Here is a 53341-nt window from a genome sequence, read left to right on the forward strand (position 1 = left end):
CAGTTGGTCCTACATCGCCTGTCGCTCCCGTTGCTCCCGTCGCGCCAGTTGGACCTACATCGCCTGTCGCTCCCGTTGCTCCCGTCGCGCCAGTTGGACCCACATCGCCTGTCGCTCCCGTTGCTCCCGTCGCGCCAGTTGGTCCTACATCGCCTGTCGCTCCCGTTGCTCCTGTCGGGCCTGTTTGGCCCGGATCGCCTGTCGCTCCTGTTGCCCCTGTCGCACCAGTTGGCCCTCTATGATGATGACAGCAGCAAAGGTACTTTTTCTTCTTTTTGCATTTGCAATGGCTATGTTTTTTGCAGCATTTTTTCTTCTTTTTTTTGCTCGAGTAGCATTCTGCACAAACTGCAATTACTTTTTTAGAATCTCCCATAGTCGTCCCCTCCCTTCTGTCGATCTAATCTATTCTATGAGTCTCTTGTTTTAAAGGTTTGTACACTTTTTGTTTTTCTATCGACTTTTGCTCACTTTCCAGCTCGAGAACCCTAATCCACACACAAAAAAGACAGCCATTAGGGCTGTCTTTTCTCAATCTCTCATCAACCTTTAGATAGAGTTAGCTTCACAGAGCAATATAAGTTTATTAACCGGGAATAGTTGAAGACGCCAACCTTACCCAACCGGCGTACTGCTCCCCATCGACGCTTTCACCTTTCTTCAACTTAACCGTTTTACGTTCCGTCGGCCCGTCAAAAGAAGGGGGCAATTCAAGCTCCGCAGCATTAAAAATCGTAAAGCTTACCGCATCCTTGGAAGTCGAAATGACCGCGGCATACTTTCCATTTTTCAAAAAATGCGGCTTTTTATACTGAATGCGCTCCTGCACGCCCGGAATGGCCTGCTGTACGATGGAGCGCAGCTGCAAGGACAGCTCTTTTTGCCAAGGCTCCTGAATAGCTTCGATAAAATCCGTTACCTCTTGATTCATGTTCGACTCTCTCCTCTGTCCAATATTGTGCAGCTTACATCTTAACGATTTGCCAGGTCACTCCAAATGCATCCATTACTTCCCCATAATAAGCGCCCCATGGCTGCAAAGCAAACGGATAACGCACCGCTCCACCCTCGGCCAAGTTTTGAAAAGCTTCCTTCGCCTCATCTTCGTTGCCGAAAGTCAGAGCCAGATGCAAGCTTGATACTCCCGTAGCCGGTTCGAAGGCATCCGATAAAAACAGGGTGTTCCCGCCCGCAACGGACAAAACCATATGCATCACTTTGTTTTGAATCAACTCAGGTGCTTCATAAGCCTCTCCGTGCGTTCTCAACATCACCGTTTCTCCACCCAATGCTTCCGTGTAAAATGCGGCTTGTTTTCTTGCATCCTCCGATTTGATATAAACGTTAAGTTGTGCTCCCATAGTTCAACTTCCTCTCGAATTTTTTATTTTTTTGGCTTTCTATAATGACGACGACTGAGCAAAAACAAAATCGACAACATTTTAAATTTTTTTCAACAGATTGATTTAACTTCATTTAAGTCTTTAGCTAAGCTCTTAAAGTTTGAGGATGAGGTCCTGTTTTTCCATTTCCATCTCTCCTTCCCGCCACTTGTTTCGGAATCTTTATCCCTGCTTCTATATACACAACGAATGGCTTACGACAGAATCGACAACTTTGCAAAAAAAAAGTAAATGAACAGTTGTTCATCTACTTTTAATGATCCATCTTGCTTTCAGATTCGCTTATTGCTTCCGCTGCACGCTTCAACAACAGCTCCCGCTCCTTCTCGTTGCGAGTTAAAGAGGCAGCCCGGTTAAACTCCTCGGCAGCTTCATCCCCTCGCTTCAACTTCAAGAGCAGGTCTCCTCGAACGCTCGGCAACAAATGATATTCCTGCAAAGAAGGCTCATCCTTGAGTGCATCAAGCAACTGCAGCCCGAATGCGGGACCAAAAGCCATAGCGATTGCAACTGCCCGGTTCAGCTCAACGACAGGCGACGGCATCACTTGAGACAGCGCTTCGTACAATGCCGCAATTCGTACCCAGTCCGTCAAAGCGGCATCATACGCCTTGGCATGGCAAGCCGCGATGGACGCCTGCAAGGAATAAGGGCCGAGCGGACGGCCAAGCTTCTGCGCTTTTTCCAGCGCTGCCAGACCGCGCCGAATGAGCAATTGATCCCATAAAGCGCGGTTTTGATCCATTAGAAGCACAGGCTCCCCTGTCGAGCTGATTCGTGCTTTTAATCTGGACGCTTGTATTTCCATTAAAGCAATCAGTCCATGCACCTCAGAAACCGACGGAGCAATTTCCGCTAACATTCTGCCGAGACGAAGCGCCTCCTGACAAAGCAGCGGCCGGAACCAATGACCTCCAGAGGATGCCGTATATCCTTCATTAAACATTAAATAAATGACTTCAAGCACCGTCGTCAGCCGTTGCTGCAACTCTTCTCCCGGAGGCACTTCAAACGAAATGCCGGCTTCTCTAAGCGTTCGCTTCGCGCGCACAATTCGCTGAGCGACAGTAGGCTCTGCGCTTAAGAAAGCTCTGGCGATTTCATCCGTCGTGAGACCTCCAAGCAAGCGGAGCGTTAGCGCAATGCGAGCCTCCCGAGTTAAAACCGGATGGCATGTCGCAAAGATCAGGCGAAGGAGATCGTCCCCGATCTCCCCGTCCAGCGCCGCGTCAACATCCTCTTCGGTGTACAGCTCGCTAGCGCGTCCCCATTCCTCGTACTTGCGGTCTCTTACCTTGTTGCGGCGCAGCAAGTCGATGGCCCGTCGCTTCGCCGCCGTCATCAGCCAAGCTCCCGGCTTGTCCGGGATGCCCGTTTTCGGCCAATGCTCAAGTGCCAGAACAAGCGCATCTTGAGCCAAGTCTTCCGCCAAGCCCACATCCCTTACGATGCGTGAGAGCGCTGCTATCAGTTTAGCCGACTCAATTCTCCAAATGGCATCAATCGTACGATGAGCAGATGAGGGGTTCACTGCCGCTGGGACCTTTCAAGCCGCTCGCGACGCTGTATTTCCTTCTCCAGCGACTCTGGGTTTTCCGTTAGCTCTGCCGGCTCAAACACTTGTCTAAGCTCGATTTCTCCTTGTCCGAATCCATGCGGATCGGGCATGCGCATCGCCCATTCAATCGCTTCTTCTCTCGACTTCACTTCAATGAGCGTATAACCGGCTATCACTTCTTTTGCTTCGGTAAACGGACCGTCCGTTACTTTTGGCTTGCCTCCCGGTTCCGGATACGAGATGCGGATACCATTTGAGCTGGAATGAAGCCCATCGGCGGCAAGCAGCACACCCGCTTTGACCAGTTCCTCGTTATAGCGCTGCATCGCCTCAAAAAGCTCTGGACTAGGCAGGACGCCCGCCTCCGAATCCTTTGTCGCTTTTACAATCATCATAAAACGCATCTGAACTCCTCCTCGTAATGAAATAAAATGAACCCCGATCATCGGATTCATATAGTAGACGAATAAACAAAACGACAATCGACATAGTTAAAACTATTATATAACAAATAGTGGATATCCTTATAGTGGACATGCTATTATTTAGGTCATTAACTAAATAGAGAGGATTGAACAAATGTTCCCTTATTCTAATCCATTCCAAAAGGTGCTCTTCTTTCTGCACATAGTTTTTATTATTGTATTTTTAAATCAAATTTTTAATATGCCGATTTTTTATGCCTCTCTAATCACTTGGGTCTACGTTATGCTTGTTCTGCTTGTCCCCTACTTATATTTATTACTTTGGGAGACGCGGATAGACAAAATCGAAAACTACTTGCTCAAACAAAAAAAGCATCGCGCTCTCTACTTCTACTATCTGTTAGCTAATGGTATGGACCAAGAGCTGCAATCCGTTTTATCCGAACTGGAAGCCAAAACGAAAAACCGACAAAAGTTAGCTCTCATCCATGCAGCCTACGGTATTTTCAAAAAGGATTCTGCCCTTGTTAAGAGCACGCTGGGCCATATTTCATCCGAAACCTACCGGAATTATTACAGTGCTTATGTACAAATTTCTGAAGGCAATTTGGCGGATGCACATATAACGATTGAATCGTTACCCAAACCATGGATGAAAATGGTCATGCTCTCTGCTATGGAACTGAATGCAGGCAACCGCAGCAAAGCAGCCGAATATGCCAAACAGGCTCTGCATACAAGCAGAGGCCTTCAAAGATATGTTAACCACAGAGCATACGAACGGGAATTGTCCGAAGCATTGGCCCTTTAATTTTAAATGAACATCGGAGCTCAAATCGACACCAATGCAAAAAAGCAAATGAACAAAAGTTCATTTGCTTTTTTTAGCACTTTACTCGATATTGCCTCGATACTCCGTTTCATAGTGCTCAATAGCCGAGCTGATTAAATAATTATTCATTTGCTTAAGCGTTTGATCGGTATAAAAGGCCAAATGCGGAGTACCTATTACATTTGGCAATTGGGTCAGACCTGTCGTTGTAATTGGTTCTTCCGGGAACACATCTAGGCCAGCTCCATACAAGTTCCCGCTAATTAATGCTTTTTCAAGTGACGTATAATCTATTAAGTTACCTCTGGACGTATTAATTAGAATAGCTCCCTTTTTTATTTCGCTTATACCGCTCTCATTCAGAAGCGGCCCATCGGAAGACTTTATGGAAGCATGGAGAGTTACAATATCCGATTCTCGCAGCAATTGACTGAGTGAGCAGTGATTTTCGACTGCCGCGCCGCTTCGAGTGTGGATAAGCACTTCCATCCCAAAAACACGTCCCATTTCTGCGACTAGCTTCCCGATCTTCCCATATCCGATAACGCCCAGCCTTTTCCCACTCAACTCAAAGTTTGGTACAAGCCCCTCCCTCCATCGGCCCTCCACCACATTGTTGTGATAAGAGAAGAGCTGTTTCGTAATGGCGAAAATAAGCGCAAACGTATGCTCCGCAACAGCTGTCGCTCCCACTTGCGGAATGCCTCGCACGAGTATCCCCTGCGCCTTAGCTAAATCAGCATTCACATAATCGGTATTATGAGCGCGTACGCCAATATATTTGCACCTTTTTAACCCTTTCAAACAAGCTGGACTAAGCTTCGAATGAACTAACGCCAAATCAAAGCGTTCCAGCCCTTCCAAAGGCAATTGAGAAAATGACACCGTCTCTATTTGGAATACCTTCTCCAGCCTCAGCCGTTCCTCGGCATTTAATGCTATAGAAGAGTCAACCGCGCATAATGGTTTGATAAGCATGACACGATTCCTTTCGTTAATTGCCCGTACTATCATATTTGACTATGCTTTTGTTAAAGGTAAAGACAGAAGCAATAAGAATAACCGGCCCTATGATGCAATTAATCCAGACGAGAACCGGGTGCACATCGTAATTCATTAAGATGGAAACCGGATAATAGGAAATAAATACATAAGGAACGATTAAAAAGACTAGCTGAATTCCCTTATTAAAAATTTCCATCGGATACCTCGACATAATTTGCAAATCCCAAACAAAAATCAAGACAAGCGCAAGCGGTTTTCTAATGTAAAAAAATAAACACAAAAAGAAGATAATGATGCCCGCATGCAGCAAAACCGCATTAAAAACAAAATACAGCAATTTTAAAACCAGCACAATATCCACTTGCGGAAGATTCATAAGCGAATAAACGATCAACCCTGCTCCAACAATGGAATGCCCAAGATAGGTATGCTGAAAATTGCTAAAAATCATGAGCACTAACGGATGAAGCGGCTTGTATAAATATAAATCAAACTTTCCCGTATTTACGCTGCTTTCCATCTCCATGAGCGGAGTGTATAGAAATAAATTCGTAATTCCCCAGCTCAACAATCCGATCCCGAACATAAGAATCATTTCTTCCACGCTCCAGATGTCCAGGGAGCCAAGCCTAAACACAATAAAAGAAATAACGGAAAAAAAGCTGATTGGGAAAATCATATTCACAAATATTTCCGTAATAAACGAAAATTTAAATTGTGTCCTCGCTTTTAAAATAAGCTGGATAAACCTCATGTACAATTTTAAATAATAAAGTGTGGATTGCATACTAGCCCCCTTGAACTATTATTCTTTTTCGGCAAATGCTCCAAAGCAGCCTCATCAGAATAAAGAGCGAAATCGTCCATGCGATTCCAATAAGCAATTGACCGACAATGTCTTTTTCCGACTGCTCGCCAATCAGAATACTAATCGGGAAAAAATAAATGTATTTAAAGGGAAGCACTGCTGCCGGAACCAGCAGCCACGACGGAAACAACCAAAGCGGCACAAAATAACCGGAAAAAATATTGCCTATGTCACGAACCAAAAACTTGAGCGGCCACACTTGAACGAATACAAAAGCCAACATCCCTATTGAATAATCGATGCAAAATGCGAGCGCCATTGCATTTAATACACTTAAAACAAAATAAAAGAAAAACGTGTAGTTTAGTTCAACCTGAGAATAGATAAAGGGATAGCATATTAATATAATGATGAATACTCTCGTTACAAATGAGCCTGTCATCGTACCTAAGTGTCGGGAGAGCAAAAAGGTCAAAAAACTGTACGGCTTGACGAAATACAGTTCAATATTGCCTGATTTTATTTCCCCCGCCACGAAGTCCGATACCTCAACGCTTGTTAAATTTCTAACTATAAGGCCCAAAATAATATAGGTTGCGATGCTGCTTAAGGTGATCGCGCCGCTGCTATCGCCATTTTTTACAATATGGTTCCACAAAGAAAATTGAAGTAAAACGAAAATAAGGGTTGAAATGATCGAAAAAAGTGTTCCTGAATTGTAGACGAATTGCATGGAAAGGCTTTTGCGAAAAACGGTTATATATTTTTTCATGCACTTTCCCCTCTATTTGGAGAAGTGTACGCCAAGGCCAGCAGTTTCTCCAATTCCACGCCCGATACATGGATATCAATAATGCTATGCTGGTTTACTACATTTTTAATGATGTCGGAAATGGGCGCGTCCTTGTTGATTTGAATCCAAACCTTGTTGCCCGCGGTTTTAGTAATCTTATCCTTAATATCAAGCCCTTCCAAATTAGGGACAGCCTCTCCCTCAAAGGTAAGAACGATTTCTTTTCTTTCCGAAAACATTTCCTCAAGCAACTCCGTAGGCCCGTCGAATATTTTTTTACCTTTATTAATAATGACAATTCGGCCGCAAACACTTTCAATGTCGGAAATATCATGCGTCGTCAAAAAGATCGTCGTTCTTTTTTCCGCATTGATTTCTATTAAAAACTGCCGTACTTTTTCTTTTACTATAATATCCAGACCAATCGTCGGCTCATCGAGAAATAGAATTTTAGGGTCATGGAGCAAGGCGGCCGCAATCTCCACCCTCATTCTTTGCCCCAGACTTAAATTTCTGATCGGCCTGTCCCAATATTCCTCCAAGGAAAGGAGCGAAACAAACATATCGATATTTTTTTTGTACTGCTTTTCACTGACATTATAAATATCTCTATACAACTCTAATGAATCCTTTGCCGGAAGATCCCACCAAAGCTGGCTTTTTTGTCCGAATACAACTCCGATCATATGGCCGTATTTTTTCTGATTCAAATATGGGCTCATTCCGTCCACCCGGATTTCTCCGCTTGTCGGATGGATAATGCCGCTTAACATTTTGAGAGTGGTCGATTTGCCAGCGCCGTTTGGGCCAAGATAGCCTATAATTTCGCCTTCCTCGACCGATAACGAAATGTGATCCACCGCGTTCACAATTTCATATTCGGGCTTAAAATATTTTTTGATCTTCCCCATTGTCCCTTCGCCTTTAACAGGGATTTTATAGTTTTTGCAAATATTATTTACTTCAATAAACCCCATATCGATGTTTGCCTCCCGTAATATGCCTAATTGGCGTTATGAGCATTCGACTTCTTGCAGGCTTTCCAAATAAGCCATCTCATGCTCAAACACTTCATTTACCTCTTTCATTAAATCGTTTAAAAATTTCGGGTTATTTTTCATTCGGACATAATACATGAGCACTTTTTTCCATCCGACCATCACTTTATTGGCTTGATCCTGATCCGCATTCACATTTCGGAAGTAGTTGTCCCTCGCAATTTCAACGGTTCTTAGGCAGCCGAAAAAAGCATCGACCGTAAACTCCGTTTCTTGTTTCTCCGCAATGGACGTCAATATGGCTCGAAGCTCCGATTCAGCTTGCTTATAACAATCGCTGGCCGATTTCCCGGCGATACAGGGGAGACGGTTTTCCGACAACTTTAACGGTTCGCCTGTTTTAAAAAACGTATAGACGGGTTCCCCTTTGCGAAACACCTTCGTAAACTCTTCTTTTGTTAAATTCTGCTCAATTTTAAAATAAGGGTCGAGCAAATCAACCGTATCGTCTGCCTTCCAATAAGCCAGCATGTTATGCCCCGAATGATGCACGTTGTAGTAACTGTTGCCGGGGATATAAAACACATCCACGTTGACGACCGCATATTGATGAACCGTTACATCCTCAATCTCAATCTCCCGAACTTCGTATCCGTAGTTTTTTTTCACATACTGGAACAAATCCGGGATCGAGATGGCGCCGGATATTTTTTTCTCTTCAAAACTGCAATGAATATCGAAATTGTATCGATAAATGTCATCAATATTGATGTTGTTTTTTACTAAAAAAAGAGAGACCGCATTCATCGTGCAATTGTAAGGTCCGTAAATTTCCATTTGTTTGTACATAGTGTTTATTCTCCTTATCCATTTCTTATCGATTTTATATTTATTTCATAACCACTTTTAAATTGGGGTCTGCTTCAATGGAACGAGGGACCTCGACTTTGCGGAGGTATTTCTTGCACCATTCCATAATCCCCGGCAAATCGCTGGAAGTCCCAGCCTCCGATAGTTTCACAATAGCGGAAGGGACGCTGCCCCAACGCGCGTCGTCCAAAGCGATAATTTTTGCTTCCTCTACCAAAGGGTGCTGGAGCAGAACATTTCGGATAATGCCTGGATACAATTTTTCGCCGCCGCATATGATAATGTTTTTTTTGCGCTCCACAAACCGCAATTGTTCAGGGAAAGCGATGGCGCGAGCGCAAATATCCCCGGTTTTTAGCCAATCGCCTACAAAATCGTCCCGGCAAAACATGTGATTGTCCAAATAGCCCAGCATCGCGGTCGGTGTATAAATAAGCAGTTCGCCTACTTCTTCCCCGTTTACCCTCTCACTATTGGCCAACGTTACTTCAACGCCGTCTAAAGGCATGCCCATATAAGGCCACAAACGATCGTCCGGCCCCAGTTTATTGGTCATCACTCTCGGCCCCGCTTCGCTCAATCCGTAAGTTAGATAGATTTCTCCCTCAAATCTCTCTCTAAGCTTGTATAAATCGTTTAAATTAGAGGAATCCCCGCCAACCGTCAATTTTTTCAATCCGCTTGGAAAAGGCTTGTCCAAAGCTACTAAGCGATGCAACAACGAAGGAGTGATGGAAGCCAAAGCGATGTTGTTTTGTTCGCAAAAATCCAACCAATTATGCGGAGAAAACGGCTGCTCCGGGAAATATATCGTTTTGCCCAGCGTCAGAGCGCCGAACAGGCCGGCAATCAGTCCATAAGAATAGAAGATCGGGAGGGTCGAAATATAGGTTCCGCCTCTCGACTCTTCAATCGATTTGGTATGAAGATATGCGTTAATGATCACATTTTCAGCTAGATGAACAACGGATTTAGGCAGGCCTGTACTACCTGTAGTCGAGAGGATCAGACAACCTTCCATTGAAGTGTCTGGTGTGACATCCTGATTGATATACAATTTCGTATTCGGAGTATAAAAAGAAAACGGCTGCTCGCTAGCGAGAAATGAGGACGGCAAAACCTCATCCAGCTTTCCAGATGACGTTAAAATCGCTGCCGGGTGAATCGTTTTGCAAATATGCGATAACGTTTCCGTTCCAAACAAGTTGGATATCGGAGCGGGGGCGGCTTTCAATCGCATAAGCGCCAAGATGTGAATAAGCAAAGTCAGGTTGCTTGGCATAGCCAGCACGACGATATGTCCGGTTTGAATCCCTTTATGTTCCCATTCTTCAGTCGTAGCTTGAACAGCCTCAATCAATTCTTTGTATGTGACATGCAAAGGCGGGTAAACGGAAGCATCCACAACTTCAGCCTGGGATTGCCCCATAATATGAAACCAATCTTCCAGTCGCCTGGATGATAATCCAGTTGTATAGGCATGACTCATAATTTAGCTCCTATAAATTTCAATATGCTGAGAGAAATGATCCTCGTATTTTAAATAAAACGGGAAAGAAACGCCGACTTCCTTGTCCGCCCATAAACATGTCGTGATGCAGTCTTCAAGAATACGGAATGAATCCGGCAATGCGGGAGAAGCCGCCTTTTCCATCTCACCCGTTTCTTGCAATGCTGCGTCTCCCCCGATCGTAAATTTCACAAACGCATCGCCGGAGTGCGGCAAGGATGCTTTTGATAAAGCGATCATCCCGCACAAGCCGGCTTGACCATCATCCGTTATTTCGACCTGGCCAACGAGCATAAGGTCTGCATCATGGCGAAGAATGTAATGACTTGCGACTGTCAAACAATCCGCCCAACTGCTTCCTGTTCCCACAAGTGCAAGCGATGGACCCGAAACTTTAGCAGCCAATGCGGCCAGACCCGCGCATATATTGAATCCCGATGTGGAGAACAACGCTGGCGAAGCAGCTCCGGAACGTATTCGATCCGCATATTCCTTAGCAATTTGATAATTGCCGTTTCGGGTGCCGATGACGATTCCTATTCTTTCGCTGTCATACTCATCTGCAACAGCCTTTTTTAGTTGCACGGCTGCGGAAGCCGTTAACCCCGTCGCACAATCAATTCTTGGCGCCGATCCCTTAAGCTCAACTGGGCGAATGACTGAGCCGTTTTTTTCCTGCGGATGGTCAAACAATCCGTCCAGTCCAAAACCTTGAAAAGTGACGATCTTAGAACCTACTATTTTCAATTGGGTCACCTGCATTCGTTTTCAATTGTGGGCCTTGAGAAAACCATACACCCGTTTGCACCGCCAAACCCGTAAGTTACGCTCAGAGCAAGCTGCGGCTCAACAAGCTGTACCGGCTTGCTTCCCAAAACGACATTTAAGCTCTCCCAGCTCTCGTGGATATTTGTGCTATTGGCTGTAGGAGGAGCTTCCTGATTCATTAAAGCAAGCACTGCAACAATCGCCTCGATTGCGCCAGTTGCACCTAAAGTGTGGCCGAACGCAGCTTTCGTAGAAGAAATAGCGGGTGATGAATGTTGAAAAAGACTAGAATAAGTGACAGACTCCATAGCATCATTGGTTGGAGTACCCGAGCCGTGAGCATTCACATAGGCCACTTGAGACCGTTCAAATCCGCTCTGCTGCAGAGCCTGCTTTATAACGCGAATAGCTCCTGTTCCATTGGGATCGGGTGCTGTAACGGAGCTTGTATCTGTCGTATTGCTTCTACCCGATACTTCCGCCAACATTCGTCCTTTGCGAAGGGCATTGCTTCGTTCACTTTCCAAAATCATGAAGCCTGCGCCTTCTCCGAGAGAGGTGCCGTCCGACATGGCATCGAACGGCTTGCAGATCGTGGGGGATAATGTGTGCAAGCTGGAATGGCCAAGCATTTTATAAATATCCAGCACATCCACGCCACCCCCGATAATCAAGTCATACTGAAGAAATTCAATAAAATCCGTTCCTTTAGCCAAGGCGTCCGTCCCTGACGAGCAGGCCGAAGATATTAACAACGAGGGAATACTTAATTTCAATTCTTCTTTCACTCTACTCATAAAGTGATCAAAATTTACAGGGCCACTCTCATTTTCGAACAAATGTCCCAGACTGGTTCCGATAATTAAAGCCGAACGCGCCGTTTGGACATACTCCAAATCTACGCCGGCATGATGCAAAGCTTTGAGGATACCCGCTGCCGCAATCGAAACCATTCGATCCAAAGAATCGGAAGGGAAACGGTTGAGCGTCTCCCCCGCACTATTTGTACGGCATCGAGAGGTATCGAATATGGTGACAGGTCTAATGCCCGTTTCGCCGCGGCAAAGCTTCTCCCAAACTTGATCCAAATCGTCTCCTAAACAAGAAACGATGCTCATTCCGCTGACAACCGTTCTACTCATGAACGACAGCTGTCTTTCGGTTCACCAACTCTACAATGGCGTCAATATTTCTAAAGTTGTCGGGAACAAACTCCTCATCCGTAATTTGAATTTGATATTTATTTTCCAAATAGGCCATCAGCTCCGTAAAACCGAGAGAATCCACGTTCAAATCATTTCCTAGCAGCATATCCGTCCCGATCTCGTCGATCGGCCTCTCAACGAGCAATTCATCGATCATAAACTGCTTCAATTCCTCAATCATGACAATATTATTCATAGCTATTTCCTCCGTTTGTCTGTTGGTTTGGTTTGGTCTTGACGATTAAGCTCCGGTTAACTCCGACACAATCGTTCTGATTTTGCTGATGGTTGAAATATTTTCGTAGGATAAATATTGGTCTGGAAATTGGATGTCAAAAGCATCTTCCAGGTCGAGAATTAAGTTGATAATTTTTAACGAGTCCAGTCCGTAGTTTTGCAAATCGAGCTGTTCGAGCTCCTCTACGTTCAATTGGGGCAATGCTGCGTATTTCCCTACACACTCCAGAACCTTTGTTTCCAAAACAGCTCCTCCTTAAGGATTGGTCAGGCACAAGTCCGCCTGTTCGGCATATAAGGCTGAGAACGTTTCGGCCACCCAGCCCTCATGATAGATCGTCGTGGCGTACCGGTCTCCTCTGTCGCAAAAAATGCCGAGCACCTTAGGGCTGCCGCTAATTTTGTTTTCTTTAAAATACTTTTTAATTGCCGCAAGCACAGAGCCCGATGAACCGCCCGCAAACAAATGCTGCGTCTTTAACAGCTCGTGGCAATGCTGCACGGAAGTGAATTCATCGACACAAACGACCTCATCGATTTTTGCGCTTTTTATAATTTCCGGAACCATGCTTGAGCCTATCCCCGGAATAAATCTTTTTTTGGCCGCCCCTCCAAACACAATGGAACCGTCCACATCAACGGCGATAATTTTGCAATTGGGTCGCTCTTCTTTTATTTTGCAAGACAGCCCCGATACGGTTCCGCCCGAGCTGACTCCTACAAACAAATAGTCGAGCTCATCAAATTGCTCCAAAATTTCATTGCCTAAAGAATGATAGTAGGCCTCGGCATTGTAGGGGTTTTTATATTGATTAATCCAGTACATATCGTTGTTTTCGCTCATCAATTGTTGAATCAGTCTGATCCGATTTAATAAATAGCCGCCGTTTTCATCTCTCTCCGTTACCTTATAAACCTTGGTGCTCAACTTGCGGATCAGCATTTCATTTATTGGAGAAATCAGAGGATCAATGACGCAATAAAACGGTTGATTGTGAAATTTGCAAAATGTAGCCAAGGATATGCCAAAATTGCCGGAAGACGACTCGATGATAATCGTAGATGGATTAATTTCTCCTGTTGCGCGCAGCTTCTGAAGCAAATGTTGCGCAGCGCGATCCTTTACGCTTCCGGTTGGATTATAGTACTCAAGCTTTGCAAAAACTTGGACATGCTCCATCCCATCCTCGTTCATATCAAGTTGAACAACAGGCGTATTCCCTAGAAAGTTCAAAATGCTAGGATGATCACATTCGGATACGCTTTTATTTGTATAGCTCACGTGCTTCCTTCCCTCCCATTACCGCTCTATCAGTGCTAGAGTACCGTTGACCAGAAGCAGCTTTTGATTATTAATCATCATGCTCGCTGACCGGATATCCCTAAAAACCCTTTCCAGCGGTACATGATCATTTTTTAAATAGCCAAACGCAAGTCCCGAAATATCGATTAACTGATTGACCGCTTCGAATAAATAATCGGATGCCACTATTTTTAAATTGTTCGTTTTCATCTTAAAAGCGGTGGAAGCAAATGCTTGCGATGATTCGTTCTGGCTGGAGAGCATTTCAGTATAATCGCGTATATAACTATTTAGATACGTTTCCACCACATCGATTTTTTGTCTAATTTTTGCGAGCTTTTCCAAAAAGGATTCCGATTGCAGCGAGAACCGTTTCCGATGATCGGGATGGCGGAATGTTTTCACCATTTTTTTGTAAACCTCTTTTACCGCCCCCAGCCAGCAGGAAGCCCAAGCGATATGACCGACTGGCGCCATGACCCGCTGGTTTATTTCCTCGAAACGCGCCGTCTCCGGGGAAATGATCTGATCCACAGGAACTTTGCCGTCAATGCTAATTGCGCAGCTTTGAGTTCCTCTCATCCCCATCGAACTCCAGCCGGAATTCAGCTGAAGAGAAATTTGTTGTTTCTCTGCGTATACAAACAGAAGATTGGAGTTTTCCCGATGCTCCTTCATCGTAATCAAGAAGCCGTCTCCATATTCAGCCCCCGTAGCCGTCGGCGCATGTCTTACAATTGAGGCATAATCCTCGATAATTTCCAAAACAGAGTTTGTATTAAACGCCTGGCTGCCCGTATTCACATCTGAAGTGACCGAGACGATATACGCCTCTCCCCCCGCTATTTGCGGGAGAAGCCTTTTCTTTAGAGAATCACTCCCGTATTCGGCCAACAACACCGACTGCTGAACATGCATGGACCATATCATCCCTGTAGACAAGCAAGCCCCGGCAATCATTCGACAAGCGTCGGAAAACTGCGATAGCGATGCCCCAAATCCTCCGTGTTGTTCTGGAATAAGGATTCCCATCAGTCCCGACTCTCTCAGCACCCCAATGGATTCGAGCGGAAAAACCCCATTTTTGTCTACGGAATCGGCATACAACTCTATTTTTTTGGCCGCCGTGTTGACTGCCGCCATTACTTCTTCTCCGTTGATTGTGATCACACTATTCATGCTTCTCCTCTCATCGTTTCCAAACTTTATTCACTTGTGGCCGCAGCTTGCTGTATCAGTTTCTTTTTGTCAATCTTCCCATTGAGCGTTAGCGGGAAGGATTCTACGGAAATCATTTCTTCCGGAATCATGTAGGAGGGCAAATAGTTTCTCAGCTCTTCCTTCACCAGATGGAAATCAAACAGCGGCTCCTCCATCAATAAGCAGGAAGAAAGAAACGCCTTCTGGTCTTTGTCCTTCTTCACAATCGTGACCGCCTTGGCAACCCCCCGGCATTTTTCCAGCATAATATCCACTTCTGAAGTTTCAATGCGGTAGCCCTTTATTTTTACCTGCTCATCGTTTCTGCCGAAATACAACAAAACGCCTTCCGGATGCCAACAGCCTATGTCTCCCGTACGATAGTACAGCTCCTCAAACTCCCATAATTTTAATGTCACGAACGAACGGCTCGTTTTTTCCGGGTCATTGAGATATCCTCTGCCAACACCAATGCCGCTAACGATAATTTCACCTTTTTTGCCCGGCGGACAAAGCTTGAAGTTCTCATCCACAACAAAGATTTTCATATTAATAATCGGCTTCCCTATCGGAACTCGCGTTTGATCCGGCAACGGCTCCGTTATAAAATGATGGGTGATATCGTCGGAAGCCTCCGTAGGTCCATAAGCATTTACTAGAGGGATATGCGCATATTGGTTAAACCATCGGTGGACCAGCTTTCCTGACAGCGCCTCGCCCGTAACGAGCAAGTATTGCAGTCCCGTCAGTTCATTTGGTCTTCGTTCCAGCCAATCCAGCATGCCGGCTAAATGAGAAGGTACAACCTCTAGAATAGTAGGTTTGTCGTGTGCAAGCTTGGAAATAAACCGGCTTACATTCCGAATAACCGACTGACTGTAAACAATCGTTTTCCCTCCAGCAAGAAGTGCGGCAAACATTTGCCAAATGGAAATATCAAAGGTGTGGGAGGCGTTTTGAATCACTTTGCTGTCCTCGTTCAACTGAAGATCCTTCACCTTCGCCATTAAGTGATTAAGCATTCCAATATGCTCGATCATCGCTCCCTTAGGCCTGCCAGTCGTGCCTGAAGTGTAGATAATATAGGCAAGATCGTCTGGCCTAGCCGTTTTCAGTGCATCATGACGGAACGTTTCGTTTTCGGTATCCAAAATGTCATTCGTGAGTCGAATACACGTCGTCTGGTCGTTTACGCAAAGCCCGTTAAGATCGTCGGTGTGAACAATTATTTTGGGTTGGGCATCTTCGAGAATGATCTCGATCCGCTCTCTCGGAAAATCAGGTTCGATAGGGATATACACCGCACCGCATTTCCATATCGCCAAAATCGACTGGAGCATGAAAGCCGATCTTTCCATCATGACCACAACTGTATCGCCGTGCCTCAACCCATTTTTTTCAAAATAAGAGGCCAGCTTCCGGTAAGATTGCTGCAATTCACGATAAGTCAAAACGCCCGATTCATCTTCAATGGCACAATGATTTGGAGTAAGCTCGGTTTGCTGTTCCAAAAGATGAATAATGGACTTATCCGCTGCCGACTCAAACCAGTGATCCGAATGATTATTCCAGTCATGCAAAAGTTTCCGCTTTTCGCTCTCGTCCGCATCCAGCATTCGCTCCAGTTTGACATCTGCCGATATCATGGCTTGCAGCGATAAAAATTGCTCCTGAGCCTGTCCGCTCGTAATTAAAAAGGAGCTGTTAGGGCCGACTTCCATAACCATATTGTTGTTTTCCAAATTCGGCATGCTAAGCACAATTGAATACTCGCCCGCAATAGAACGGCTTGCGTTTTCCCCTATAATGAAACAGGAGCGTTCAAGCTCCGTATCGCTTTCATCCAAATAAACTTCCGGCCTCAATCTCTCCTCGATCAACAAATTATAGTCGTTCCAAGACAAATTTTTGATTTCTGCCGTCCCAAAAGATATAGAGGAGCATCCGCCACCCCTATGAAACAGTTCAATTTGAATAAGCTCTCTGCTGCTGTATTTTGCTAATAGAACTCCAAGCACGGCTATATTTTTCCGAACATTACGCTCCGCACCAGAGTCCTCTAAATCCAGCAGCCTTTTCATTTCAAGCATGTGTAATCCTCCTACTCCATCTTCACGCCAACACTCTGCTGCTCGGCAGCATGATAAAAGTAATGACCCACCGCAATATCAAATATCGCCATTCCCATAGGATTGAAAATAACCGTTTCGTTTGAACCTATCTTTTCTAAAGCTTGTCCGCTAAACATTCCCTTTAAGTCAACGACATCTTCTTTATTCAAACCGTTTGATTGATGAAATCGTTCGATTGCCGTTCCTTCCCTGCATACTTCGTCCCAGTCGTCTACAACAATCCCGTTTTTAAACCAAGGATAAACCTCGCTGCCGTAATCTCGTAGCGAAACGTTCAGATGAATAGAACCCGGCTTAGGCTCCAAAGAAATGTAAGGGGCGGACGCTACTGTACATGTAATAAAAAGATCCGCGAAACGATAAGCTTCCTCCCAGCTTTCGGCTGCAGAGACAACGACCCCTCCAGTTGCCAGCGCTTGCGCTTGCTGAATTTTCAAAGGATCAATATCAAACACCATGATTTCTTTTATTCTGTCCCCATACTGATCCAGCAGAAAGGAGAGATGATTTATCCCAATTGGACCTAGTCCAACGATTCCAACCGTCATTTCTTTCATAGACCGATAGGACTCTATCGCTTTCAAAAACAAGCCAGATACGCCAACCGTTCTGATCACGCTTAATAAAGCGGTATTTATAATGGCATAAGGAATCCCGGTGTCCGAATCGTTCAAAATCACTGTGCTGTGCGCACGAGCCATTCCTTTAGACGGATTTTCGGGAAAGCTTGCAATCCATTTGATTCCAGCGGTCGAAATATCGCCCCCTACATAAGCCGGCATTGCGATAATTCGATTTCTTGGATTGTTGAATCTGAGATACGGTTTGAGCGGCTGCGAGAACTGTCCCGAACATAGCGAACGGGCCGCGCTTTCGAGCACCTCGATGATGTTGCCCCACTTATAGCCAATTCTAGTAAGATCGTTTTCGTTTAAATAAATCAAATCTATCCCTCGTCTCTTTAAATTGGATTGCCAATCGTACGGAAAGAAGACAACCCATTTTGAAGCTCATCCTCTAGCTCAGCGCAAGCTTTCATTCGATCCGCCAAGTTTTGAATGACGGGACCCTCTTCCTCTGTCTCTCTCACCCAATAATTTCTAATCAGCATTTTCTGAATAATTTCCCAATTGTTGCTCAGTTTGCCGCTAATGCCTCTTAGCCGATCTAATCGTTCATCCAGCGTCTTATCCATATTTTGCGAGCACACATGCTTTATCGCTGCGTAAAAATAATTTCTGGCGAAAAAAATCGTATCGACTTTTTGAAAAAATAAACTGGCCCAAAAATCATGCGTTTGAAGAAACTCCCGCTTCAAAGAATCGGCCCCTGCGACGGTCTGTGCCAATAAATGCAGTGCCTTCGCATTATCAGCCTCGAAATAGTGATCCGCGATCCTTCCCAGAAAGGATTGAACCTGAAATGGACTCGGCTCATCGATCTGTACAACATACACAAGCCCGTTGTTACCGTTTATAAAATGGTCGAATGGCAGCCTTTCCCTCTGTTTGCTGAATGTCGGATCGATGCAAATCAAATCGTTGCTGCCATCTTCGACACCAATAGCCAAGCAAAAGTGACGATCGTCAATTTGCTGATAAGCGTGAGGATTGCCCCACGGATTCCAAAAAGAACTGATATAAATAATGACGGGGCGACTGTTTTGCAGCTCGGATACCACTTTGGCATACGCTTCTGTGGAGCTGCCGAAGCCCATCTCCTGAATGTCGATACCTGCAAATTCGCGAAGCAGATCGAAGGAAGTATGCTTGACAGCTTCGATGTTCGGCCCAATGCATAACCCCCCGGAAGAGTTGTATTTTACATTCATCGCTTCGGCAAAAGACAATTCATACGCGCGTTCCCAGTGCGTAGAAATGGTAATAATCAGATCCTGAAAACAGTTGGAACTTATCCCTCTAACAGGCTCAATATTCAATGTGTCATTTCCTCCATTTAACCATTCCCCAATTCAATTAAAGTGAGGATGATAATTCGAAATTCCAATTATCGTTTTTAATTTACAAGCTTATACAATTATACTAATTAAAAGTATAGGATTCGACATTTTGAGTCAATATAAGCAAAGGTTAAAATTTTACATTTATTCACTACTCAACCTCTCCCGTTTATCAACAAAATCCCCTTATTGTCACTAAAGATCCAAAAGGACATCTATATTTTATTAAGTAAATAGCAGGCATTCTTTAATTAATATAAAATTGCTAATCAACCATTGTTCTCTTATAATTTTGTGGAAATGCTATTGATCTGGAAGTATAGCTTTTTCGAAAAAATATTAAATGGTATTATTAGCAAAAATTGTCGACGATTTAACAGCTTGGGATTTTGAACTGTCCACACACAGCGGATAAAGCAAACAAACCTTCAAGGAGCTAACTCTCCCTGAAGGTTTGTTTTTGGATGGGGCTTCGCGCCTCTACGTCAACTTAGCAGCACTTAAGCCTTCGTTTGCTTTTCCAACACTTTGAGCAAAAGCGTTACAGCCTCGGAACGCTCGGCTCCGGCATGAGGAGCAAAGCGATTTCCTGCTTTGCCGTGAATAATTCCCGCTTTTTTCAAAGCTGCAACAGCATCTCTCGCCCAAGCAGGAATTAGCTCTTCATCCGCAAATCCAGCCTCAGCTCCGTCTACTTTTTCCAGCTTTAAGGCGTCCGCTAAAATAGCCGCCATTTCCGCGCGAGTAATGGGACGATTCGGTTGGAACGTCCCGTCAGAGTATCCTTCTACAAAGCCCAGCTTCACAGCTTGAGCTATAGCATCCTTTGCCCAATCCTCAATCTCTTCCACATCGGCAAAGTGAAGCGCGTCACCCTTCACATCCGATTTCAACGTTTTCATAAGCATCACAATAAATTCCTGTCGCGTGACCGAACCGTTCGGCTTGAACGTGCCGTCATCATATCCGTTTACGATGCCAAGCTGCACGGCCTTCTCGATATTGGCTTTTGCCCAATGGCTTTCTATATCTGCGAACTTAGCCGGTTCCGGCAGTACGTCCACAGCAAGAACGGCAAATTTCGTAAAATGATTCACTTTCGCCGAAATAAAGTTGTCTTTTACAACGCTGCCCGTCAATTCTACCCAAATCTTCTTCACTTCATCATAGTAGAAAATGGCTGGCCTTTGACCCTTCTTCACGAGCTCAGGATCAAACTTCAACGTGATCGTAACCTCTTTGCCGAAGTTTCCGGCAATGTTTTTGAGGAGCTCATAAACTTCACTCGCAAATACGATGCCGTTAGCCTGGAGCTGAGATTTGTCCGCTACTTTCTCGATCGTCACGGTAAGCGGCTGATTGGATGCTCCTTCCGGAACAGATACGGAAACATCCGATCCTAGACTGACTTCTCCCGCCTGACCGACTGGAATATTAATTTTGCCGTTATTCGATTTCACAGGGCCTGTCGGGATATAAACTCCGCCAATGACTACGCTTGGCGAAGTTACCGTTACTTTAAAAGATAACGTCGTCGATTCCCCTTGACTGTCCGTAGCCGTATAAGAAATCGTCGATTCGCCTACCGATAGCGGAGCTACCGTAATCGTTCCATTCGCCAGGCTTGCGGTTGCCACATCCGTTCGGCTTGAGTTTACGGCATACTTTAGCGTATCACCGGCATCGGGGTCGGAGAAAGCGTTCGCCGCTGCAATGGACAGGCTTGAGCCGCCTACCGTTGCCGATTGATCGGATAGAGTGAGTTTGCCGAGGGGCGCTCTGTTTAGCGTCAATCGTTCAGACTCTCCCTCATCGTCGCCTCCGGTAATGACTAGTTTAAATTGATATTGCTTGTTCGCTTCCAGACCTTGAACCGTTGCGGTTGTGCTTGTCGGCAATACCGCCCCCGCCGTTTGGGCCGGAGACCATGACTGTCCAAGATCGCTGGACTGAAGCAGCTCGATTGTACTGGCTCCCCGTGCGGCAGGCCACTCCAATACCGCGCTATCCGCCGTGCTGGACACCTTTTTTAAACCATAAATAAAATCGATGCCTGACAACGCTTTAAAGCTGTCCGCTACCTTATATTTGTTTAAATAATCTAAAAAGGCATATTCGTTAAACCAAATAATAAATCCGTCTGTAGAATCCGTATGGGAGTGGCTAAGCGCCTGCCCTGTCAGCGTTAATTTGATTTCATTTGTTGTAGTCAAAATCGCTTGCGCCTCGATTCCTTCTGGAAGAGGTCCGGCAAAGAGCTTGCCCGTCTGAATAAAGTCTTCGCCGATTTCTCCGTAGAAAATATCACTAGCCAAGTAACGAAGGGTAATTTCCCCCTCCAGTTCGCCGTTATTCGCTGCCTTCTCCGTAAATCCGCTTCCTTCATAAGCAATCAAAGGCAACGTTTTACCAATTGTCACTGTCCATTTTACTTTCGTTCCTTGCGCTGAAACCTCGTATGTTCCTTGCCATTCGTTACCGTCAATCGTTCTGTTCTTTAATTCCACAGTTGCTCCATCCGAGGCAAAGACTTCCGGGAATAAATCAGCCAAGTTAGTATCCTCTGGAACGTTTAGAAACAAACTGTTTGAAGCTAGATCGACCCAGGCCGACACAAATTCATCCACCTGCTCCACTATAATTCCCGTTAAATCATAATATTGACCCGGTGGCAGTCCTACCTCAGTCCATGCCTCAACAACGGCATCGATAATGCGGGGGTCGTTCAGCTCGTAGTCAACATAGTCCTCTGCCGAGGAAACGAAGGCATCCCTTGCATGCTCGAAGTCTGAAACCGGCATTAACCGGTTGACCAAAACATCGTAGCTTAGATCGCCCAATATTTGTTTGCCATCCAAACCGAGGGAATCCAGCTTCGTCGCAATCAAATATGCCGCTTTATTTTGAATACCGCTATTATAATGGACGCCGCCATAGTCTCCTGAACCTGTGTTTGGCAAATATTTGTAGGTGTTCATATGGTCCGGTTGTCTATACAATGCGGGCGATGCCATATCGCGGATCACTTCGCCGGAGTCTTCTCCTAGAAGCCAGCTTACTTCGTTTTTGTACTCCATTTCGGCCAAAACCCCAAAAATATCGGAGAACGATTCGTTTAGCGCGCCGGACTGGTGACGGTATTCCAGCGCCGAGGTACTTTCCGTAACGCCGTGAGTAAATTCATGCGCGATTACGTCCAGTGCGCAGGAATAACATTGTCCGTTGCCATAAACCATTAAACCGTTAAACCAAAAAGCGTTGTTGTACGGCGTGCCTGGTTCCTCGTAATAATTGGCAACCGACTGCAAATCCATCCCAAAATCGTTAATGCTGTTGCGATTAAAGTTTGTTTTGAAATATTCATACATATAACCCGCGTAATAATGTGCGTTGACGGTATTGGAACTAATCTCGTTCACTGCCGACTCATGCACTTTGTCCGCTTGCTCCAGCAGATCCGACTTCGAGTAGTCAAAGGTGCGGACGACGCCGGAATCCGTGGCAGCATTGTACATCGACCGGCTCCGGTCTTCCAAAATATATACGTTGTCGGTAACCGTTTGATCGTCGATGTCTTCATACGTTACTTTTAAAGGCCGAACGACGACAGCATCGTTTGCCCCCTTGCCATCCGCATTAATATCCGCCGGAGTTTGGGCATGCTCGAGAATGCTGTATTTGTCGATCACTCCCCCGCTATGCGCATCAATATAGGCAACCCATTTGCCCGGCTTAGGCGTCAAATAGCTTAGCTTGACCTCATAGGCCAAGTAGCTGATTCCTTTGTACGGGTAAATGATTAAAGAGGCTTCCGGCTGAGTAGGCAATGACAGCCCGTTTATGGATTGATCTTCGGGGATCGCTGCTCCAAGCTCGCCCTCCAGCGCGGAGCGCAAAGCCTGTATAGCATCTTCAGCTGACTTGACAGGTGTAGTTGAGGTTAACAGAGGCGGCAAATTGTCCGAGCTTGATTCATTTTGAATCTCCGATATTCTCCTGTTCGGGTCCAAATGCACTCTTGCATATTTGCCGTAAACCGGGATACCGTTCTGCTCAAGCTGGTATAAATAATGAGTTCCTCCGAACGAATCTACCGATTTGTCTTGTATAAACAATTGATGACTAGATGAAGAGATTCCAAACTTGGATTGTTTGCCGTTTAAAAATTGAGTCACATCGCTGTCTGTTGCCAGCTGTCCGGACAAAATCCCTTTCTGATGACCGGGCTTTAAACCCGATGCGGCAATTGAAGATGCCGCCCCTTCTTCGTTTGCCGACGCCAGCGCAGCACCAAACAACGAGACCACCATCGCAGCGATAAGCGTGCAGCTAATCGTTTTGAGCGTCCTTCCTTTAAAACTTAGCACCTAATCGATTCCTCCTCCAACATTTAAATTTACAATATAATGAAAATTATCCAGCATATATATTCGAACATACCTTTTTTCGATAGTCAACTATCGTTTTAATAGATTCGCTCAAAAAAGCGAAAAAACTATTCCTAACCTCAACCGATCAAGCATATAGTTTAATCGCTGCACCAACACATCCATTTTGAGGAGGAATTGCTATGCGTCAAAAATGGTTCCGATCCACCGTTACATTCCTTGCGCTTGCCCTTATCACCGTCTCTCTTCTTGTACCCGTCATCAGTGCCGAATCCAGCGCCCCGCTTGCAGTTTCCGCCCAAGGAACAGCCTTTGGAATCGGTACCCCTTATGAAAAGGCAGTCATAGATTTAAGCGTAACGAACTTCTATACCGATCCATTAAGAAACAATACGATTTCCCCGTGGGTGCTGCAGTTTGACTTTTCCGGAGAGATTCAATCGGTCACGGGTGCGGTTATTACGAACAAAGAAGGCAATCGATATACGCTAAAAGGAACAACGGATACGGATGTTGCCTATGGAGAGACGCTCCAAATTAGAGTCGAGGGGACGCTCGGAGGCATTTTGCCCGCACAATTCACAAATCTCACTTTGCGTCCGGAAGTCATAGCCGTTCCTTGGAAATGGCAAGGTGTCTATCAAGTGGGCGACATCGTCGAATATAACGGCGTTTATTACAAAGCTATCCAAGCCCACACGGCGCATGCGACCAATTGGACACCGCCTCAAACGCCGGCTTTATGGAAAGCAACAAGTATTGAAACCTATTCCTACTCCGCTTCGGCCGTTGTCGATCTTGAAATTATAGAATCATGGGCGCTTGGCGCCACGTATACGGCTGGCCAGATTGTTTTTTACAACGGTCAATTTTTTGAATGCGTGCAGTCGCATACAGCTCATGCCCCGAACTGGACACCGGGACCTTATACCGCAAGCTTGTGGAAGCCGGCAGCTTCCCCCTTTTAGTCGAGAGATGAAATTTGCCGTCACCATGCGGCTTCTCCCTTAGCGGACAATTTTAGCATTCATTAAAAAAGAAACCTTTCCTGTTGGTCAGGGGCTTTAGTCCCTCATAACAACGAGAAAGGTTTCTATTTTTTACGTACGGCACCCGGGATCCGCACGCTTAGTGGTTTTTGGCACAGCTAGCCCACCTCAAACCGCCAGCTATTCTGTCCGCCAGCGCTACAAGTTCAGCTCTATCATCGACTGAGCCCGCTCCGGGTAATCGGTAATCATCCCGTCAATGCGGAATTTCAGCACTTCCTTCATGTTTTTTCTGCTGTTTACCGTCCATACCCAAACCTCGCGCCCTGCGGCATGCGCCTGCTCGACAAGCGTTTCCGTCAGCATGACCTGCTCAATGGTATAAAAGTCAACATCAAGCGCCGTCAAATCGCCTAGCGCAAAATAAAGAATTTGCCCAATTTTAATATCGGGCGCTATTTCCCGAATTTGCCTCAGCGAATCGCTGTCAAAAGACTGGATATAGACGTCCTGCTCCATGTCAAAAGCTTGAATCAGCTCCACCACTTCCCGAACGAGCTCATCTCCCGGGCCATATGGCTTTAAGTCGATCAGCACTTTAATCCGGCCTTGCGCTTCGGCGAGCGCTTCGCTTAGCATCGGGATTCGCACCGGCTCCAATTGCATGTCCTCTCCAATGACGAGCTCGCTTACTTCGTCATAAGTCAGCTCGGACACACGCTTTGAAACTCCGGCCATCCTTTTCAGATGATAATCGTGATGCAGTACCGCCACCCCGTCTTTTGTCAGCTGCACATCCAGCTCCACCGACTGAATGCCTTTTTCGATAGCGGCTGTAATAGACGGCAGCGAGTTTTCCGGCGCGACATCCGCAACACCGCGATGGGCGGAAATCAGCACAGACCATTTGGCATAAACGAGACTGTCATTCGCCTTAAAGCCCACTGTCAGAGCAAGGCCGAAGTAGACGGCGGCAATCGTCACAAACACGAGCCGCTTGCGCTTTCTCTCTTTAAAATAAAGCACAATCCGCTTCTCCATCCGGCCAAGCTTGCTCTCATAAATTTGCAGCCGATCTTGCGGCTTAACCCCTTTGTCAAAGCGAAACGCGTAGAACAACCGAGTCAGAAAAATAATATTGATCGGCATAATCAAAAGCGCGAGCATATAGGTCAATATGGTGGACAGCGTCATCGAATAGTGTTCGGTAAATGCTTTCAACACGTTAATGTTTAGCCATGCCGGCAAATACGACAGCAGTGAAATGGCAAGCAAGCCTATCCCGACCGCGAACGCATTAAACAAAAACAGCCAAAAGAAAAGCTGCAGCCGTCTCCCTCTCGTCAGCGTCAAACTGCTGCGAACCGCCTCCGTAATCGTTTTTTTCTCCAGCACGATAAAATGAAGCACAAAAATCCAGCGCAGCACCAAATAAAGCAGCAAAACAACAAGCCCAATGTATACGATCGTCATGGTAACAGAAGCGTCGAGCACCTTGTTTTGCAAAAAAATCGGGAAGTTAAACAAAGCGTAAAACGATGCGGACAACGGAGACTCGATAAAGGGAATGAGAACAAGGAGAAACACGAACAACTGAATAATACCGAAGCCAAATAACCGCGGCGTCTGACGAAGCGTCGTCATCAAAGCATCCGAAATGGCGATCTCCTTGCCGAAATAACGCTGCTGTACCAAAATAATAAGTACACAAAGCTCGATAAACAGGGCAAATGAAGCGACGAGCCCAATCATCATCAGCCCAGCTACCCCCTGATAGCTAAGTCCCAGCCGATACACTTCCGCATTGAGCAAAGAACCCGATCCGACGACCGTCAAAATTCGGTTGAAAATATAAGTAATGACGGGAATGATGACAACGCTTGTAAGCAGCATATAAAAATATTCAAAAAGAAGCAGCTTTGGATACGATGCACGAAAATCGTGAATGCTTCTTCCTAAAAGTTTAAACATAACGGTTCATCCTATCTGTCCAAATTGTGGCTTTCTTACCATTATACTATTCGAGGACCCAAGAAGCGAAAAAGAACGGCTCAAGGTTTCCCTTGGCCGTCCTTCCTCCTGCGGAGAACAAACTTTGCTGCATCAATCTCAGGAAAATCAGGACATTACCTCAATCGTAAATCCGCCCGGCGCCTTGACGTAAAAAGTCCAGGCATGCGCTCGCTGCGGCGGCTCCGCTTCGTACCCGTCTTCCGTAAGCTGCCGGTAAATCTCATTCACCTTTTCTTCCGTTTCTTGAGCAAAGCCGATATGGAACGTTTTCGGGTAAGAAACTTCCGCTCCCTTCATTAAAGTGAGCACCAAACCATTATCGTCGAATAAAGCGGCAAATCCATTTCCCCGCTCTCCTCCAAGCTTAAGCCCGAAATAATGCTGTAAAAATTCGCTTGAGGCCTTCACGTCCGTTACCGTCAAATTCAGATGGTTTAGAATCATTCCTATCCCTTCCTTCCACTTTTTTACTCATGCAAACTTATTTTAACACTTTCGTGCAAGTGCTAAGGTTTATCGGATCAAGCAAGGGAAGGCTAAAAGAAAGCCGCCACTTTCCCTTAATGTTTAGCTTTAATCTTATTCTGTTCGCTTACCATTCGAAGACTGAAATTCATTATCCAGTATGGAGAAAAAATATTGGTCGCTCCACCGCTCCTGCCACCATAATTCTTCTCTAAAAACCGCTTCTCTCGTCATGCCGATCCTCTCCATCAGCGATGCGGAGCGTCTGTTGCCGGCATTGCACATCCCGACAACCTTATGGGCATGGAGCTTTTCAAAAGCAAACTTTAGCAAAAGGGTTCCCGCTTCGCTGCCGTACCCCCGCCCGCTAAATTCGGGGAGGATGGCAAAGCCGATTTCCCAGCTTCTTCTATAGTCATTGTAACTCCATATTTGCGCCAGCCCAATCGGAGTCGAACGCTCTTTTTCTTCCAAAAAGACTACAAAATCATAAGCGCTGATCGGATCCCTTTGCTCCATCTTCTCCAAAAAGTTCAACTTGACCTCGTTTTCATCCCACTGAACATGCTCCTCGAAATACCACAAGGATGGATCACATTCCACCCGGCATATAAAATCCAAATCGGCGGCCGAAACTTTCGACAGACGAATTCCGTTTCCGTATAGATTCATCGCTATTTCTTGCTCCTTTATTCTGTAATAAACATATTTTACCATCTTTAATGGAGCGATCGACGGGCTTAAATGGCTTAAATCAAATTTGATCAACGTCAAAAAAACCGTATTCTCTGCCTAAAAACGGCAATCAGAATACGGTTATGATGAGTCCTTTCCCTCGAATGCTTATAAGATTTTATTTACAAAAAGTGAGGGATACGCACGGCCTATTGGCCGCTGTTACGCATTCAAGTCCGTTATAGCAGGCATATGAATTTCTTTCACATTGGCCGCTTTGGACAGGCTGACAACACATTTCACCAAAGAGACGACGTCTTGAACCGGAATTCGTGTACCGTCATACATAGAAATCGCTTTGTCCGCTCCCTCTTCATAAGGAATTTCAGCCGCCAATTCACCTGGATTGATACAGGTAACGGCGATTTTGTCCTTCCGCACATGCTCGCGCAAAGCGTTGGCAATTCCTCTTAGCCCAAATTTGGAAGCTACAAACGAAACTTGCGCATTATTGGTATGGTCCAGCCCTGCGGTAGAGCCGATCAATACCACTTTGCCGGCATCTGAACGGCGCAAATTCGGCAATAAGGCTTGGATGCATAGAATCGTCTGTGTGATGTTGACATGAATAATATTTGAAATTTCAGCAGGCAAATCCTTTTCGAAATCGTAATGATCCTCAAAACCTTCTTTTTCCCAAATGCCCACGTTATAAATAAGGACGTCGACCATTTCTTCCTTAAGCGCATCCGCTATCATAGCCGATGCTTGCGATTGTCCCAAATCCGCCTGAATCCAATCCCTTTGGATTCCATCCTCTATATCCAAGCTGCCGGGCCGGCTGCGCGATACGATCCACACCCGGTCTCCTTGTTCAGGGAGACCTCTGACAAACGCGTCCCCAAGTCCTTTGCTCGCTCCAAAAACAAGATATGATTTCATTCCTTTCTCCTCCTATCTTTCTGTTGTCCAACATCCAAATTATAACACTCTCATGTCGCAATGATAGGTTTGAATCCCGATTAACGTAAAAAAACCGCGATCCTATTATCAGGATCACGGCCACTGCTAAGCTATTTAAACTCCACCGTCTATAACTCCGCCACCATTATTAGGGTCACCGGTAGGTTGCCCGCTCGGTGCTGGCGGTTGTGTTGGTGGTGTTGGAACTGGCAGGCAAACTGGCGGAATGCCGCCGTTCGGACATGGTGTTGGAATTGGGGTGCAAGCTGGCGGCATGCCGCCACCTGGACATGCTGTCGGAATCGGAATATAAGGTGCTATCATAATAGCATAGTCTCGATTCGTCCCATTTTCCGCAGTAACTCGTACGATCATTCCTGTTGATACAAGACTATTTTGTGCAGCCGGATTTACGCCGCCGTATTGGTAAATAACGAAACTAGCCCCTTCCGATACCGAAATGGCCTCATGTAAAGTTGATACTAAAGTGCCCATTGTCACGTTGCTGACGTTAGTGTCAGTGACAACCACACCCGGAAGGTTAAGCGATGTAATCAAATTTGCATCGCTAGCCGGGGTAGGCGTTGGCGTTGGACTCGGATTTGGAGTCGATAGCGGGTAATTGATTGTTGGTTTCGGCGTTGATGTTGGTGTCGGCACCGGTATAAGCACACCTGTCTGAACCCCTACTTCATAAGAAGGCTGAATTAGCAAATCTCTCGTCGCGTTGCCTGTTCCTCCAAACTTGCCGTCAGTTCCGTTGCTCAGAAGCTTCATTTGCAGAGACAATGCTACATAACCTTTTGCCCAGTCCGATACGGTGCTGTCATTGACACCAGGGTTGTTCTGAGCGTCTTCCTTCTTCCCTAGCCCTTTAACCAGAAAAGCGGCCAATTGCTCTTTCGTTACTTTGCCGGCAGGGTTAAAAGTACCTGCTCCTGTACCGTCGGTAATCCCTGCTTTTTTAACCGCCTCAATATAAGGCAAGGCGTAGCCGTTAGCAGCATCGTTAGCTAGTACATCCGCAAAGCTGGACGTTTTGAGTGAGCTGTCCACGTTTAAACCAAAAATCAAAGCCGCTACTTTTGCGAATTGAGCCCGGTTCATTTCTTCCTTCAGCCCAAACGTGCCTTCTGAAACGCCATCGAAAACTCCCGCGCTGATCAAAGCGTCAAATTTGGCTTTCGTTGCTGCATCCAAATCCTTCAAATCCGTAAAGTCAGCCGATGTTTTGCCACCTTCGGCATAGGCGAACGGAATGATGGAACCTACCAATAAAAATGCGCTTAACGCAAGGGCAAACCATTTCTTCTTCAAATTGTGGACCTCCTTTTTTGATTTCACTTAAATCTAACATTTAATACCAGAATCTATATCGGCAATTTCATCCCTTTTCTATATAGCAAAACCGCCTTTTTTCTAAATTTTTTCTCGATTATTTGTAGAAGTTGCTTTCAACTGCCGTAACTCCCGTTTTTACCGCCATCGTCCAGCCAAAAGGGTCTTCGACCGCACCTGTTTGGATATCGGTCAGAGCCATATACATCCGGCCAGTAACGGTTCCCGTTGTTCCGTCCCCTACAGTAAGCCGCTCCCCTTTCCAGCACAATTCGCGGATTGGAGAAATGACAGCCGCCGTTCCCGAACCAAACGCTTCCTGTAAAGCGCCGCTTCGGCCCGCTTCAAAAATCTCCTCTATCGACAGCCGCTTTTCTTCCACCTCAATCCCCTTATGCCGGAGCAGCTCTAAACAAGAATCGCGCGTAATTCCCGGCAAAATACTGCCGCTTAAGGCTGGAGTAAACACTTTTCCATCTATGACAAAAAAGACGTTCATGCTCCCCACTTCTTCCACATATTTATGTTCGGCGCCATCGAGCCACATCACTTGCGCGTACCCCTGCTTCTGTGCCATATGCTGCGATTTAAACGTCGCTGCGTAATTGCCTGACGTCTTTGCCTCGCCAACACCTCCTGCAACAGCGCGAACAGCCTCAGGCTCCACATAAATATGAACCGGCTTCAGTCCCTCGGAATAGTACGGTCCCACAGGCGACAAGATGATGATGAACTGAAAACGCTCCGATGGCGCAATGCCAAGAGCCGGCTGTGTCGCAATAACAAATGGACGGATATAAAGCGAGTTGCCGCGCCCCTCGGGAACCCACTCGGAATCCAAAGCGATTAACCTTTTTAATGCAGTGAGAGCAAGCTCAACATCGATTTCGGGCATGCACATCCTGCTGTTCGATCTGTTCAAGCGATTGAAGTTGTCGCGGGGCCGAAAAAGCTGGATGCCGCCGCTTGGCGTCCTATACGCCTTCATTCCTTCAAAACTGGCTTGGCCGTAATGAAAAACTTTGGATGCAGGGTCAAGCAGCAGAGGTTGATGCGGAATAATGCGAGGATCATGCCAGCCTAAGTTCGAACTATAATCCATAACAAACATGTGGTCGGTAAAATGAACCCCGAACTCTAAATCATTTCCGTGCGGCTTCACTTTTTTTTCCGTCCTGCATTCGATTCCAATCCCGAAATCATGCACTTCCCATCACGTCTCCTCATTAAAATGATAGCATTTGATTGAATCCTATCACTCTATGAGGTATATATAAAATATCTAATATGTTTGTTGTTCATACCTTAAAAGTATGCAAAAGGGGAGGGCCCTATGGACGTTCGCCAGATGAAATATTTTCTCGCCATCGCCGAAGAGAAACAAATCACCCGCGCCGCCAAGCGGCTTCATATGGAGCAACCGCCTTTAAGCAGACAGTTGATGCTGATGGAGGAGGAGCTAGGCGCTCTACTATTTGAACGGAGCAAAAAGCAGTTGGTGCTAACGCCAGCAGGGGAACTGCTGAAGGAACGGGCCGAAAAGCTGCTGCTGCAGCTCGACGAAACCGTTAAAGAGGTGAAAGAAATGGAATCCGGCGTACGCGGGACACTTGCGATCGGCGCAGTCGTATCCTGTGTCTCTCTGCTGCCCAAGCCGATTAGCGCCGTACGGGCGCAATATCCGAATGTGAAATTTAAAATAGTGGAAGGCGATCATTTTATGCTGGGCCAATTGCTTGAAAAACGTTCCGTTGAACTCGTCATCTCCAGATTGCCATTTGAAGCGCAGATGGTTCCGAGCAAACTAGAGGTTCTGCCTCTGCCGTCCGACCCGTTCGTCGCTCTGCTGCCAGCGGGCTCAGCACCGATCGCAAGCGGCCACGATATCAGCCTCAGTGAGCTAGTCAGTTATCCTCTACTCACTTTAAAAACGGATAAAACGACCCGTATGCATGAACTGGTCACAAGTGAATTCAGACGGCATGGCTTCGAGCCTAACATCATTTGCGAATGCTCAAGCGTAGCCATTATTATGTCGCTGGTTGCGGCTGGCATTGGAGCTACCGTCTTTCCGAAGTCGGCGGTGTCCATCTATCCCGAAGGTTTTATTGAAATTCGAACCATCCGGGACGCAGACTTCCAATCGGATGTAGGCATCGTTTGGCTGAAAGAGCACTCATTATCCAAACGGGCACGTCACTTCCTGCAATACTTTCAGCCGCAATTGTTGGACTAGCCGGGCACGTACCGCCATGAATGACGAACGCTCCGCCAACTATCAGTATGTGCACTATACAGTAACTTGACCGTTGTTGCCCAGAGCGTTAACTGAGCCTAGTGCCTCCGCTAAGAACAAGCTCCGGGGTTCGCGGCTCATCCGCTCGCTCCGGCTTGCCAGACTCTTCGCCATCTCCGCCCATCAAAATGATTCGGTCGCAAATAGCGTCGGCGTCCTCTTTGTCATGCGTCACCAAAATCGACGTCATTCCAGCTTGGCGAAGCAAAGCCCTCAGCTCGGTCCGAATGCCGGAGCGAAGCGCCGCATCCAGATTGCTGAACGGTTCATCCATAAGCAACAGCTTCGGCTTAGGCGCAAGCGCTCGTGCAAAAGCGACTCGCTGCTGCTGTCCTCCGCTCAGTTCATGGGGGTAGCGGTCTCCGTACTGCTGGAGCTGCACGAGCTCCAGCATTTCCTTAACCCGCTTGCCTCGCGAAGCACGGTCAAGGCCATGCAAGCCAAAAGCGATGTTGCGCGCGACCGTCATATGCGGAAAGAGTGCATAGTCCTGAAAAACCATGCCGACGCCCCTTTTCTCCGGCTGAACGAAACTTCCCGCCCCCGCCATCACAACGCCGCCAATTGAAATTTCCCCGGACAATGGATTTTCCAGTCCCGCAATAAGCCGAAGCAGCGTGCTTTTCCCGCTGCCGCTTGGACCAAGCAGCCCAACCGTTTCTCCAACGGTTAACTCAAGCGAAAAACCGCTGATCAGCTTTTCTTTTGCCCGAGGATATGAATATGCAACCTGCTGCAGCCGAACATGGGTCATGCTCTCCCTCTCCCTTCCAGCCAGTGATAGAAACATACAGACACGATGCCAAGCGCTACTATCATAAGCGCGGGTATCGAAGCTTGATGAATTTGCTCATCGCTTGCGTATTGATAAGCTTTCGTCGCGAGCGTGTCGAAGTTGAACGGTCTAAGCAGCAGCGTGAGCGGCAGCTCTTTTACAACCTCCATAAACGTCAATACCATTCCGGTCAACAGAGCGCCTTTCATCAGCGGCAAGTCCACTTGAAAAAAAGTCCGAGTCATCCCTCGTCCAAGCATCCGAGAAGCTTCCGCATAACGATTTCCGATCCGGTCGAAGCCGGCATCCACCGCATTAAAGCCGACGGCGAGAAACCTGACCGTATAAGCAAAAACAAGCATAACAAGCGACATGCTAAGCACGAGTTGGTTGGCGCTGAAGCCAATCGCTTCGTAAACGCCGCTCAGCCGCTTGTCTATCGACAGGAACACGGCAAGCACGCCAATGGACAAGACGGCGCCCGGTATAGAATACCCCATAGAAAGCAGCTTGCTGACCGTCATCGTAAATCCGTTTCTAAAGGTCCGATTGACGTTGCCCGTAATAACCGCAAACCACATAATAAGCAGCACGGATATGACCGATACGAACAGCGTATTGCCCACCATGTCCAAAAAGCGGTCGTTCCACACATCGCGAAACGTCCACGTTGCCCATACTGCGAGCTGAGCGACCGGGACAAAAAAGGACAGGAGCGCTACCCCGCTGCTGAACAAAACGGCCGCCGCTGCAGCAGCTCCCTTCAGCGGCCTGCGCGCAAGCGGCGTGCTGCGATTCGCGGAAGCATGATACCTTTTGCGCTTCCGAAGCAGCCTCTCCACGAGAAAAATGCCGATAATGACGCTCATCAGCAGCCCCGCCAGACGAATAGCGGAGTCTACGTCATACATGCCGAACCAGGTTTTGAATATAGCGGCCGTAAACGTCTGAATGCCAAAATGTTTGGAAACGCCATAATCGCTCAGCACCTCAAATGCGACTAAGCTGGCACCGCCCACTATTGCGCCTTGAGACAAAGGCAGCACGACCCGAAAAAAAACGGCGAGACGGCTCTGACCCAGCAGCCTGGCATTTTCAATATAGGAAGCGCTGTGCTTCTCCAAAAACGATTTTGTAATCAAAAAGACGTAAGGAAACAAAAACAGCGTAAAAATAAAAATAGCGCCTTTCATGGACATGATGTCAAAATAGCTTTGATCCAGCGTCAAACCGAGCCGATTGCGAAAAAACAGCTGCACGCTGCCCGTATAACTGAGCATGGAGCCGTATGTGTATGCAGCAATGTAGGGCGGTATAGCGAGCGGAAGCACAAAGGCAAAAGCAAAAAAACGTCTGAACGGGAACTCGTAGGCTACAGTTAGCCAAGCAAGCGCCACGCCGATGACGATGGTAAAAAAGACGGTTCCGCTTACTAGAAGCAGTGACTCCCATGCATAGTCCAGCAGCATATATTCCTTGATGTGAGCCCAGTTTTCATTCGGTCCGCCGAACAATCCCGTAAAAATATAAAGAGACGGAAGAAGGGCCGCAAGAGCCCCTATTCCGCTTATTATCATCCATCCGTTCAGCTTCTGCCGAACGCTTCTCAGCAAGAAGTTCATCTTACTTCCAGCCAACCTTGTTCATAATTTCCGTCGCTTTTTTGTTGTGTACGCCTAGTTTGGCATAATCGATGTTTTCCGTTTTGAACTCTCCCCACTCTTTCAGCAGTTCAGGCAGAGCGGCCTCTTTGTTGACAGGGAATTCAAAACTTCCGTTGATCAGCATTTCTTGACCTTCTTTGCTCGTCATAAACTCAACAAGCTTCAGAGCGTTTTCCTTGTTTTTCGCATGGGCGGCAAGGCCAACCCCGCTGACGTTCAAATGAGCGCCTGTCGTTTCTTGGTTCGGGAAGAAAATGCCGATGTTTTGCGCAACTTTTACTTCTTCCGCATCTTTGGAATGAAGCATTTGGCCCACATAATATGTGTTCATAATCGCCACGTCGCCTACTCCTGCCACGATCGCTTTCGCTTGATCACGGTCGCCGCCATCCGGGTCGCGGGAGAAGTTATTCACTAGACCTTTTGCCCATTGCTCAGCCTTCTCTTCGCCTTGCAGTTCAATCATCGCCGCGAGCAAGGATTGGTTGTACATATTGGAGGACGAGCGCACGAGTACTTTGCCTTTCCATTGCTCTTCTGTCAAAGCTTCATAAGTGGAAAGCTGCTCTGGCTTAACGCGGTCCTTCGAGTAGGCAATAACGCGAGCTCTGGAAGCGATGGCAACCCAGTTGCTGTCTTTGTCGCGCAAGTTTTCAGGGACGTTCTGGAAGATTGCTTCCGACTCAATCGGCTGCAAAACTCCGTTTTCTTTCGCGTAGTTAAGCACGCCGCCGTCAACGGTAATGAACAAATCAGCTTCCGAGCTTTCGCCCTCGCGCTTCATCCGCTCAACAAGCTCTTCTGCCGTACCTTTAATTTCGTTCACGACGATGCCCGTTTTCTTCTCGAATTCATCGAACATAGCAAAGTCGATATCATAATGGCGAGCCGTATAGACATTGATAACTCCTTTGTCCGTTTTAACTGCGCCGCCTTCTTCTTCTTTCACCGCTGCATTGTTTTTGCCGCCACAACCTGCCAGCATTAACGATGCCGCCATGACTAACGATAGGACCCCTGCTGCATACTTTCTTTTCATCGCGTTATTCCCTCTCATTTCGCTGTATTGTTATCTTGTGATAATGAATATCATTACCACCTCATTGTATCGAACAAAAATGAGAAAACGCTGTGAAAATAAAAAAAATTATAGACGAGCTGCCTTCTCTGAAATAGATAGCCTTACAGTAGCCGTTGTTCCGCTCCCAGATTGGCTGTGGAGCCAAGTGGCGCCGCCGCAATCCTCCACAAGCGACTTGGCAATAGACAAGCCTAGCCCGTAGCCGCCGCTTTCGCTGTTTCTCGCTTTGTCCGCCCGATAGAAACGATCCCATACATGCGGAAGCTCTTCAGCCGCTATGCCTATGCCGTAATCGATTACGGACAGCTCGGCGGAATGGTCGTTAACAGCGGCCGCAATTTCTACCGTTCTGCTGTCCCCCGAATATTTTACAGCGTTATCCATTAAAATATGAACGACTTGGGCTAGTTGCAGCTCGCCAATAGTCAGCGCCAACCCTTTCAGCGCATCCAGCCGCTGAACGAAAGTAAACGACGGATGCAGCGTCTCCATCTTCGCAACCGCCGCTGCAATCACCTCGGACGGAGCGCTGCATGAGGCTGGCTCGCTGCGGGCGCTGTTTCTCTTCTCAGCCCTCGACAAAACTAGAAGTTGCTCGACCAGCTTTTTGAGCCGCTCCAATTCTTCCAAGGAACTGTTTAAGGAACGGTCCAGCACAGAAGGATCATGTTTCCCCCAGCGCGAGAGCAGCTTCAAATGCCCCTCCATAATGGCGATTGGCGTCCGCAATTCATGAGAGGCGTCTTCCACAAACTGCTTTTGCCCCTGAAAAGCCCGCTCTACCTCATCCATCATATCGTTGAACATCGTTTTTAACGCTGTAATTTCGTCCCTCGCTCCGCTTTGCGGCATTCTTTCCTGCAAACCGTTTTGCTTGACCTTGCGCATCGTCTCGTACATGCCCCTGAGCGGCCGAATCAGCATCAACGCCATCATTCTTCCTCCGACCAAGCTTAGCAAAACGGCCGCAGCTCCGCATACGACCATAAATTTGTTGAAATTGGCTACTAGCCTGTCCACCTCTTCCATGCTGCGGACCATTTCTACCGTTCCATGAAATTGAAAAATAGTAATGGGACTTTGCATCACAAGCATGCTTCCCCGGCGTTCGACGCCGCTTTTGCCTGTATGGGAAAGCTGTTGCCCGGACTCCCACGCGCTTTCCATATTGTTAGCGGCTACAACAATCGGCTCTCCCGCGTAATTCAACAGACGAATCATACCGCTGCGGACGTTGCGTTTTTCAAATTCCGTACGAATGTAAGCATAATTTTCCGGCTGAACTCCGGCTTCACGCGCAATAAGCAGATTGAGGATCTCCCTCATATCCCGCTCCATTTGCGCTTCTTCCTGTTTGATCATCCAGCTCTCGACAAGCGCATATTGCGTGACGTTGTTCACGACGAACAACATCGACAGCAAAACGGCGGATGCGATCGTCAGCTTCCACTGAAATGGGATACGGGCAATACGGTCCGCCAGCCCCTTCATTAGCGCATCACATAGCCGATACCGCGTATCGACTCTATTCGGCTCGGCTGCTCCGGCCTATCGATCTTGTTCCGCAAATAACGGACATACACGTCGACTACATTTTTATCCACGATCGCATCATATCCCCATACGGTGTCCAGCAGCGTCTCCCGCGACAATACACGATTGGGATTCTTCATAAAGGCTTCCAGCAGCGCAAATTCCCGCTTTGTCAGTTCAATTGGCTCGTTCCCCCTCGTCACGATACGAGAGGCTGGGTCCAGCTTGAGTTCGCCGCACGCCAGCACGGAATCGTGATTATCGGCAAGGCCGTCCTGTCTGCGAAACACAACGCGAATCCGTGCAAGCAGCTCCTCAATGGCAAACGGCTTCGGGATATAATCGTCGGCGCCGCTATCCAGCCCGGACACCCGGTCCGTTATGCTGTCTCTTGCTGTAATCATTATGATTGGCGTTTTTTTGGCTTTCCGTATTTCTTTGCATACTTCAATGCCATTCATGCCCGGGAGCATCAGATCAAGCAAAATCAAGTCCCATGGATGGGACAAAGCCAAATGAAGGCCAGACACCCCGTCCATCGACACCGATACGTCGAATCCTTCATGCTGAAGCTCCAGCTCCATAAACTGGGCGAAGTTTCTTTCATCTTCGATTAATAAAATTCGTTTCAACGCTACCCCACCCTTACCTATAATGCCGACGCCAAATTTCGCTATCCCCATTTTAATGATACCTATTCTCATGGTCAAATGATCTCTTTGCGGCTGAAGCGAATCCTCATCTCGTTTATAGCCATTATGCTCATGATTTCGATTCCATTTTCATCGGCAAACGGAATCGCACTGGTTATGGTGGGACTTATTGGACTTGCGGGACTTTGGGAGAACTAAAAAAAGACTCCTGATAGAATCAGGAGTCTTTTTTATTTGTTTTTTCCGAATGAAAATCCCTTGATATACAAGGGTTTGGTTGGTGGAAACTTGGAAACCCTGAAGCATCCAAGACTAGTGGTTTCTGGCACAACTAATTGCTCCATTTGACACGCTTGGACCCGGTTAGTGGTTTCTAGCACAACTAATTGCCCCGTTCGATGCGTTTGGAACCATCTAGTGGTTTCTAGAACAACTAATTGCCTCGTTCGATGCGTTTGGAACCATCTAGTGGTTTCTGGCACAACTAAATGCCCCAGTCGACGCAAAACAGCGAATCCCTGTCAGACAAACAAGGGTCACGGCCATTCTGGTTGCCGTCACTTGCTCATTAATTCTATTAAGGAACTCTAATGGAATACGGATCGACAAAACTGTATCCCTGCTCCTTAAGCTTGGTCAGCAAGTTGTCGAGCGCTTCGGCTGTCCATGGATATTCATGCATCAAAATATTGCCTCCCGGATGAAGCACATCCATGACCCTCCGAACAATCTCATCCGGATTATTGTTCTCCGGCGTCATTTCCCAATCCCTCGGATCAATCGATGCGGACATGACGACGGCTCCCGCTTTTTCGGCTTCTTGAACAACCAAATCGTTGATAGCCAAATACGGCGGGCGGATAAAAACAGGGGCCACTCCCGTAATGTTTTTTACGGCGGTTTGAACTTTATCGATTTGCAAGGCTACACTGGCTTCGCTCTCATGGGTAAGGTCTAAATGCTCCCAGGAATGGTTGCCAATCATTTGGCCTCTGTCATGAACAAGTTTGACCAGCCCCGGATTGCTCTCGACATGGACTCCATTCATAAAAAAAATAGCTTTTGCATTATGCTTATCGAGCGTACTCAACAGGCTTTCGTTTACCGCCGAATCTCTAGGGCCATCATCGAAGGTCAATAAAACAACCTTTTCGCTATGCTTTTTCGGATCGATGGGAATCAGCTTATACGTTGTCCTGTCCAGCAAATACTTTTTTCCGTCCTCTGCCACGATATCGATCCCCCCCGGCGCAGAAGAATCGGACGTATCCTTTTTGTCAGAGCAGGCACTCGCCGTTAGCAAAGAAATAAGCAAAAATAATACAAATAATTTTCTAATGTTCATAAGGAACTACACGCTCCTTTTCCGTTTTGTAAGTTCTTACTTATTATTTTATAGGCTATAATTGAACACCGCAATATTAACCATTTCAAATTTTGGATAAAAAACCACGATTGTGAAATCTTTCTTTTACTAGTATAAGTAAAATAATCATAAAAAAGATCCGTTTTCGCTAATCCCAATACCCGCCGTCGGAGTGAATCAGCTGTCCCGTAATCCATTCCGCTTCGTCGCTTGCCAGAAAGCCGATCAGTTTAGCGACATCGCTAGGCAAACCTATTCTCCCCATTGGAAACTTAGGGAGCAGCAGCCTCTTCAGCTCGTCGTCCATCCCGCCGGAATCTGTCGGACCGGGATCAACGGCGTTTACTGTGATTTTGTACGGAGCAAGCTCCGCCGACAAGGAACGTGTAAAAGCCGAGATAGCCCCTTTTGTCGCGACATACGCTAAGTTTCCTGGCATTGGTCCTTTGTCTTGGCCCGAAATCAAATTAATGATGCGACCTCCGCCTTCCGCTTCAAGCCGTTTGGCGAACTCCGCCGACAGCATACACGTCCCAACTATATTGACCGAGCAATGGGCGTTCAAAATATCGGCCGTTAGGGAACGGAAACCGACCTCTTCGCAATGGGTTGCATTGTTGACAAGAATATGAGGCCGGCCAAGTCGTCTCTCCACTTCTTTCAAAAGAAGCTGAGGAGCCTGCGCATCGCTTAAATCCAGCTCCATCGATTCGGCTCGCACTCCGCCAAGACGCAATTCCTCTCCAAAAACATCCGGCCACTCCGGCTGAGCGCCATATGGCTGATTTCCGTCATATTTGCACCAATACGTAAAAAAGATATCCGCACCTTCCGCCGCAAGCGCTCGCGCAATTGCGCTCCCGATTCCTTTGCTGCGGCTGACTCCGGTAATAATAGCGATCTTCCCTTGTAATCGATTCATCTATAATTCCTCCTGGTTTGTCGGAGGCGCTAGGTTAGAGGTTACACGAGATGCTTTTTTCCCTATAAAAAAAGCGGACACCAAAAGTGTCCGCACGGGTTCTATAACTGCTTAACCTTAGCGTCCCTCGTAATGGTAAAAGAAGGCATACCTATCCCTTTGTCCAAAGGATAGTTTTCCATTCATTCGTCACCATTACAGAGTTCCTGCCATCGATTAAGTCTCCTTCCAAGCATCTCTATCAAAAAGAATAGCAAATCGAATGTGCTCAGTCAAACTTGCCGATATGTTCCCGAAGAAAAGCATCTAAAGTGCGCGGCTCTCGCCCAAGCAAACGCTGCACATCCCCGGTTGGTCCCTCCGGCACCATACGAGCCATGGCTTGAATTTCCACCACATGTCTCGCGATCCATGGCGGCATTCCCGCTAGTTCCGTTAACTGTTGATATAACGCTAAGGAATCCAGATTTACATATTCAATATTCCGGCCCAGCAACCGGGACAATTGATCCGCTATTTGCGGATAGCTGAATGTCTCCGCACCCGTAAGTGTATAAATACCGCCTTGCACTTCCCGGTTCGTGAGCACTTCCGCTGCAACGTCTGCAATATCTCTGCCGTCTACAAAATTGCAGGCAGCCTCGCCCATCGTTCCAAAAAAGGCGTTGCGGGCTTTAATGGCGGGCACATGATGGAACAGGTTTTGCATAAAAGCATAAGGACGCAAGATTGTATAATCCATGCCGGATCGTTCCAGCGCTTTTTCGATTTCACCATGCCAGCCTGCTACCGCAACCGGAGCGCTCGCTTGAAAGACGGGACTGGATATTTTCACAATATGCTTAATCCCCGATAGTGCAGCTTCTTCTATTATGGACGTCTCCCACTCTACCTGCCTCGGACTGTTGGACAAAACTAAAAACAATTGATCGGCTCCAGCAAATGCACGCCGCAACGACTCACGGTCGCTGGCGTCGCCCATCATGATATGTGATTCCGCATCGGATGAGACATAGCTCCCAAGCTCTTGCCGCAACAGCTCCGGCTGCCTGCTAACCGCCCTGACTTTCGCTCCCTTATCGTTTAGACTCTCCAGCAAAGCTTTTCCAATCGTTCCCGATGCTCCTATGACAACAATCATTTTTGAACGCCTCCATTATAAAAAATAGTTGCTGTGGCATAGCGATGCCATCGCCATGCCATGATGGTACCCGCAATCGCACCTGACAGCGGGAAATCAAACCGCATTCGCTCGGCCAGCCAATTCCACCGACCTGCCGCATCTATCGCGCCTACTAATTCGGCTCCTGCCAACGCTCCGACAAAGCCGGTCAAAGCTCCCGCCAATGCTAAAATAAAAACGACAACGAGCCGGGGAGCACGAATAAGCCACCCCCTCTTCCTCTCCTTGCCCCGCAGCCAAAGTCCAAGCGCTAGCGCCGTGAATGCAGAGGCCCCGCCAATTGTGGTGACTGCTCCAAGCTGAAGCTCCTCATTTCCGGTCAGTAAGCCACCCGCTCCGGCCATAACCGCAGGAACCAGATAAGCCGTCACTACTTCGCTTGCCAATACAAACTTTTTTTTCATTTCTGTACCGCCTCTCTTTTGTAAATGACTCTTTGATGACCAATAATGTCTCTGATGACATATAATTAGCCACCTAACTATATAGGAGTAAAAAGAGGCTAGACAGGCTAGCCTTTATTTACTCTTATTCGCTTGCAACAACTTCATTCGAGGCGAGAAGCTTACCAATCTATTTTCGTGACCAGTCCCCATCCTCCGTAAGCGCGGACATGCCCCCCGTAATTCGACCAAGCAAATCCAAAAAAACAGTCCGCTCTTCCATGCTAAGAGAACCAACCATCGCTTCTAGTCTGGCAAAATGCTCGGGAGCCATGTCGCGGAGCTTCCCCCTTCCGGCTTCCGTCAGCATAACCGACTTTTGCCGTCCGTCCTCGGAGCTTGCCTTGCGATTAACAAGGCCATCGCGTTCTAGACCGTCAATTAATCCCGTTACGGTTGCGCGTGTGACGCCAAGATGCTCGGCGAGCTGCGAGGGTAGCTCCTCTCCGCCGTTATCCTCAAGATCGGCAAGCAGGCGGTATCTCCCCGTCGAAAGTCCAAACCGGGAAAAGTGAATTTCAGCGGCATGTCCGATTTTCGCTCCTGCAGCCATCAGCCTGGAGGCAACAAGCACGGCCTGAGCATCCGCACCTAGCTGATAGCTTTCAATCTGGCGCTTGGCTTGCTCAAGCGTAGGAATTTCATTGAGCTCATGTTTAACTTTAAATTGGTTATCCATGGATATAGTATGGCACCTAACTATATGTTTGTCAACCCGCCCCAGCAAAGAAGGCATTATTGCTCTTCATTGCTTCTTATTGCTTTTTGTGACCCATCTTTGTAAAAAGAGAACCCATTTGTAAAGTTTAATTGACACAATGTAAAGTTTAAAATACATTATGTATATAAATCTTTACTTTAATCGAAGTCTTACCGAGTAAGCGGAGCTATTTGAAAAAGTGAGTTATAGTTCAAAATTACAACAAATACAGGAGGGAAAAAAAATGAAAGCAATCATTTGTCCGAAGTATGGAAGCCCGGATGTCCTTGAACTTAAAGAAATCAACACGCCGGAGTCAAAAAGCAATGAGGTGCGGATCAAGCTGCGTGCTGCTGTCGTTGGTCCGGCCGATTGCGCCTTTCGGAGGGGCGATCCTTTTGTCGTAAGGCTCATTTACGGTTTAAAAAGGCCACGAAATCCGATGCTTGGAGTTGAATTTTCCGGAGTTGTCGATGCCGTAGGCAAAGAAGTAACCGGGTTTAAAACAGGTGACCCCGTTATTGGATTAAGCGCAAATAAGATGGGCGCTCACGCCGAATACCTTTGTTTGCCAGAGCATTCGCCGCTCATCGTCAAATCGAGCCGCTTAACTTTCGAAGAAGCAGCAGCCGTCTGCGATGGAGCTCCCACCGCTTTAATCTTTTTAAGAGACAAAGCAAAGATTCAAAGCGGACAGCGCGTTTTAATAAACGGCGCTTCAGGTGCTGTCGGCTTGTACGCCGTTCAACTGGCCAAAGCGCTGGGCGCCGAAGTTACCGGCGTATGCAGCGGCTCCAATCTTGAGCGGGTAAGCTTAGCCGGGGCCGATTTTGTAATCGATTATACAAAAGAGGATTTTACGGCTTCCGGCAAACGGTATGACGTCATTTTCGACGCGGTAGGAAAGCGGTCTTTCTCCGAGTGCAAAGGCGCATTGACGGAGGCAGGAGTATATCTATCCACCGTTCCCGGCCTATCTATTCTGTTTCATATGCTTCGCACAGCCGTCTTCGGGGGCCAAAAAGCGGTTTTTGTAACGGCCGGTTTAATGCAGTCGAAAAACAACCTGACCTATCTTCAGCAATTAGCGGAAGCCGGCAAACTTAAAGCTATGATCGATAGGAGGTATCCGCTCGAGCAAATGGCGGAAGCGCATCGGTATGTCGATACCGAACGAAAGCGGGGTAACGTAATCATCACCTACGAACCCTAGACCAAACCTCCGCTCACGAAAAAAAAGGATAGAGCGAGGACACTTCGCCCTCTTCTATCCTTAGCCTTTTTTTCCTAAAATGTTCTTTCCGACTCATTCGCTTCAGTTTTGCCCCTAGCCGTTTTCCGAAAACCCCTTAAGACCTTCTCTTAACGCCTCTATGCCCCCCAGCACTTCTTTCATATTCTCTTCTGTATTCATATGGTTGCGTGCATGCAACAGAACCGGCCTAAGCGACTGTACGGAATGGCCGAATTCATACATCCAAGAGTAACGCGGCACCATCCACAGATGAAAATGATGAGTTGTATCCTCGTTATAAAAATAATACACCTTCTCAATACCAAGGCGCTTCCGCTGCTCGCTTCGAATTTTGTAAATCAAAGACATAAACTCCGTTTGTTCTTCATCCGTCAATTCATCCATAGCGTAAAAATGCCTTTTGGCGGCCAATATAACCAGTCCTTTAATGGGATACGCCACATCCTGATGAGCATGAAACAAATCGTTTTCAAAAATGACTCCGCCCGTCGGATTCACTAGACCGCTAGTTAAAGCGCAGCTCAAGCACTCGACTTGCACGGTTCTCCCGTCGGCTAATATCAATTGTTTCGACATGTGGTCCACCCCTTGGCGTAGTTGCTGTTGTTCAGCTTGCAAGTCATCAGACATAAAAGCAGGGCCCGGGCAATTTAATCCGGCTAGCACTTAAAGAAACGGCTGCAGCGATTCCGCTTCCTCCGCCAGTTCCATCTGGATGGCGATGATTTCTTTTAGCCGCTCTGCGTCATGCCGGGCAGTCGAAAGAGCGATTCCGCTCTCTAGCTTCCAAGCCAGCTCTATATACTTAGGCACTTCCCAAATGCTGCGCATTGCGACCGCCAAGCAAAATCCGTAGCGGGCGACCCTCTCGTCGCCCCACCAGCCCGATTGTCTCAGCCCTTGTACATAAGCTTGAAATAGGGAGGCTTGAACGTCCCTGCACCTCTCAAGCGGGAACACTTCTAAGCTCATGATGACGCCAAACAGCTTAGCCAAATCTTCTCCAACACCCGAAAGACTCATAAACTGCCAATCGATTAGCGTTAATCGAGCATCTCCCTCTTCTTCCTCAAGAAACATATTCATCCAGCTTAAATCTTGATGGGCCAACACGCGAGGCAGAGAGTTCAGCCGGTTTAGCCCGCTATCCGCTTCGCTGCTAAATTTTTTAAACCACAGCCAGATACTGCGGTCGCTCTCTTGGCTTAAACGATCGGCATAGTCCTCCACATCGGGAGCATACTCCCGGCTTCCTTGAACCCATGACCAAAGCCATCTCTTGCATATCCATTCCTCTTCGGGAAGCTTGGCGCCCGTCAAATAAGCTCCGCCCAATTGGCCTATATAGCGGGCAACCCTAGCAAAGTGCCGATCCGAAACCAGCGGAACTCCTTTGGCATGCTCCATCCAAATCCAGATCGATCCATCCAGCTGCTCCTCCAGCAAATAACATTTTACAGCCCCGATATAGGAAGGAAGATTGTCCAAAATACCGGATTGAAAAACGAGCGCCTCCCGCTTCCAATAGTTGTGATGCCAAGGATCGTCTTTTTCCGGGCTGTCCCGTTTTATCGCTTTTACGATGAGAGTCCACGGCCGCTTGTCATACCCTACGATTACCTCTCCCCGCAAGCGGAAGATGCCCCCCGTCGTGAAATTATGCGTAGGCTCTCGCAAATCTTCGCAAACCACCGTTTCAATGACCGGCTCGCCATCCGGAAACATCTGCCGAAGACATAAAAGAAGCTGCTCCGTTTTGTTCTCAAAAAGCTGATTTACCGCCATATTAGTTGTCATTTGTAAAAAGCTTGACCCCCTTACACTAGTCCAATCCAGCAAAGTCAGCCGATTTCCCTTCCGTAGAATGCCATACGACGATTTCTCCCTCAGAGGTCCACTCTACAAGGGCGCCCGAGCCGATGGAAGCCGCTTTGTTCTCTTGGCGATCAATTAGCCAACTTCCATATCCGGCAACGTAGACGGCATAGTAGCGCGCATCGCTGTCGCCTAATGCCGGCAATACCCGAATGATATCCCACTCGCTGATGCCCGATATCGCCGATTTCAAAATCGCTGCGGCATCCTCCGGCAAAACGGCATTTTTTTCGCTGGCGAGCAGTCCCTCTTTATAGTGATACAACGCTTTTCCACGCTGGATAGGCTCAATTCCGATTAACGGAACAGCTATCGTCTCTGAATCGGTCCAGGCGATAGGATAGATGAAATGCCAGCCTTCGCTGTGGGAGGTATAAGCTGCTTTTTTAAACTCGGAGAGGAGACCTCCGTTTTCGTCCAAAACAACAAGATCGGCATAAGGACCCAAATTGGAGTCGGAATCAAGCAAAATCGCAATAAATTTCCCGTTCGGCGAAGCAGCCATGCCGTATATGGGGCGTTCAGCCTTATATATCTCTTTTGTGGAGCCGTCTTTTTTTACAAGATGAATCGTCTTTAGCCCTCTTGCCGCATAAAGGGTATTGCGATCCGCCGAATAAGAATAGAGGTTGCTTACTCCGCTGTCGCTGCTATATCCCTCTTCGCCGGAAGCCCATTCCTTATTGGCGATATCAGAAGCGCTTCCCGTCAATAGGTTTAACCGATAAACGGAATGCGACCTGCCATAAAGAAACAACTCTTCCGATTTAAATTCAACAGGCTGAATGAGCGTAGCTCCGTCGAACCCGTGCTCACGAACCGTTATGCCGCTCGTATCCACCCAGCGAAGCCCGCTCCATGGGAGGCCCTGCCGGATAACGATCAATCTGCTGCTATCGTCCGAATTCAGTTTGAACGGCTTGCCATCTGCCGTTTCCGTTCCATCGACCATAAATTCGGCGATTCCCCCTTCAGGCAAATCGGGGAAACGGATGATGACCCGGCGGGGGTCGGAAAAATGAAGCTTATAGTTGTCGGCTACTTTTCCATACGGCGGTTTCATAAGCAAGGAAGCCTCAATAGCCTCTTTTAACGACTGCTCGTTAATATCACGGTTCCCTACAAGCGTTACGCTATCATTCGTTTCATCGGGAGTGACTTTCAGGACAGGCATAGCCTCCCTCCCATTTGGATTCAGCAGCAGTTGAATCCAATCGGTTGGAACGCACCATGCCGCAACACGCTCCTCTCCCGGAAGCGTCGCATACAGTTTAACGCTCGCTTCAGTAGACGCCGTTCCTTCCAAATCATTAATAGAAAAAGAAACCGTTTGCTCCGAACCGGTTAGCACAAGCTCATAAAGCTTGCCCGAAAACTCCGGATCGCCGATCGATGAAGGCTTTGCCCTCCTCATCCCGTCAAGCAATTGCCCAATAATTTCGGGGTCTCTCTGCTCCATAATAATAGGTCCGTTTCGATGGTATACCGCAATAGATTGTACGTTCTCTAGTAAAGGAATGTCGGGAAGACTCCCATTCCCATCATCCGAATCTCCTTTGGCGCATCCTTGCAAGGCAGCAGCAGCTATCAATAAGAGGAATAGAGGCCATAGCTTGTCTAAAAATTGACTTGCAGCGCGGTTCGCGCCATCCATAAAATCCCTCCGTTTCTACTCCCTCCTAACGAGGCTTTGCAAGTGAAAGTTGCGATATGTAAGCCGCAAAACCGGTTTCCGGTTCGTGGGTCTCACCTCTCTAGGAAAATAGTCCAGCTTCTATTTTATACCTTATTTTACAACTCCAACATACCTAATTTAAGATATAATGGCGATATGCGGCAAAATGAGGGGAAATAGCCGGGTACCGTAAAAAATATGAAAAAAATGACGGATAAAAGAAGATTGCAACAAATGCTCGTTAACTATGTAAGCACCAGCTCCTGTGATAACGTGTGAATTGAGATTGAAAGCGTTATCATATACAGGAGGGGTTACTTTGAAAAAACAAACAAATGCAAAGTGGAAAACGTCTTTGATTTTTATGATTCTGGCTTTAGGGCTTGCGGCATGCGGCGGGAACAACTCAGCTGCTCCATCCTCTGAGCCGTCCGGAAGCGCACCGGCTGCACAGCAATCCGAAGCTCCAAAATCGTCCTATCCAGAAAAATCGATTACGATTATGGCCCCATCCGGCGCAGGCGGCGGACTCGATTTGACGGCAAGAGCTCTGTCCAAGGCCTACACGGATACAAAGCTGATCACCCAATCCATTATCGTTGAAAATAAACCGGGCGGCGGCCAAGCGGTCGGATTGTCCGAATTTGTGACTCAGGACAAAAATAATCCATACAAACTGTTCCTTCCTTCCGCCCCGCTTATCATTAACAACTTAAGAGCAGAAGGCAACAGCCCTTATTCGTTCCGCGACCTTACTCCGCTTGCGCAGCTCACAACGGATTATGGAGCCATTGTTGTCAACGCAGATTCCAAATACAATGACTTGGCTTCGCTGTTCGCCGATTTGAAAGCCGATCCCGCTAGCCTGTCTCTTGCCGGCGGTTCCGCACCAGGCTCGCAGGATCATCTCATTGCTATGCTTCCTGCCGTTAAAGCAGGAATCGATGCCACCAAAATTCGTTATGTTTCCTATGACGGCGGCGGAGAAGCGATTACCGCTCTGCTTGGAGGCCACGTCGATGTTCTATCGACAGATATTTCTGGCGTAGGCGAATATTTGAAAGCAGGAAAAGTGAAAGTGCTCGGCATTTCCGCCCCGGCTAGACTGACGAACCAGTTCTCGAACATCCCGACTTATAAAGAGCAAGGCATCGACGCCGAATTTACCATTTGGCGCGGACTGTTTGGCAACAAAGATATGCCTGCTGACGCTGTGGAGTTTTGGAATACACAGCTGAAAGCTCTTTCCGAAACGGAAGAATGGAAGAAGCAGCTCGAAGCAAACGGCTGGGAGAACGGATATAAAAACGCCGCCGACTTCCAAGCCTTTTTGGAAGTGCAAGAAACATCGATTAAAGAAGTTCTCGTTTCGCTTGGCATGGAGAAAAAGTAGAAAAGCTTAAGCAGGAGGAGGAGTTCCATCCATGAATCAGGATGAACAGCTTAAAGAGGCCGTTCGGCAGCAATTCGGGAAAAACGCCGAAAAATACGTGACCAGTGAAACTCATGCCAAAGGCGACGATTTGGCGCTCATGCTAGAGTGGCTTGAGCCGCAGCAGAGCTGGAGAGCGCTCGATATCGCCACTGGAGGTGGGCATGCCACCAAGCAGCTTGCGCCGCATGTGTCTGCGGTATTCGCCACGGATTTAACCGTCGATATGCTGAGCGCCGCGCAAAAACATTTGGCATCCATTACCGATAACGTCATGTTTGTAGTAGCCGATGCCGAGGGGCTGCCGTTTTTGCCGAATTCCTTTGAGGTCGTCACTTGCCGGATTGCCGCGCACCATTTTCCAAACCCCGGACAATTTGTTAAAGAAGCGGCCAGAGTATTAAAACCCGGCGGCAAGCTGCTGCTAATCGACAATATCGTCCCAGAAGATGCACGGATTGCGGATTTCGTTAATGGAACGGAAAAGCTTAGAGACTCCAGCCATGTTCGCTGCTATTCGGTTCAGCAATGGAGCGATTGGATGCAAGACGAGGGACTTAAGCTTCAGCATTCCCGCACGCGGAAAAAGACGTTTGACTTCCCTTCATGGGTAAGGCGCACAACCGATACGGACGATGAGGTCGAAGCCGTCCGCTCGCATTTGCTTCATGCCGATTCGGACTTGCAACAGTATTGCGGCCTTGTCGTTGAGAACGGCCAAATCTTGTCCATTCAAATTGATGAATGGATGGCCCAATTTGTTAAGGATTAGCTGGCGAAAGGGATTAGCTTGCAAACGAGAAGGACTATAAGACAATCCGCAATTATGGACTAATAAAAAGGGTCTGTCTCTCGCCGGAAAACCGGCTTTAACGAGACAGACCCTTTTTTATTCCTTCAGCGACCATTTGTACTTCCTCTCTGGCCGTCCTACTACGCCATAACTGGTATCGACTTTTACTTCACCGATAGACACCATATACTCCAAATATCTTCTTACCGTGGAGTGGCTCATTCCGGCGAGCTCCGCAAGCTCCTCTACCCCAATGGCCTCAGAAATCAATTTGACTCTATCGCGCACCAGCTTCAGCGTTAATTTATCGACACCTTTGGGCAGAACCGCTTCTTTAAGCGCCGTTCCGGCCGGCACAGCAGGATGTACGGGACGGAACAATTGGTCGACAACATGCTGGTCAACAATTTGACGATGGTTCAGCTCGGCTCGAACGCTTTTGTAACGTTCCAGCGTGGATGTAAATTTATCGATCATAATCGGTTTGATCATATAGCTGAATGCGCCGCCTCTAATCGCATCGCTCACCGTTTCGGTATCGTTCGCCGCTGTAATGAGGATAACGTCGATTTGCAATTGAGACTGGCGAATTTTCCAAAGCAAATCAATGCCTCGCATATCAGGCAAAAAGACGTCAAGCAAAACCAGATCAGGCGTAAACACTTCAAGCAGCTCCAGCGCCTGACTGCCGTCGCTGGCCGAAGCGACGATTTGGAATCCTTCTATTTTATGAGTAAATTGTTCATATATTTTGACCGCAAGACTGTCGTCCTCCACAATCATGACCTTAATCTCGTTTCCCGCCATCGCTATCCCTCCGCTTGAGCTAATTTCGGCCTTGAAGCTCTTATCGTTGCAGCCGTGCCTGCTTCTTTTTTGGGTACTGCAACGGTAAACCTGGCCCCTCCAAGAGAACTGCGGTCAATAAACAGCTCGCCGTTCAATTCTTTGAGCGCATGTTTGACGATGGTCAGCCCTATGCCGTGATTGTCGCCTTGTTTGGTCGTATATCCCTCTACAAAAATATTCTTTTCCTGCTCTTTCGCTACGCCCCGCCCATTGTCCTCTATATCAAAGACAAGATCGTTGCCGAGGTCGGTGAACGACACTTTTACTTTAGCATTCCCTTCATTCTTCGCTCTGGCCGCCTCCATCCCGTTGTCCATAATATTGGCGAGTACGGTAACGAGCAATTTAGCGTCTGCATCAGATGGCAAATACGATAAATGACTGTCCGGATCAATTTCCAGACCCACCTTCAGCTCCTTGGAGCGATTGATTTTGCCAAGCAGACATGCCGCAATAAGCGGAACCTTTACCGAGCTCATCAGAAATCCGATCATGTCCTGCCGCTCTTTTACTTCCTCCGAAATGATGTCGATCGCTTTATCGTAGTGCTTTAAGCTGATGAGTCCGTATATAATGTTTAATTTGTTTAAATACTCGTGGTTTTGGGCGCGCATATTTTCAGAGTAGGCTTTCATCTCTGAAAACTCATTTGCGAGCTGCTCGATCTCAGATTCCGGCCGGAATGTAATAACGGCGCCCTTCACCTCATCGCTTTGCATAATCGGCTCCACATGCATGGCAAAAAGCTGTGTATCCAAAAAGATTTTGCCGTTGCTGTAGCCTTGGCCCGTCGTTGTCACAGCCCGGATCACTTCGCGCAAATAGTGATGGCTAAGCCTCTCGCCTACCAGCAAGTTTTTGTGCAGCAGCTCGCGGGCCCGCTTGTTCATCGTAACGACCTTTTCTTCCATATCAACGGCTACGATAGCATCGCGAATCGATTCCAGCGTCGCTTCCCTTTCTTTATAAAGAAAAGAAATTTCACTAGGCTCCAGCCCCAAAGTTAAATTTTTGACCCGGAGAGCAATTAAGTACGCCAGTACAAAGCCTAGCAAAAAAAGCAGCAGTGTAAGCCCCATAATTCTTTTGTAATACTGAGCGATTTTGTCCTCTACCTCGTCCAGCAAAAAACCGACGGAAGACACTCCGATAATATCTCCTTGTTGATTGCGGATTGGCGTTTTCGCTTTGATCGCCGGCCCTGAAACACCGCTGCCTTCATAAACGACGGACATCTCCTCCAAAAAGACAGGCTCGTTCGATGTTCCCATCACCTTGCCAATTTGCACCGGGTCGTAATGGGAGTACCGGATATTGTCCATATTTCCGATGACGACATAGCTGGCGCCCGTTTCAATCCGAATTCTCTCCGCCACGGGCTGAATCGCTGTCGATGGATCAGGCAGTCCGAAGGCGTGAATAATTTGTTTGTCACCCGCGGCAAGCTTGGCCACCGTCATCGCCTGCTGCCCAATATGGTACTTCAATATATCGTTCAGCATAAAAGAAAACAGCATTCCGGCAAGGGACATGCCAATAAAAACAACCGCGCAAATTAAAACCACCAACTGTGTCAGCAATCGGACTTTGAATCCTTTCACCGGTTTTCTCATCGCATGACCGCCCTAGTTCATGAATTCGCTAAATGAAAGCGCTTTATAGTATTAGAATTCAACTATAATCAATTAGGCGGCATTGAGCAACCAAAATGGGGGCAGCGGCCCCCGTTAATGCTTTTCTGCGGAAGAAAGATACTGACCGCTTGCAAAAGCAAACACAGCGACAAACACAAAAATTTTCGGAGTGGAAAACCATTCCACTTCAATCGGATGGCCCTTGAACCAATCGAATGCCAGTCCGATTCCCGTATTTATGCAAGTGATCACGACGGCGGCGACGAGACCGACTGCCAATGCTTTTACAAGTGGAGTGCCTTGAAATTTCATATTCAACCCTTCCTTTTCGCTCATAATTATTATTTCTGACAATAGAATAACAAAGGGATGGAAATCGTTTTTGATCTTAATTGCTAAGTTAATCTTCTATTTATTGTCGATTCTTGTTTTTTTGCTAGGAAATAAGTGGGTTTTATTGTAGGATTAATACCAGAATAGAGAAAAGAGGGATCAATGTGTGGGATCGTAAAGAACTGAAAGCAAGAGCAAAAGATGTATTGCGAACATCGTATTGGAAAGCGTTTTTGGCCAGCTTTATATTGGCGATTGCGGCAGGGGGACTTAATCCATCCGGCTACTCAAGCACTTCCGATAGTTCCGTATCAACGGGAACCCAATTGGATTGGGTATTTCTAGGGGTCATTCTAGCCGTTATGTCATTTGGCCTCCTATTTGCGTTTGCCTTTAGAATTTTTTTAGGTTTTCCTCTCGAAGTTGGGGCGAATCGTTATTTCAAACAATCCGCCGAAGATCAAACGAGTCTGAACGACTTGGGCTACTCCTTTACAAACAAGCGTTACTGGCTAGTCGTCAAAGCGATGTTATTGAAAGGATTCCTAAACTTTTTATGGTATTTGCTGCTTATCATTCCCGGCATCGTTAAATCGATTGCTTACAGCTTGGTGCCTTTTATTCTCGCCGACAATCCGAACATCGGAGCCCGCCGTGCGGTTGAACTGAGCAACCAGATGACAAGAGGCCATAAATTCCGTATTTTTGTCCTTCATCTTAGCTTCCTAGGGTGGATTTTGCTCGGTACGCTTGCTTGCTTCGTCGGCGTCCTGTTCGTTATGCCTTACATCAACGCCACTAGAGCTGAGCTGTATTTGAAATTGCGCGAGCTCGCCCTCGCGAACGGTTTGACAACTAGCGGAGAACTGCAGCTTGCTCCACCTCCGCCGCCACCTCAACCTTACTACTAAAATTGAAAAAAGCCTGGCATTCCGAGGTCCCCCTGGAACTGACCCCATAGTGTGAGACAAATCAAAACACCTTCAAGAAAATGCCGAGACATCGTAAGATGTGGAGGACAACTTTGGAGGTGTTTTTGTT

The 53341-nt window shown here is 47.2% G+C and carries 49 protein-coding genes and 1 pseudogene; 7 read left to right on the top strand and 43 right to left on the bottom strand.

Annotated features, from left to right (window positions below):
• From ACFQZE_RS19245 to ACFQZE_RS19265, 5 genes and pseudogenes are all read right to left on the bottom strand, one after another.
• A pseudogene (locus ACFQZE_RS19245) lies at positions 1 to 376 on the bottom strand (hypothetical protein); the annotation flags it as partial.
• 210 nt (positions 377 to 586) lie between these two features.
• A complete protein-coding gene (locus ACFQZE_RS19250) occupies positions 587 to 931 on the bottom strand; it encodes a DUF1801 domain-containing protein (protein WP_379359996.1) in 345 nt (114 codons plus the stop codon).
• A 34-nt stretch (positions 932 to 965) separates the two neighbouring features.
• Complete coding sequence (locus tag ACFQZE_RS19255) at positions 966 to 1361, bottom strand: VOC family protein (RefSeq protein ID WP_379359998.1); 396 nt, start codon at positions 1359 to 1361, stop codon at positions 966 to 968.
• Between the two features lie 295 nt (positions 1362 to 1656).
• Complete coding sequence (locus ACFQZE_RS19260) at positions 1657 to 2934, bottom strand: RNA polymerase sigma factor (RefSeq protein ID WP_379360000.1); 1278 nt, start codon at positions 2932 to 2934, stop codon at positions 1657 to 1659.
• Positions 2931 to 3365, bottom strand: a complete 435-nt coding sequence (locus tag ACFQZE_RS19265; protein ID WP_379360002.1) for a YciI family protein — start codon at positions 3363 to 3365, stop codon at positions 2931 to 2933. Before ACFQZE_RS19265 ends, ACFQZE_RS19260 begins: the two co-directional genes overlap by 4 nt.
• Before the next feature lie 175 nt (positions 3366 to 3540).
• Between ACFQZE_RS19265 and ACFQZE_RS19270 the strand changes: the two genes are divergently transcribed.
• The gene (locus tag ACFQZE_RS19270) at positions 3541 to 4197 is read left to right on the top strand and encodes a hypothetical protein (protein WP_379360004.1); all 657 of its coding nucleotides are present in this window, start codon (positions 3541 to 3543) and stop codon (positions 4195 to 4197) included.
• Positions 4198 to 4278: 81 nt separating this feature from the next.
• On the opposite strand, the gene ACFQZE_RS19275 is transcribed toward ACFQZE_RS19270, so the two are convergent.
• From ACFQZE_RS19275 to ACFQZE_RS19350, 16 genes are all read right to left on the bottom strand, one after another.
• A complete protein-coding gene (locus tag ACFQZE_RS19275; RefSeq protein WP_379360006.1) occupies positions 4279 to 5196 on the bottom strand; it encodes a 2-hydroxyacid dehydrogenase in 918 nt (305 codons plus the stop codon).
• Between the two features lie 16 nt (positions 5197 to 5212).
• The gene (locus tag ACFQZE_RS19280; protein ID WP_379360008.1) at positions 5213 to 6010 is read right to left on the bottom strand and encodes an ABC transporter permease; all 798 of its coding nucleotides are present in this window, start codon (positions 6008 to 6010) and stop codon (positions 5213 to 5215) included.
• 1 nt (position 6011) lies between these two features.
• Positions 6012 to 6803 carry an ABC transporter permease gene (locus ACFQZE_RS19285; protein ID WP_379360010.1) on the bottom strand — a complete coding sequence of 264 codons (792 nt, stop codon included), beginning with the start codon at positions 6801 to 6803 and terminating at the stop codon, positions 6012 to 6014.
• Complete coding sequence (locus ACFQZE_RS19290; protein WP_379360012.1) at positions 6800 to 7801, bottom strand: ABC transporter ATP-binding protein; 1002 nt, start codon at positions 7799 to 7801, stop codon at positions 6800 to 6802. Before ACFQZE_RS19290 ends, ACFQZE_RS19285 begins: the two co-directional genes overlap by 4 nt.
• Positions 7802 to 7837: 36 nt before the next feature.
• A complete protein-coding gene (locus tag ACFQZE_RS19295) occupies positions 7838 to 8671 on the bottom strand; it encodes a hypothetical protein (protein WP_379360014.1) in 834 nt (277 codons plus the stop codon).
• A 40-nt stretch (positions 8672 to 8711) separates the two neighbouring features.
• Positions 8712 to 10181, bottom strand: a complete 1470-nt coding sequence (locus ACFQZE_RS19300) for a class I adenylate-forming enzyme family protein (protein WP_379360016.1) — start codon at positions 10179 to 10181, stop codon at positions 8712 to 8714.
• A 3-nt stretch (positions 10182 to 10184) separates the two neighbouring features.
• A complete protein-coding gene (locus ACFQZE_RS19305; RefSeq protein ID WP_379360018.1) occupies positions 10185 to 10949 on the bottom strand; it encodes a beta-ketoacyl synthase N-terminal-like domain-containing protein in 765 nt (254 codons plus the stop codon).
• 5 nt (positions 10950 to 10954) lie between these two features.
• Positions 10955 to 12112 (bottom strand): beta-ketoacyl-[acyl-carrier-protein] synthase family protein, encoded by a 1158-nt coding sequence (locus ACFQZE_RS19310; protein WP_379360020.1) that lies wholly within the window; start codon positions 12110 to 12112, stop codon positions 10955 to 10957.
• On the bottom strand, positions 12105 to 12371 hold the full coding sequence (locus tag ACFQZE_RS19315) for an acyl carrier protein (RefSeq protein ID WP_379360022.1): 267 nt from the start codon (positions 12369 to 12371) through the stop codon (positions 12105 to 12107). Before ACFQZE_RS19315 ends, ACFQZE_RS19310 begins: the two co-directional genes overlap by 8 nt.
• A gap of 45 nt (positions 12372 to 12416) precedes the next feature.
• Complete coding sequence (locus ACFQZE_RS19320; RefSeq protein WP_379360024.1) at positions 12417 to 12656, bottom strand: phosphopantetheine-binding protein; 240 nt, start codon at positions 12654 to 12656, stop codon at positions 12417 to 12419.
• A 12-nt stretch (positions 12657 to 12668) separates the two neighbouring features.
• Positions 12669 to 13694, bottom strand: coding sequence for a 2,3-diaminopropionate biosynthesis protein SbnA (gene sbnA, locus ACFQZE_RS19325; protein ID WP_379360026.1), 1026 nt, complete (start codon positions 13692 to 13694; stop codon positions 12669 to 12671).
• Between the two features lie 18 nt (positions 13695 to 13712).
• Positions 13713 to 14894 carry an acyl-CoA dehydrogenase family protein gene (locus ACFQZE_RS19330; protein ID WP_379360028.1) on the bottom strand — a complete coding sequence of 394 codons (1182 nt, stop codon included), beginning with the start codon at positions 14892 to 14894 and terminating at the stop codon, positions 13713 to 13715.
• 26 nt (positions 14895 to 14920) lie between these two features.
• Positions 14921 to 17005, bottom strand: a complete 2085-nt coding sequence (locus ACFQZE_RS19335; RefSeq protein ID WP_379360030.1) for an amino acid adenylation domain-containing protein — start codon at positions 17003 to 17005, stop codon at positions 14921 to 14923.
• Positions 17006 to 17016: 11 nt separating this feature from the next.
• Positions 17017 to 17991, bottom strand: coding sequence for a 2,3-diaminopropionate biosynthesis protein SbnB (locus tag ACFQZE_RS19340; RefSeq protein ID WP_379360032.1), 975 nt, complete (start codon positions 17989 to 17991; stop codon positions 17017 to 17019).
• 17 nt (positions 17992 to 18008) lie between these two features.
• Positions 18009 to 18986 carry a hypothetical protein gene (locus tag ACFQZE_RS19345; RefSeq protein WP_379360034.1) on the bottom strand — a complete coding sequence of 326 codons (978 nt, stop codon included), beginning with the start codon at positions 18984 to 18986 and terminating at the stop codon, positions 18009 to 18011.
• Positions 18987 to 19507: 521 nt separating this feature from the next.
• Positions 19508 to 23374, bottom strand: coding sequence for an S-layer homology domain-containing protein (locus ACFQZE_RS19350; RefSeq protein ID WP_379360036.1), 3867 nt, complete (start codon positions 23372 to 23374; stop codon positions 19508 to 19510).
• Positions 23375 to 23577: 203 nt separating this feature from the next.
• Here ACFQZE_RS19350 and ACFQZE_RS19355 point away from each other — a divergent pair, with 203 nt between their 5' ends.
• Entirely contained in the window at positions 23578 to 24363 is a 786-nt protein-coding gene (locus ACFQZE_RS19355; RefSeq protein WP_379360039.1) for a carbohydrate-binding protein, read from the top strand.
• Positions 24364 to 24582: 219 nt separating this feature from the next.
• Here the strand turns inward: ACFQZE_RS19355 and ACFQZE_RS19360 are convergent, their stop codons facing one another.
• From ACFQZE_RS19360 to ACFQZE_RS19385, 6 genes are all read right to left on the bottom strand, one after another.
• A complete protein-coding gene (locus ACFQZE_RS19360) occupies positions 24583 to 26355 on the bottom strand; it encodes a glycerophosphoryl diester phosphodiesterase membrane domain-containing protein (RefSeq protein ID WP_379360041.1) in 1773 nt (590 codons plus the stop codon).
• A gap of 147 nt (positions 26356 to 26502) precedes the next feature.
• The gene (locus ACFQZE_RS19365; RefSeq protein WP_379360043.1) at positions 26503 to 26841 is read right to left on the bottom strand and encodes a VOC family protein; all 339 of its coding nucleotides are present in this window, start codon (positions 26839 to 26841) and stop codon (positions 26503 to 26505) included.
• A gap of 135 nt (positions 26842 to 26976) precedes the next feature.
• Entirely contained in the window at positions 26977 to 27534 is a 558-nt protein-coding gene (locus ACFQZE_RS19370) for a GNAT family N-acetyltransferase (protein WP_379360045.1), read from the bottom strand.
• Positions 27535 to 27759: 225 nt separating this feature from the next.
• Positions 27760 to 28479 (bottom strand): SDR family NAD(P)-dependent oxidoreductase, encoded by a 720-nt coding sequence (locus tag ACFQZE_RS19375; protein WP_379360047.1) that lies wholly within the window; start codon positions 28477 to 28479, stop codon positions 27760 to 27762.
• Between the two features lie 135 nt (positions 28480 to 28614).
• Entirely contained in the window at positions 28615 to 29817 is a 1203-nt protein-coding gene (locus tag ACFQZE_RS19380) for an S-layer homology domain-containing protein (RefSeq protein ID WP_379360049.1), read from the bottom strand.
• Between the two features lie 118 nt (positions 29818 to 29935).
• Positions 29936 to 31045: a branched-chain amino acid aminotransferase gene (locus tag ACFQZE_RS19385; protein ID WP_379360051.1), complete on the bottom strand. Its 1110-nt coding sequence runs from the start codon at positions 31043 to 31045 to the stop codon at positions 29936 to 29938.
• Positions 31046 to 31171: 126 nt separating this feature from the next.
• Between ACFQZE_RS19385 and ACFQZE_RS19390 the strand changes: the two genes are divergently transcribed.
• Complete coding sequence (locus ACFQZE_RS19390) at positions 31172 to 32074, top strand: LysR family transcriptional regulator (protein ID WP_379360053.1); 903 nt, start codon at positions 31172 to 31174, stop codon at positions 32072 to 32074.
• An 88-nt stretch (positions 32075 to 32162) separates the two neighbouring features.
• Here the strand turns inward: ACFQZE_RS19390 and ACFQZE_RS19395 are convergent, their stop codons facing one another.
• From ACFQZE_RS19395 to ACFQZE_RS19440, 10 genes are all read right to left on the bottom strand, one after another.
• Complete coding sequence (locus ACFQZE_RS19395) at positions 32163 to 32888, bottom strand: ABC transporter ATP-binding protein (protein WP_379360055.1); 726 nt, start codon at positions 32886 to 32888, stop codon at positions 32163 to 32165.
• A complete protein-coding gene (locus tag ACFQZE_RS19400) occupies positions 32885 to 34531 on the bottom strand; it encodes an ABC transporter permease (RefSeq protein WP_379360057.1) in 1647 nt (548 codons plus the stop codon). The genes ACFQZE_RS19395 and ACFQZE_RS19400 overlap by 4 nt, the downstream gene beginning before the upstream one ends.
• A 1-nt stretch (position 34532) precedes the next feature.
• The gene (locus tag ACFQZE_RS19405; RefSeq protein ID WP_379360059.1) at positions 34533 to 35612 is read right to left on the bottom strand and encodes a Fe(3+) ABC transporter substrate-binding protein; all 1080 of its coding nucleotides are present in this window, start codon (positions 35610 to 35612) and stop codon (positions 34533 to 34535) included.
• Positions 35613 to 35720: 108 nt separating this feature from the next.
• Positions 35721 to 37145, bottom strand: coding sequence for an ATP-binding protein (locus ACFQZE_RS19410; protein ID WP_379360061.1), 1425 nt, complete (start codon positions 37143 to 37145; stop codon positions 35721 to 35723).
• Complete coding sequence (locus tag ACFQZE_RS19415) at positions 37145 to 37819, bottom strand: response regulator transcription factor (RefSeq protein ID WP_379360131.1); 675 nt, start codon at positions 37817 to 37819, stop codon at positions 37145 to 37147. The genes ACFQZE_RS19410 and ACFQZE_RS19415 overlap by 1 nt, the downstream gene beginning before the upstream one ends.
• A gap of 598 nt (positions 37820 to 38417) precedes the next feature.
• Entirely contained in the window at positions 38418 to 39185 is a 768-nt protein-coding gene (locus tag ACFQZE_RS19420; RefSeq protein ID WP_379360063.1) for a polysaccharide deacetylase family protein, read from the bottom strand.
• Between the two features lie 169 nt (positions 39186 to 39354).
• The gene (locus ACFQZE_RS19425) at positions 39355 to 40128 is read right to left on the bottom strand and encodes an SDR family oxidoreductase (RefSeq protein ID WP_379360065.1); all 774 of its coding nucleotides are present in this window, start codon (positions 40126 to 40128) and stop codon (positions 39355 to 39357) included.
• A 268-nt stretch (positions 40129 to 40396) separates the two neighbouring features.
• Entirely contained in the window at positions 40397 to 41269 is an 873-nt protein-coding gene (locus ACFQZE_RS19430; protein ID WP_379360067.1) for an SDR family oxidoreductase, read from the bottom strand.
• Positions 41266 to 41715: a hypothetical protein gene (locus ACFQZE_RS19435; RefSeq protein WP_379360069.1), complete on the bottom strand. Its 450-nt coding sequence runs from the start codon at positions 41713 to 41715 to the stop codon at positions 41266 to 41268. The genes ACFQZE_RS19430 and ACFQZE_RS19435 overlap by 4 nt, the downstream gene beginning before the upstream one ends.
• A 169-nt stretch (positions 41716 to 41884) precedes the next feature.
• Positions 41885 to 42433, bottom strand: coding sequence for a MarR family winged helix-turn-helix transcriptional regulator (locus tag ACFQZE_RS19440; RefSeq protein WP_379360071.1), 549 nt, complete (start codon positions 42431 to 42433; stop codon positions 41885 to 41887).
• A 265-nt stretch (positions 42434 to 42698) separates the two neighbouring features.
• On the opposite strand from ACFQZE_RS19440, the gene ACFQZE_RS19445 reads away from it, so the two are divergent.
• Positions 42699 to 43667 (top strand): NAD(P)-dependent alcohol dehydrogenase, encoded by a 969-nt coding sequence (locus ACFQZE_RS19445; protein ID WP_379360073.1) that lies wholly within the window; start codon positions 42699 to 42701, stop codon positions 43665 to 43667.
• Between the two features lie 114 nt (positions 43668 to 43781).
• On the opposite strand, the gene ACFQZE_RS19450 is transcribed toward ACFQZE_RS19445, so the two are convergent.
• The 3 genes from ACFQZE_RS19450 to ACFQZE_RS19460 all read right to left on the bottom strand — a co-directional run bounded on the left by ACFQZE_RS19450 (position 43782) and on the right by ACFQZE_RS19460 (position 47238).
• Positions 43782 to 44285, bottom strand: coding sequence for an HIT family protein (locus tag ACFQZE_RS19450; protein WP_379360075.1), 504 nt, complete (start codon positions 44283 to 44285; stop codon positions 43782 to 43784).
• A gap of 90 nt (positions 44286 to 44375) precedes the next feature.
• A complete protein-coding gene (locus tag ACFQZE_RS19455) occupies positions 44376 to 45506 on the bottom strand; it encodes a phosphotransferase (protein ID WP_379360077.1) in 1131 nt (376 codons plus the stop codon).
• A 25-nt stretch (positions 45507 to 45531) separates the two neighbouring features.
• Positions 45532 to 47238, bottom strand: a complete 1707-nt coding sequence (locus tag ACFQZE_RS19460; RefSeq protein ID WP_379360079.1) for a hypothetical protein — start codon at positions 47236 to 47238, stop codon at positions 45532 to 45534.
• A gap of 340 nt (positions 47239 to 47578) precedes the next feature.
• Between ACFQZE_RS19460 and ACFQZE_RS19465 the strand changes: the two genes are divergently transcribed.
• Both ACFQZE_RS19465 and ACFQZE_RS19470 read left to right on the top strand, forming a co-directional pair.
• Positions 47579 to 48652 carry a tripartite tricarboxylate transporter substrate binding protein gene (locus tag ACFQZE_RS19465; RefSeq protein ID WP_379360081.1) on the top strand — a complete coding sequence of 358 codons (1074 nt, stop codon included), beginning with the start codon at positions 47579 to 47581 and terminating at the stop codon, positions 48650 to 48652.
• Between the two features lie 31 nt (positions 48653 to 48683).
• Entirely contained in the window at positions 48684 to 49463 is a 780-nt protein-coding gene (locus ACFQZE_RS19470; RefSeq protein WP_379360083.1) for a class I SAM-dependent methyltransferase, read from the top strand.
• Between the two features lie 117 nt (positions 49464 to 49580).
• On the opposite strand, the gene ACFQZE_RS19475 is transcribed toward ACFQZE_RS19470, so the two are convergent.
• The 3 genes from ACFQZE_RS19475 to ACFQZE_RS19485 form a co-directional block, all read right to left on the bottom strand.
• Positions 49581 to 50291, bottom strand: a complete 711-nt coding sequence (locus ACFQZE_RS19475; protein WP_379360085.1) for a response regulator — start codon at positions 50289 to 50291, stop codon at positions 49581 to 49583.
• Positions 50292 to 50293: 2 nt separating this feature from the next.
• Positions 50294 to 51946, bottom strand: coding sequence for an ATP-binding protein (locus ACFQZE_RS19480; protein WP_379360087.1), 1653 nt, complete (start codon positions 51944 to 51946; stop codon positions 50294 to 50296).
• A gap of 114 nt (positions 51947 to 52060) precedes the next feature.
• Positions 52061 to 52279 (bottom strand): hypothetical protein, encoded by a 219-nt coding sequence (locus tag ACFQZE_RS19485; protein WP_379360089.1) that lies wholly within the window; start codon positions 52277 to 52279, stop codon positions 52061 to 52063.
• A 185-nt stretch (positions 52280 to 52464) separates the two neighbouring features.
• Here ACFQZE_RS19485 and ACFQZE_RS19490 point away from each other — a divergent pair, with 185 nt between their 5' ends.
• Positions 52465 to 53211, top strand: a complete 747-nt coding sequence (locus ACFQZE_RS19490; RefSeq protein WP_379360091.1) for a DUF975 family protein — start codon at positions 52465 to 52467, stop codon at positions 53209 to 53211.
• Positions 53212 to 53341 lie beyond the last annotated feature (130 nt).

The organism is Paenibacillus sp. GCM10027627, assembly GCF_042675505.1.
GTDB lineage: Bacteria > Bacillota > Bacilli > Paenibacillales > Paenibacillaceae > Pristimantibacillus.

Coding starts and splice junctions, on each gene's coding strand:
- ACFQZE_RS19330 (WP_379360028.1), bottom strand. CDS start 14,894: ATGAATAGTGTGATCACAATCAACGGAGAAGAAGTAATGGCGGCAGTC.
- ACFQZE_RS19310 (WP_379360020.1), bottom strand. CDS start 12,112: ATGAGTAGAACGGTTGTCAGCGGAATGAGCATCGTTTCTTGTTTAGGA.
- ACFQZE_RS19295 (WP_379360014.1), bottom strand. CDS start 8,671: ATGTACAAACAAATGGAAATTTACGGACCTTACAATTGCACGATGAAT.
- ACFQZE_RS19275 (WP_379360006.1), bottom strand. CDS start 5,196: ATGCTTATCAAACCATTATGCGCGGTTGACTCTTCTATAGCATTAAAT.
- ACFQZE_RS19400 (WP_379360057.1), bottom strand. CDS start 34,531: ATGAACTTCTTGCTGAGAAGCGTTCGGCAGAAGCTGAACGGATGGATG.
- ACFQZE_RS19285 (WP_379360010.1), bottom strand. CDS start 6,803: ATGAAAAAATATATAACCGTTTTTCGCAAAAGCCTTTCCATGCAATTC.
- ACFQZE_RS19255 (WP_379359998.1), bottom strand. CDS start 1,361: ATGGGAGCACAACTTAACGTTTATATCAAATCGGAGGATGCAAGAAAA.
- ACFQZE_RS19290 (WP_379360012.1), bottom strand. CDS start 7,801: ATGGGGTTTATTGAAGTAAATAATATTTGCAAAAACTATAAAATCCCT.
- ACFQZE_RS19425 (WP_379360065.1), bottom strand. CDS start 40,128: ATGAATCGATTACAAGGGAAGATCGCTATTATTACCGGAGTCAGCCGC.
- ACFQZE_RS19475 (WP_379360085.1), bottom strand. CDS start 50,291: ATGGCGGGAAACGAGATTAAGGTCATGATTGTGGAGGACGACAGTCTT.
- ACFQZE_RS19405 (WP_379360059.1), bottom strand. CDS start 35,612: ATGAAAAGAAAGTATGCAGCAGGGGTCCTATCGTTAGTCATGGCGGCA.
- ACFQZE_RS19370 (WP_379360045.1), bottom strand. CDS start 27,534: ATGAATCTATACGGAAACGGAATTCGTCTGTCGAAAGTTTCGGCCGCC.
- ACFQZE_RS19435 (WP_379360069.1), bottom strand. CDS start 41,715: ATGAAAAAAAAGTTTGTATTGGCAAGCGAAGTAGTGACGGCTTATCTG.
- ACFQZE_RS19365 (WP_379360043.1), bottom strand. CDS start 26,841: ATGATTCTAAACCATCTGAATTTGACGGTAACGGACGTGAAGGCCTCA.
- ACFQZE_RS19420 (WP_379360063.1), bottom strand. CDS start 39,185: ATGAACATTAGAAAATTATTTGTATTATTTTTGCTTATTTCTTTGCTA.
- ACFQZE_RS19395 (WP_379360055.1), bottom strand. CDS start 32,888: ATGACCCATGTTCGGCTGCAGCAGGTTGCATATTCATATCCTCGGGCA.
- ACFQZE_RS19485 (WP_379360089.1), bottom strand. CDS start 52,279: ATGAAATTTCAAGGCACTCCACTTGTAAAAGCATTGGCAGTCGGTCTC.
- ACFQZE_RS19470 (WP_379360083.1), top strand. CDS start 48,684: ATGAATCAGGATGAACAGCTTAAAGAGGCCGTTCGGCAGCAATTCGGG.
- ACFQZE_RS19410 (WP_379360061.1), bottom strand. CDS start 37,145: ATGAAGGGGCTGGCGGACCGTATTGCCCGTATCCCATTTCAGTGGAAG.
- ACFQZE_RS19335 (WP_379360030.1), bottom strand. CDS start 17,005: ATGCTTGAAATGAAAAGGCTGCTGGATTTAGAGGACTCTGGTGCGGAG.
- ACFQZE_RS19280 (WP_379360008.1), bottom strand. CDS start 6,010: ATGCAATCCACACTTTATTATTTAAAATTGTACATGAGGTTTATCCAG.
- ACFQZE_RS19315 (WP_379360022.1), bottom strand. CDS start 12,371: ATGAATAATATTGTCATGATTGAGGAATTGAAGCAGTTTATGATCGAT.
- ACFQZE_RS19455 (WP_379360077.1), bottom strand. CDS start 45,506: ATGACAACTAATATGGCGGTAAATCAGCTTTTTGAGAACAAAACGGAG.
- ACFQZE_RS19440 (WP_379360071.1), bottom strand. CDS start 42,433: ATGGATAACCAATTTAAAGTTAAACATGAGCTCAATGAAATTCCTACG.
- ACFQZE_RS19430 (WP_379360067.1), bottom strand. CDS start 41,269: ATGATTGTTGTCATAGGAGCATCGGGAACGATTGGAAAAGCTTTGCTG.
- ACFQZE_RS19450 (WP_379360075.1), bottom strand. CDS start 44,285: ATGTCGAAACAATTGATATTAGCCGACGGGAGAACCGTGCAAGTCGAG.
- ACFQZE_RS19460 (WP_379360079.1), bottom strand. CDS start 47,238: ATGGATGGCGCGAACCGCGCTGCAAGTCAATTTTTAGACAAGCTATGG.
- ACFQZE_RS19300 (WP_379360016.1), bottom strand. CDS start 10,181: ATGAGTCATGCCTATACAACTGGATTATCATCCAGGCGACTGGAAGAT.
- ACFQZE_RS19355 (WP_379360039.1), top strand. CDS start 23,578: ATGCGTCAAAAATGGTTCCGATCCACCGTTACATTCCTTGCGCTTGCC.
- ACFQZE_RS19250 (WP_379359996.1), bottom strand. CDS start 931: ATGAATCAAGAGGTAACGGATTTTATCGAAGCTATTCAGGAGCCTTGG.
- ACFQZE_RS19390 (WP_379360053.1), top strand. CDS start 31,172: ATGGACGTTCGCCAGATGAAATATTTTCTCGCCATCGCCGAAGAGAAA.
- ACFQZE_RS19480 (WP_379360087.1), bottom strand. CDS start 51,946: ATGAGAAAACCGGTGAAAGGATTCAAAGTCCGATTGCTGACACAGTTG.
- ACFQZE_RS19360 (WP_379360041.1), bottom strand. CDS start 26,355: ATGTTTAAACTTTTAGGAAGAAGCATTCACGATTTTCGTGCATCGTAT.
- ACFQZE_RS19265 (WP_379360002.1), bottom strand. CDS start 3,365: ATGCGTTTTATGATGATTGTAAAAGCGACAAAGGATTCGGAGGCGGGC.
- ACFQZE_RS19270 (WP_379360004.1), top strand. CDS start 3,541: ATGTTCCCTTATTCTAATCCATTCCAAAAGGTGCTCTTCTTTCTGCAC.
- ACFQZE_RS19375 (WP_379360047.1), bottom strand. CDS start 28,479: ATGAAATCATATCTTGTTTTTGGAGCGAGCAAAGGACTTGGGGACGCG.
- ACFQZE_RS19445 (WP_379360073.1), top strand. CDS start 42,699: ATGAAAGCAATCATTTGTCCGAAGTATGGAAGCCCGGATGTCCTTGAA.